Raw genomic sequence first — 57,671 nt, 5'->3', positions numbered from 1 at the left:
TCCACTTAACGTATACTTTGGGACCTTAGCTGGCGGTCTGGGCTGTTTCCCTTTCGACTACGGATCTTATCACTCGCAGTCTGACTCCCAAGGATAAGTCTTTGGCATTCGGAGTTTGACTGAATTCGGTAACCCGGTAGGGGCCCCTAGTCCAATCAGTGCTCTACCTCCAAGACTCTTACCTTGAGGCTAGCCCTAAAGCTATTTCGGAGAGAACCAGCTATCTCCAGGTTCGATTGGCATTTCACCCCTACCCACACCTCATCCCCGCACTTTTCAACGTGCGTGGGTTCGGGCCTCCATTCAGTGTTACCTGAACTTCACCCTGGACATGGGTAGATCACCTGGTTTCGGGTCTACGACCACGTACTCAAGCGCCCTATTCAGACTCGCTTTCGCTGCGGCTCCGTCTTTTCAAACTTAACCTTGCACGGGATCGTAACTCGCCGGTTCATTCTACAAAAGGCACGCCATCACCCGTTAACGGGCTCTGACTACTTGTAGGCACACGGTTTCAGGATCTCTTTCACTCCCCTTCCGGGGTGCTTTTCACCTTTCCCTCACGGTACTGGTTCACTATCGGTCACTAGGGAGTATTTAGCCTTGGGAGATGGTCCTCCCGGATTCCGACGGAATTTCACGTGTTCCGCCGTACTCAGGATCCACTCAGGAGAGAACGAAGTTTTGACTACAGGGCTGTTACCTCCTATGGCGGGCCTTTCCAGACCTCTTCATCTACCTCGTTCTTTTGCAACTCCGTACAGAGTGTCCTACAACCCCAAGAGGCAAGCCTCTTGGTTTGGGCTGTTCCCGTTTCGCTCGCCGCTACTCAGGGAATCGCATTTGCTTTCTCTTCCTCCGGGTACTTAGATGTTTCAGTTCCCCGGGTCTGCCTTCTCATATCCTATGAATTCAGATATGGATACTGCTCCATTACGAGCAGTGGGTTTCCCCATTCGGAAATCTCCGGATCAAAGCTTGCTTACAGCTCCCCGAAGCATATCGGTGTTCGTCCCGTCCTTCATCGGCTCCTAGTGCCAAGGCATCCACCGTGCGCCCTTTCTAACTTAACCGTTAAAAAGAATCACTACGTGATATCTTGCATTACAATTGAATGTGAATGTCTACTTTCGTTATCTAGTTTTCAAAGAACACGCTTTGAAGGAATGATCCTTCAAAACTAAACAAGATCCAAACGCACCTGTCTATAAGACCGCAAGGTCTTATATTCCGTATAATATCCTTAGAAAGGAGGTGATCCAGCCGCACCTTCCGATACGGCTACCTTGTTACGACTTCACCCCAATCATCTGTCCCACCTTCGGCGGCTGGCTCCAAAAGGTTACCTCACCGACTTCGGGTGTTACAAACTCTCGTGGTGTGACGGGCGGTGTGTACAAGGCCCGGGAACGTATTCACCGCGGCATGCTGATCCGCGATTACTAGCGATTCCAGCTTCACGCAGTCGAGTTGCAGACTGCGATCCGAACTGAGAACAGATTTGTGGGATTGGCTTAGCCTCGCGGCTTCGCTGCCCTTTGTTCTGCCCATTGTAGCACGTGTGTAGCCCAGGTCATAAGGGGCATGATGATTTGACGTCATCCCCACCTTCCTCCGGTTTGTCACCGGCAGTCACCTTAGAGTGCCCAACTGAATGCTGGCAACTAAGATCAAGGGTTGCGCTCGTTGCGGGACTTAACCCAACATCTCACGACACGAGCTGACGACAACCATGCACCACCTGTCACTCTGCCCCCGAAGGGGAAGCCCTATCTCTAGGGTTGTCAGAGGATGTCAAGACCTGGTAAGGTTCTTCGCGTTGCTTCGAATTAAACCACATGCTCCACCGCTTGTGCGGGCCCCCGTCAATTCCTTTGAGTTTCAGTCTTGCGACCGTACTCCCCAGGCGGAGTGCTTAATGCGTTTGCTGCAGCACTAAAGGGCGGAAACCCTCTAACACTTAGCACTCATCGTTTACGGCGTGGACTACCAGGGTATCTAATCCTGTTCGCTCCCCACGCTTTCGCGCCTCAGCGTCAGTTACAGACCAGAGAGTCGCCTTCGCCACTGGTGTTCCTCCACATCTCTACGCATTTCACCGCTACACGTGGAATTCCACTCTCCTCTTCTGCACTCAAGTTCCCCAGTTTCCAATGACCCTCCCCGGTTGAGCCGGGGGCTTTCACATCAGACTTAAGAAACCGCCTGCGCGCGCTTTACGCCCAATAATTCCGGACAACGCTTGCCACCTACGTATTACCGCGGCTGCTGGCACGTAGTTAGCCGTGGCTTTCTGGTTAGGTACCGTCAAGGTACCGCCCTATTCGAACGGCACTTGTTCTTCCCTAACAACAGAGTTTTACGATCCGAAAACCTTCATCACTCACGCGGCGTTGCTCCGTCAGACTTTCGTCCATTGCGGAAGATTCCCTACTGCTGCCTCCCGTAGGAGTCTGGGCCGTGTCTCAGTCCCAGTGTGGCCGATCACCCTCTCAGGTCGGCTACGCATCGTCGCCTTGGTGAGCCGTTACCTCACCAACTAGCTAATGCGCCGCGGGTCCATCTGCAAGTGGTAGCTAAAAGCCACCTTTTATGATTGAACCATGCGGTTCAATCAAGCATCCGGTATTAGCCCCGGTTTCCCGGAGTTATCCCAGTCTTACAGGCAGGTTACCCACGTGTTACTCACCCGTCCGCCGCTGACCTAAGGGAGCAAGCTCCCGTCGGTCCGCTCGACTTGCATGTATTAGGCACGCCGCCAGCGTTCGTCCTGAGCCAGGATCAAACTCTCCATGAAGTTTGATAATGACTACGCACACTTACATGTGCGATTTATTTAATGAATTAACAGGTACGTTTTGTCTTGTTTAGTTTTCAAAGATCATTATTAAAGCGACTTTTATATTATATCCAATCTCGGATATTAAGTCAAGAACTTTTTTTGAAGTTCTTTTTTTCTTTCGCCGCCGTTTTGCGGCAACGAATAATAATATACCACCGTATTTATGATTGTGCAATACTTTTTTGAGAAAAAATTTAATTTGTTTTAAATGAGCAGCAGCCGCTTGTTACGCGGCTGCTGCACGAAAGTCAACTAACGATGTCTCATTTGCGGGAATAGTAAAACGTCCCTGATTGAAGGAGAATTCGTCAAAAGCATAATCAGTCTGTCGATGCCGATTCCAAGGCCGCCGGTAGGAGGCATTCCGTACTCCAGCGCTTCGACAAAGTCTTCATCCATCATATGCGCTTCATCGTTTCCTTCTTCACGTTCTTTTAATTGCGCTTCAAAGCGTTCTTTTTGGTCGATAGGATCATTTAATTCAGTAAATGCATTCGCGTGCTCACGGCCCACGATAAACAGCTCAAAACGGTCCGTAAATCGAGGGTCTTCAGGATTTTTCTTAGCCAGAGGAGAAATCTCCACAGGGTGTCCGTATATAAAAGTAGGCTGAATCAACGTTTCTTCAACTTTTTGCTCGAAGAATTCATTAATGATATGTCCAACTGACATGCCTTCAGAAATTTCAATTCCGTGTTCTTTGGCATATGCTCTTGCTTCTTCTACCGATACTTCTTTCCAGAAGTCTACACCGGTGGCTTCTTTAACAGCATCGACCATATGGAGTCTCTTCCATTCAGGCTTGAGGTCGACTTCATAATCTCCATATTGAACGGTCGTAGTGCCGAGCACTTCTTGTGCAATATGAGCAATGAGATTTTCCGTCAATCTCATAATATCCTTATAGTCAGCATAAGCTTCGTAAAGTTCGATCATCGTAAATTCAGGATTGTGCCGTGTGGAGACCCCTTCATTTCGGAATACACGTCCGATTTCATAGACTTTTTCCAACCCGCCGACGATCAGCCTTTTCAAATGGAGCTCGATAGCGATCCTCATGTAAAGCGGCATATCCAGCGCATTATGATGTGTAATGAACGGACGGGCAGATGCGCCACCCGGAATCGCGTGCATCGTAGGCGTTTCAACTTCTAAGTATCCGTGGTCATCTAAGTATCTTCTCATGGATTGAATGATTTTGCTTCGTGTAATAAACGTATTTTTGCTTTCCGGATTTACGATCAAATCCAAATAACGCTGACGGTAGCGCTGCTCGATGTCCTTTAATCCATGATATTTGTCCGGAAGCGGACGAAGGGCTTTTGTCAATAAATCAAAAGATGTTGCTTTTACAGACAATTCGCCTACATTCGTTTTAAACATGACGCCTGTAACGCCGACGATGTCCCCGAGGTCAGAGCTTTTAAACCATTCGTACTGCTCTTCACCGACACTGTCTTTTCTGACATAGATCTGAATCTGGCCCTTTAAATCCTGAATATGCGCGAATCCCGCTTTCCCTTTTCCGCGCTTTGTCATCATCCGGCCGGCAATCGTTACTTCAATTGCTTTTTCCTCTAATTCTTCTTTTGAGAATTCATTATACGACTCAATGAGATCAGTTGATTGATGGGTGCGATCAAAACGCTGTCCGAAAGGATCTTTTCCGCTTTCTCTCAACTGATTCATTTTATCGCGTCTGACTTGCAGCTGGTCGTTTAATTCTTCATGGTTATGCTCTTCATGGCTCATCATATATCACTCCGTTACTTTTAGTCTTTCAGGAAAAAAGCAGAAAAACTGCCAGTGAAAACTGGCAGTGAGCAGAGGTCGGATTTATCCTACTTTTGCATCCTGAAGCTCTTTTGCCTCGGCTTCAATCGTAAACGCGTCTAAAAGCTGAACGAGCTCATCTCTCGTTTCGCAATGGTTGATTTCATTCCGGACCTTTGCGTTTCCTCTTATGCCTTTTAGATACCAGGCTGCGTGCTTTCTCATTTCGCGAACCGCAACATTTTCGCCTTTCAGCCCGATTAATCGGTCAAGGTGAAGTTTGCAGACAGAAATTTTCTCACGCACTTTCGGCTCATCTTTCAATTCGCCTGTTTCCAAATAGTGAACCGTACGGTAAATCATCCACGGGTTACCCAGCGCTGCACGGCCGATCATGACGCCGTCCACCCCTGTTTCATCAAGCATGCGTTTTGCATCTTGCGGAGTTTTGACATCACCGTTTCCGATTACAGGGATTGAAACGGACTGCTTCACTTCTTTGATAATATCCCAGTTCGCCGTTCCTTCGTACATTTGCACGCGGGTCCGTCCGTGAAGAGCGACCGCTTTTCCGCCTGCTCGTTCTACAGCTCTCGCATTCTCAACAGCAAAGATATGGTCTTCGTCCCAACCCATTCTCATTTTCACGGTCACAGGCTTGTCAACAGCCTCCACGACAGCTGAAACCATTTCATAAATTTTATTCGGATCAAGCAGCCATTTGGCTCCTGCATCACATTTTGTGATCTTTGGCACTGGACATCCCATGTTTATATCAATAATATCCGCAGTTGTGTTTTGGTCAACAAACTTCGCCGCTTCGACAAGCGTTTCTTTTTCTCCGCCGAAGATCTGCAGGCTGAGCGGTTTTTCACGTTCATCGATATAAAGCATTCCCATCGTTTTCGCATTATTGTAAAGGATCGCCTTATCGCTGACCATTTCGGCGCAGACCAAACCCGCTCCGAATTCCTTAACCGTCAAGCGGAAGGCTGAGTTGCAGACACCGGCCATCGGCGCGAGCACAACCCTGTTTTTTAATTCTATATCACCGATTTTAAACATTTTTAGTCCTCCTTTCTTATTCTTCTGATGGAGATAGTTCCTCCACTGTTATATTTAAAGTATTGGCTACATCCCTGAGCATGCTCTCCGTCGGCATACGATTCCCGCGTTCTACTTCACCAAGCACAGAAACGGATATACCCAATGCTTTGGCAAACCCTTCTTGAGTATAACCCTTCAGCTTTCGATATGCACGAATTCGTCTACCCCAGATTTCTGCTTCCATACTCTTACACCTTCTTGATTTTTTGCATGATTGACAGCTCCCTCAAGATCCGGATAAATCTCCAGCAGCGGGATGAGTACAAACAAACGTTCATGCATTCTAGGATGAGGAACGATAAGTTGCTCTGTCTCAATATTTTCACGATTATACAACAAAATGTCAAGGTCTGCAGTCCTCGGCCCCCATCTAATGTCGCGTTTGCGGCCGAGTTCTTTTTCAATACGCTGAGTCAAATCGAGCAATTCAAACGGTGAAAGAGATGTTTTAACAGCTGCAGCCATGTTTAAAAATAGATCTTGGTCTGTATAACCGACAGGATCAGTTTCGTAAATTGACGAGATGTCTGTCACCTCTACAGACGGATGTTGATGGAGGAGAGAGACAGCTTTTTTTAAATATTCTTCCCGCCGGCCGATATTCGAGCCGAGCGCTATATATGCCGTGTTGTTCATTTTCGCTTTCTCGTCATCTCGATGGCCACCGATTTATAGTGACCAGGTATAGGAGGATCAGGCTTGACGACTTTAACCGTACATTCCTGAACCGCTTCAAAATTCTCCAGCACTTGTGCGGCAATCGTTTCCGCGAGGGTCTCCACAAGGTTGACCGGCTCTCCCTCCACAACCTCTTTGCACAGCTTATACAGCTCTGCATAATTAATGGTGGCCTCAATATTATCCGTTTTCCCGGCTTCGCTTAAATCTAGAAATGCTGTCAGATCAACGCGGAATCTCTGGCCGAGTTTGTTTTCTTCTTTGAAAACACCGTGATATCCGTAAAACTCCATGCCCTCTACATGCACTTTATCGATGATAAACGCCTCCTTTATCAATCATGGCATCCATCATTTTTGCCATCCTGGAGATTTGCTTGACGTCATGCACCCTGACGATATCGCACCCCTTTTGAATACCGAGGCATACTGTCGCCCCCGTGCCTTCCGCTCTTTCTTCAGGCGGCAGATCCAGGACTCGGCCGATAAATTTTTTTCGTGACGTCCCCAATAAAACCGGGTATCCCGGTTCGCTGAACTTCTCGAGCTGATTCATGACCGCCAAATTGTCATGATACGTTTTGGCAAAGCCGATGCCGGGATCAAGTACGATGTGATGATCCTGAACGCCTGCTGATTTTGCAATGCTCACACATTCCATCAAATCAGACAGCATGTCCGGGATCAAATCCTTATAATTCCGTTCCTCGCGGTTATGCATCAAGATAATCGGCACATTATGAGCGGCCGCAACTCGGGCCATGTCAGGATCTGCTTTTGCTCCCCAGACATCATTGATGATGGCTGCACCGGCCTTAATGGCTTCATCTGCCACTTGCGCTTTATAAGTGTCAACGGAAATCGGGACGTCGATTTCCTGAACAAGTTTTTCAATTACAGGTATGACTCTTGACAGCTCTTCATCAAGAGAAACCTTTTCCGCCCCCGGCCTCGTCGATTCTCCTCCGATATCAAGGATATGGGCGCCGTCTTCGATCATTTGTTTTGCATGAATGACGGCGCGATCGATGCTGTTATATTTTCCGCCGTCTGAAAAAGAATCGGGCGTCACATTTAAAATTCCCATGATCAATGTTTTATCTTCATAAGACAACGTGTATTGCTTTGCGATCAGTTGCTTTGAACGCACCGCTGTTTGAAGCGCCATATCCTTCACCCTTTAACTCAAATATTCTTTTGCTGCTTTCCTATCATTAGTGTATGCCTCTTGCAGACGTTTCGACAAATTTCCATCCTTTCCCGGAAATTCAGTGCTGCCGATTCTCCGGAATGGAACGATTTCCTGAACGGAATTGGTCATCCATGCTTCGTCCGCAAAGAGAAGCTCTTCCAAGGGGTATACCCCCTCTATGACTTCGATTCCCATATCTGCAAGGCGCTCGATGACGTAGCGGCGTGTGACACCGCCTAATATGCCGGTATCAAGAGAAGGTGTATACACACAGCTGCCTTTCCGCCAAAAAACGTTGGAAATAATTCCTTCAGCTACAGCTCCGCCTTCGGTAAGAAAAATCCCTTCTTTGGCCGCGCCATGTCCGAGCTCCCTTTTTCCGTACAAATTATTTAAAAAGTGATGCGATTTCAAGCGGAACGGACCCTCTGGCGTATTGCGGCGGACCTGCAAGATGACGCCCTCCTTTTCAGCCGGAACGGATGCAGGCTGAAAAGGATTCATCATCACCATGACGCCGGGATTTTTGTATGAATCAGGAAAAAGGCCGGGGCCGCCGGGACCGGCGGATATATTTAGCCGGACCCTCGCATCCAGATTCTGCGGCTGATTCAACTGAAGCAGCCTGTCAAGAATGACAAGCACTTCGCTTTTTGTCAGCTCAAGCTCAATTTTCAGCTGTTCCAAAGCGTTGTTCAATCTGTCCATATGCCAGTCTAAAAGGAAGGGCTTCCCTTCATAAAGCCGGAACGTTTCGAATACCCCGACTCCGTATAAAAAACCATGGTCAAAAGGAGAAAGTCTTGCTTCCTCCTCCTTTACATATTGACCGTTCAGGTAAATGATCATGCGTTCACTTTCTTTCGGTAAGTCTCAATAAAATTCTTCAGCATCTCTTTTCCGTAAGCGGTCATAATCGACTCTGGATGGAACTGAACGCCTTCAACCGGCAGTTCTTTATGCCTGATGGCCATAATCTCCCCTTCTTCCGTCCAAGCCGATGTCTCAAAACAATCGGGCAGTGTATCCGGTTTGACGATCAAAGAATGATACCTCGTGGCCGTGAGCGGATGTTCCAGGCCTTTAAAAACCGTCAGCCCGTCGTGCGAAATCTCGGAAGTTTTCCCATGCATTAGCCGCTCTGCCCTGACGACATCGCCGCCGAAAACCTGGGCGATCGACTGGTGTCCGAGGCAAACCCCGAAAATCGGTATTTTCCCGGCAAAATGGCGGATCGCTTCAAGGCTGATCCCGGCCTCATCCGGACTGCAAGGCCCGGGAGAAATCATCAAAAAGTCAGGCGACATGTCCTCTATTTCCTGAAGGGTGATCTCATCGTTCCGCTTGACGACCAACTCCTCGCCAAGCTCGCCTAAATACTGAACCAAGTTGTACGTAAACGAATCGTAATTGTCGATCATTAGAATCATATCTCAGCTCTCCTCTGCTCTTTTTTCTCTTCTTCACTCAACTGCAGCGCCTTTTTCATCGCCAGGGCCTTTTTAATTGACTCTTTATATTCATGCCTAGGATTTGAATCGATGACGATTCCCGCTCCCGACTGCATGAACGCCTGGCCCGCTTTCACATAAATCGTTCGGATGACGATATTAAAGTGCATATCCTGATTATATCCGAACCACCCTATAGAACCAGTATAAAGCCCCCGTCTCGTTGGCTCAAGCTCCTCAATAATTTCCATCGTTCTGACTTTCGGCGCTCCGGTGATCGTACCTCCGGGAAACACGGCATGGATGACATCAACGGCATCGCATTCATCCCTTAGTTCACCGCACACATTTGAGACAATATGCATGACGTGGGAATACTTCTCAATCACCATGAATTCATCGACCCGGACCGAACCGTACTTGGAGACCCTGCCGAGGTCATTACGCTCTAAATCAACGAGCATCACATGTTCGGCGCGCTCTTTTTCATTCATGATCAATTCGTTCGCGAGCGCTTCATCCTCCGCTTCATCCGCCCCGCGGGATCGCGTTCCGGCAATCGGCCTTGTTTCAAGCCTGGTGCCCTTTTTCTTAATGAGCAGTTCAGGCGACCCGCAGATGATTTGAAAATCCGGGGTTTCCAAGTAGGCCATGTACGGCGAAGGGTTGATTTCTCTTAACATCTTATACACCTCATAAGGAGGCGCAGAAAGGCGCTCCGACTGGCGAACAGAAAGATTCACCTGAAATACGTCACCGCTTGCGATGTATTGCTTCACTTTCTCAACAGCCTGAGAAAAGCCGGCTTCTGTAAATGAGGCCGCGAATGCCGGGCCTTTGTTATCATTCGGCTGATGACCTCCAGCGGCCTTCGGATGTTCCGTCTTCCACATTTGCTCAAGCCTGTCCAATTTCTCTTCCGCAGCGGCCGGCGTTTCTTCATCAGTGTGGGTAATCACCCAAAGCTGCTGCTGCTCATGGTCATAGACGGCTATATCATCAAATACGAGAAAGAATAAATCCGGCGTTTGCAGATCATCAATAGACAGGATTTTGAATTTCTCAATATACCGGGCATAGTCATAGCTAAGAAAACCGACAGCCCCGCCCTGAAAGTCGGGAAAATCTGCAACTGTCTCCGTTTTCAGCGTTTCAAACCATTGAGAAAACTGCAGAAACGGATCCCCCTCTTTGAATATGACGTCCCCTTTATATTGAATCGTCGTGATACCGTCTTTCCCTTTCGCTATTGCGACAGGGTCGAGTCCGGCTATGCTGTATTCTCCGCCTCTCGCGCTTTCCAGCAGAACGTGGTATTCTTTTCCTTTCGATAGGCTTTCATATTGCTGCAAAAACTGTTGATTGGAAAATGGGAACGCTCTGGCTACAGGCCTTCGTTGTCTCATCATATCATTCCTCTGCCGTTAGTCTAATGTCCTTATTGTAATGCATATCTTTTTTCTAGGAAAAGAGAATTTCATTTCCAATACAGAAAAAAGCCCTTGAGCATGTTCACTCAAGGACACCGAGCTTTTAAAAGGGCTGCGCTCCATGACAAACAAAAGGCCGCCGACATCGTCGGCAGCCTCCTGTTTCAGCTGGAGCCTATTCAAATTGGTAAAGAGGCGTGCTTAAGTATCTCTCTCCGTTACTAGGAAGCACAGCGAGAACTTTTTTGCCTTTTCCAAGCTTTTTAGCAACTTGAAGAGCAGCACAGATGGCTGCGCCTGAAGAAATTCCTCCGAGAATTCCTTCCTCTCTCGCCGCTTTACGGGCAAATTCAAAGGCTTCTTCGTTTTTCACTGTGATGATTTCATCGTAAATTTCCGTATTCAAGATTTTCGGAACGAATCCCGCTCCGATTCCCTGAATTTTGTGCGGCCCTGGTTTTCCTCCGGAAAGAACAGGAGAATCAGTCGGTTCCACCGCGAAAATCTTGATGGACGGATTTTTTTCTTTCAGAACTTCTCCGGCACCCGTTATCGTTCCGCCGGTTCCGATACCTGCAATGAAAGCATCTAAACCGTCTCCGAATTGTTCAGCGATTTCTTTTCCCGTCGTGCGGCGGTGAACTTCTGCGTTCGCAGGGTTGTTAAATTGCTGAGGCATAAAATAGCCGTGTTCCTCAGCCAGTTCTTCCGCTTTTTTAATCGCGCCTTTCATTCCCTCAGCACCTGGAGTCAGCACAAGCTCAGCTCCATATGCACGCAGAAGGTTGCGGCGCTCAGAACTCATTGTATCAGGCATAACAAGAATCGCTTTGATGCCTTTCGCTGCAGCGACCATGGCAAGTCCGATTCCTGTATTTCCGCTTGTCGGTTCAATCAGTGTATCTCCTTCTTTCAGAAGGCCTTTCTCTTCAGCGTCTTCTATCATAGCAAGCGCAATCCGGTCTTTTACGCTGCTTCCAGGGTTCATATACTCCAGTTTCACATATACTTCAGCACTGTCTTCATCAACTAGTCGATTTAATTTAACGACAGGTGTATTTCCGATTAAGTCATAAACAGAGTTTGCAACGCGAACCATTTGAACACCTCAATTTCCGAGTAATTTTATTGGGATTATATCTAATTTATCAATATCAAAATATTTTGTCAATCTTTATTTTTTATCGTCATAAAACCAAGACACTTTCGCATCTTTCCAGAGCGTCTTGACAGAAGCTTTATCGCCTAATTGATCCATCGCGATCTGCCTTCTGATTTGATTTTTCACTTCGCTGTAAGTGAAAGCTTGCCCCGGGAGCTTTTCTTTGAGCTGGATAATCGCATAGCCCTGGCTTGTTTTAATCGGTTCATCCACCCATTGATTTTCCTTTAGTTGTTCAGCTTTCTCCAAATATTCGGCCGGAACGTTTTCATGCTGATCATTGACGAAACCGAGGTCGCCGCCGTAAGGAGCCGTATACCGGTCAGTCGAGTGTTCGGCTGCGGCCGCTTCAAAACTGGACCCTTCCTTCAGTTCTTTAAGAACTTGTTCTGCTTCATCTTTATCTTTGACAACGATATGCTTGAGGCGATAAGAATCATCGAATTTATATAAGTCCTTATTTTTGTTATAGAATGACTTCAATTCGCTGTCAGAAATGACAATGTCTTTTGTCAGGAGCTCTTCAAGAAGAATATTATGCTTGATCTGCTCTTTCCATTCTTTTTCTGTTGTGTTTTCGTCTTCGTAGAAGGAATTGTATACAGCTTTAATCAGCAGAAATTCTCTTTCAATGTCATCATCAGACACTTTGATCTTGTTTTTTTCGGCCATTTGGGTAACTACGCGGTCGTTGATCATATCTTCAAGGGTTGATTTTCCGTAGCGCTCTTCCATTTCGCTCAGCCATTCTTCACGCGTGATGCCGTTTTTTCCGATATGGGCAATGACTTCTTGAGCTGACGATGAAGAAGCGGTCTGCGCTTTCGTCAGAACATACGCGATCACAATGCAATTGACGAAGATCGCACCTAAAATAATCGGCCAAAGTGTTCTCGATTTCAATATGGTGTCTCCCCTTTCCCCATTGTAAAAGACCCGCTACTGGATAGCGGGCTTATATTTCATCTCGAAGCGCTTCAAGCTCTTCCTTTGTAAACAGATACGTTTCATTGCAAAAATGGCATTGAGCCTCGGCTTGGCCATCTTCATCAATCATCTGTTGAATTTCATCCTTGCCAAGACCGATGATGCCTCTTGCGAAACGTTCTTTTGAACAATTGCATGTAAATCGGACAGGAACGGTTTCCAGTACTTCCGGTTCTTCTCCCAATACCGCAGCCAGCACTTCCTCAGGTGTCAAACCTTTCTGAATCAGCTTTGAAATTGGCTCCACTTGTGAAAGGTTTGTTTCAAGCTTCGTGATGGTTTCGTCGTCCGTTCCCGGCAGCAGCTGCAGGATAAATCCGCCTGCAGCTAAAATCGTATTGTCGGGGTTGACGAGCACCCCTACACCCACCGAAGAAGGAACCTGTTCAGAGGACACGAGATAATAAGTAAAATCCTCGCCGATTTCTCCGGAAACGATCTCAACCTGGCCTGTAAATAAATCGCGGAGACCGAGATCTTTTACTACGCTTAGCGTTCCTGACGTACCGACGGCTCTTCTGACGTCAAGTTTGCCGTGTTCATTTAAGTCGAAATGAACGTGCGGATTGGACACGTATCCCCTGACGTCTCCTTTTGCATTTCCGTCAGCGACAATCGCGCCGATCGGTCCGCCTCCTTCAATCTTAACGGTGAGCTTGTCTTCGCCTTTCAGCATGGCGCCGAGCATGACAGCCGCCGTCATCGTTCTTCCTAAAGCGGCGGAAGCGGTAGGCCATGTGTTATGCCTTCTTTGGGCTTCATGAATCGTTTCTGTTGTATTCGCTGCATATGCCCTCACTTTGCCGTCATATGCAATGGCTTTCACTAAATAATCCATACCTCATCCTCCTATACACTTTCAACACGATTCCGTTCATAAATGAGCTCTAGCCCCTTCAACGTAAGGAACGGGTCAACAATATCGATGCAGTCCGATTCGTCTGCAATCAAGGAAGCAAGGCCGCCCGTCGCTATGACTTTCGGATTTTTCTTAGACTGCCATTTCATCCGTTTGACAATGCCTTCAACCTGTCCGACATAGCCGTAAAGAATTCCGGACTGCATCGCGCTGACCGTACTTTTGCCGACTATATGATCAGGCCGTGCAATTTCAATTCTGGGAAGCTTGGCAGCTCTTGAATAAAGCGCTTCAGTTGAAATCGTGATGCCCGGCGCGATCGCACCACCCATATATTCCTTGCGCTCATTAATGTAACAGTACGTCGTAGCGGTTCCAAAATCAACGACAATCAAGGGGCTGCCATAGAGATGAATAGCGGCTACTGCGTTTACAATGCGGTCTGCTCCGACTTCTTTCGGATTATCGTATTTTATGTTTAATCCTGTTTTCATTCCCGGACCGACAATCTGAGGCTCGATCTGAAAATATTTGATACACATTCTTTCGAGGGAGAACATGATCGGTGGTACAACTGATGAAATAATAATCCCCTCGATCTGGTCAAACATCAGTCCGACATAATCAAATAAAGAACGAAGAAGCATGCCGAATTCGTCTTCCGTTTTATGGCGGCTTGTCTCAATCCGCCAATGATATTCGAGCTCTCCTTCGTGGTAGATGCCAAGGACGGTGTTTGTATTTCCTACATCTATAACAAGCAACATTCTGATCACCACTTTTGACTAGTTTCTCTTACTTGGACATAAAACATTCTACCATCATACAATACACGATGCCGATTCTGTTTGTAAACGAATCAAACCGGTGAGGAGAAAGATTTTCCAAAGCGGATTTTTTCAGCCATAAAAAAAGAAAACTGCCAAAAGCAGAGCTTGGCAGTTTTCCTGAAGAGACGAAAAAGCGTCATTACTCTTTTTCATCCTCGTTTTTCTCTTCGTCATCTCGTTTATTGATGTTGACTTTCACATCATCTGTCTTCTCCTGATCATCAGAGTATGTTCGATCAGGAAGTCTTCCGTGCTCAGACAAATGCTTGATTTGCTCAGCGTCGAGCGTTTCAACTTCCAGCAATGTTTGAGCGATCAGCTCAAGTTTGTCGCGATTTTCAGTAAGGATTGTTTTTGCACGTTCATAACATTCCTTAATGAAGCGCTGGATTTCTTTATCGATTTCATACGCAATCGCGTCGCTGTAGTTTTGGTCATTGTTGAAATCTCGACCCAAGAATACTTGCCCGCCTTGCGATTGTCCGAATTGAAGAGGACCGAGCTTTTCAGACATACCGAATTCGGTTACCATTCGTCTGGCAATGCCTGTAGCGCGCTGGAAGTCATTATGGGCGCCCGTGCTGACCTCGCCGAAGATGATTTCCTCAGCTACACGGCCTCCAAGCAAGCCGACAATCTTATCGAGAAGTTCGGGTTTGGTTTGGAAATAACGGTCTTCCTTAGGAAGCATGACGGCATATCCGCCTGCTTGGCCGCGCGGTACAATCGTTACTTTATGCACCATATCCGCCTCATCCAAGACAAGTCCGATAACGGTGTGTCCCGCCTCGTGATAAGCCACGATATTGCGTTCTTTTTTCGAGATCACCCTGCTTTTCTTTGCAGGTCCGGCGATGACGCGGTCTGTCGCTTCATCGATGTCTCGCATATCGATCTTTTTCTTATCTTGACGCGCCGCCACAAGAGCCGCTTCATTTAAAAGGTTTTCAAGGTCTGCACCCGAGAACCCTGGCGTCCGCATCGCGATCGCTTTTAGGTTTACGGATTCATCAAGAGGCTTGTTTCTTGCGTGTACTTGAAGTACAGCTTCACGGCCTTTGACATCCGGGCGGTCAACAGTAATTTGACGGTCAAAACGTCCCGGGCGCAGCAATGCAGGGTCTAAAATATCGGCGCGGTTTGTCGCAGCGATGATGATGATTCCTTCATTGGCGCTGAATCCGTCCATTTCAACAAGAAGCTGGTTGAGCGTCTGTTCACGTTCATCGTGACCTCCGCCAAGGCCTGCTCCCCGCTGGCGTCCGACAGCATCAATCTCATCGATGAAAATCAGACACGGCGCATTTTTCTTGGCGTTTTCAAACAAGTCGCGAACACGTGATGCACCAACCCCGACGAACATTTCAACGAAGTCAGATCCGCTGATGCTGAAGAAAGGCACCCCTGCTTCACCGGCACATGCTTTCGCCAGCAATGTTTTACCGGTACCCGGAGGTCCGACCAAAAGCACGCCTTTCGGAATTCTTGCACCGAGCTCGGCGAATTTGCGGGGATCCTTGAGGAAATCAACGACTTCCACAAGCTCTTGCTTTTCTTCATCCGCTCCTGCCACATCTTTGAATTTGACGCGTTTCTTTTCTTCTGTATAGAGCTTCGCCTTGCTTTTTCCAAAGTTCATAACACGGCTGCCGCCGCCTTGAGCCTGATTAAGCAGGAAGAAGAAAAGAATGAAGATAATAACAAAAGGGATGATGGTGGTAAAGAACGTCATCCATCCATTTGCTTCTTGCGCAGGTTCTATTTGTATCTTCGTTTTTTTCACTTGATCAATGATTTGATCTGCCCCTTTTCCTTCAGGAACATGGGTCAGGAAATACTGATCTTTCTCATAGGTCGTCAGCTGCCCCCGAACCTCGTACACACCCCTGACAGGCTGGATGGAGACATTTTCAACCTTCCCGTTTTCTAGGTTTGAAACAAAGTCACTATACGTCATATTTTCTGTTTTCGGATTTGCGGTTTGGAAGTAGCTCACAACTCCGATCACAACTAATAAAATAAGTAAATAAAAAATGGTATTACGGAAGACCCGATTCATTCCTTACCTCCTCCCACAGTAAGCACAACTATGTTCAATAGTATCATAGAAAATCGTTCCAATACAACAGATATCCCTTTCGCTAACAAGCCCGTATCAGCTCTCATAAACCGCAGGTTTCAGCACTCCGATGTACGGAAGATTACGATAGCGTTCAGCATAATCGAGACCGTATCCGACAACGAAAGCATCGGGAACTTCAAAGCCGACGTAATCCGCTTTGATATCCGCTTTTCGTCCGCTTGGTTTATCAAGAAGGGTTACGATCTTAATCGATTTTGCTTTGCGGTATCGGAAAAGCTCTACAAGATAACTCAAGGTCAGCCCACTGTCGATGATATCCTCAATAATTAAGATGTCACGGCCCTCTACAGATGTGTCCAAATCCTTTATGATTTTCACCTCTCCGGAAGAAACCGTGGAACTGCCGTAGCTTGATACATCCATGAAATCCATTTCCAGATATGTATCAATATGCTTTAAAAGATCAGCCATAAACGGCATGGCTCCTTTTAACACACCGATTGCCAGCGGAAACTTGCCGCTGTACTCTTCTGTCAGAGTCGCGCCCAGCTCCTTGACTTTCTTTTGGATCTCTTCTTCCGAGATCAAGATATTTTCAATATCCTGTTTCATTCTTTGCTAGCCCCCTACACTTTTCATGCTGTCTATATTGTAATACAATGCGATCGTTGTTTGTAACATCAAGTTCCTCAAAAATGGTTTTTTTCAGACCAGGTATCCAGATAATGTTTCCAACCGCGTCTGTTACAATGGGCCAGCTGTCTCTTTTTGAAAGAGGCACTTTTTCATCAATAAATATATCTTTAACCTTTTTTGAGCCGTTCATCCCTTTAAGTTTGACTCGGTCTCCGTTTTGCCTTGTCCGTACGTAAAGGGGAAACTGAACCTGCTTGGGACTTGTTGCAAAAACATCATTTCCTTGCAGCTTCCGGGTTGAACCGGGTCCGCTCACATGAAGGGAGGAGCCGCCGGGAAGTATCAGTTCTTCTTCGCCTGCCCCGCTTATTTCATAATGATAGGAAACATTTTCACATTGTAAACGCTGAAATGTAAACAAACATGTATGATAAGATTTTGCGACTTTTAACCCATTCGGAAAATCAAGGGAACCGGATGGTCCGTCTTGTGAAATCCAATCCAGAAACACTTGAATATGATGGGCTGAAAACGCTGATGGAACGTTTTCATAAAGATAGTTTAATATTAGATGAACTCCCCTTCTTTGTAAAGGCATAGGGAGCGCAAGAAGTCGTTCGATGCTGATTTCCACGCCTGAACTTGACTTGCTTGTGATTACTGTATTCATTTTGTCTTTCGTTAATGCCTGTAAGTATAATTCGTCTTCTGTCAGGAATTCACTGACGGATTGAAACCTTTTATGGACATCTTCCGACTCTTTCTTCAGAAAAGGGAGAACATGGTGCCTGAACCGGTTCCTGGTGTAATCATCCTCACTGTTGCTCGGATCGGTTCTAAACGGTATTCGATTCTCTTTGCAGTAAGCCAAAAGATCATCCTTTGACAGCCTCAGAAACGGCCTGAGCAGCCAGCCGCTGTCAAAACGGCGCTTTGGCTGAATTCCGGCAAGCCCGATTCCGACAGTGCCTTTTGCCATCTTCATCAGCATCGTCTCCACCTGATCATCTCCATGATGACCCAGAACCAGGTATTCGGCCCGGTGCCTTTTCATTAACTCTTGAAAAAACGCATACCGGCATTCTCTCGCAGCAGCCTGTTTATTCAGATTGTTTTCAGCGGCAAATGCCAGGACATCGATTTGCACCGCCTCGCATTGTATGCCTTCCGCCTCGCAGTAGTCCTGAACGAACCGCATATCACGCTCGGACTCTTCGCCTCTGAACATATGATCGACGTGTGCGGCAATCAGCGTTGCAGAAGCGGGAACCGTATGGTGCAGAGCATGCAAAAGCGCCATCGAATCAGGTCCGCCGGAGACACCTGCAATCAGCGTCACTCCATCAAATGACAGTTCGTATTTTTTCATGAAATCTTCAATACTTTTCACAATGTCCTCCCACTAAGAGCAGGGTGTATTTCAAAAGATATAAATATCCTAACACTTTCAATCGGTCCCTGCAAAGAAGAGCTATCCGCCGAGAATGCACAGCTAAATAAAAAAGAGAACGATATACGCAAAGTAAAGGGCAAGAACGCTTACGACGATCAACAGCGTTTCAAAAACACCGCCGGATTTAGAAGGGTTTCTTTGCTTTCTGCGCCCGCTCCTTAACCTTTGCTGCTGAGGCGTCCCCTGCTTATGCCGCAGGCCTTGCGACGGGGCAGATGCCGATGAGGAACGGGCTGTTCTCGACTGGCGGCTGCTTTGCATTCGTGGCGGCCGGCCGATTTCCAGAAGATCTCCCTTCATTTCATCAGCTGTTCGATAGCTTCCTTTTAAAGCAGAAGCAAGAACCGGTTTATACCGTTTTAAAAACGGATGTCCGTCAATGACTGACATGAGCTGCTCCTGAGGCCTTGCTGTCTTCTTGAATTCTTTTTTCACCGCACAGTTCACCATAATCATGGCGACTGAAAACAGGTCATACGACGGCTCAGCCTTACGAGTGCCGAATTCCCAATAGCCTCTGTCAAAAAACTCCGTATATTCCTTAATTGCCCGGCCCTCTTTTGTCGTCCCGCCCACATCAATGCAGCGGATTTGCGGCGGAGGACCCGTCACGATTAAATTCTCGGGCTTTAAATCTCCAAACACCCATCCTTCGCGATGAATCGCCGACAGGCTTGAGAGAAGCTGGCTGATCAGCACCGGAGTCCATTCCTCGCCTTTTTCGTTTACATATCTTAAAAGAAGCGGACCTTCAATATATTCCATGACATAAAATGAAAGTTTTTTGCCGGTGCCTGTAACCATCATGTCATCCACATCAAAAAAAGAAGGCCCCATTGCTTTTGCCTGGGCCTTTGAGAAAGATTTCAGAACATTCACTTCCGAGGTAATGGACAGGCTGTCATCGCTCACTTTTAATGCAACCCGGCCCTTTCTTGAATCGGCCAGATAAACAACCCCATTTGCCCCTTTTCCAAGCTGTCTGATGATCTTGTAGGAATGATTGTTCCACTTTCCAACAACGGCTGCACCCGGCTTTAGACTAGCCGCCAAACTCGTCGAAGCGTTTTTCATCGTCTTCTAACATTCTCCTTCTTGAGCCGATTTTGTTAAAATGCTGAATCGCCTCTCGTATTGCGGGTCCTGTCGGTGTAATGCCACCGGCTGAAAGCTTGGAAAATATTGAAGAAAGAGATTCAAACTTCGGGGTCCAATCGAGCACAAGTTCGACCTCTTGTTTTTTCCCGGGAAATATAAGCATCGCAAATTCGTTTTCGCCGATTCTTGAATTGAGACTGATGGAAAGATCTATCAACGCTTCTTTAACGGTCGGAAGCTTCGGATTCATGCTTGCGCTTGTATCGACAAGAACCAGTACATGAAGATGCACGGTCTCACCAAGCTCGTCAACGACTTCCATGACTTCACCGCGTTTATCAGGAGGCAGTTCATCCATTTCGGTATGCTTGCCGAGAATTTGTTTGAGCTCACTGTTGACCACGCCTTGAATGGTTTGCGTCATCGCCTTTTTTGTCACCATTTGAACGGTCTGCGACAGCTGCGACGTGTAAACCAACTGGTGAACTCCTCCGCCTGCGAGAGCGATCCCTTCGACTTCTTTCATCGCCTCCTGATCCATTTCATGCTCGTCCATAATCCCAATCACATTCACGGTAATTCCCTGCTCTTTCGCAAAGGCAGCCATGGCCTGCGGGTCTTCGCCGCGGTTTGAACAGCCGTCCGTCAAAAGCAGGATTTGATTCAAATGCCCCTTTTTCATCGTTTTTATTCCTCCTGGACAAAGATATCTTGATTTAGTTCCATCATCGCCAGAAGAAATTTGATTTATACGAATGCTAAGAAATCTCTTGATTCTTTTGGAAAAAAGCCGGCGCCGGAATGGAGGCCCACTTTGGCGTATTATGGTCCAGCTTGATGACAATCACCGTCATGTCGTCCTCAATCAGACCCGACCTTGTCCGGATCACTTCTTCCATGATTAAGTCGGCGATTTCCTGCGGCTCCTCGGTTTTCAGCGATTTCAATTTGCGCTTCATCCACAGATCATGATTTTCCACATGTCTCGGCCCTTCAAAGATTCCGTCGCTCATCATGATCAAAAGGTCTCCCGCTTTTAATTGCTCGCTGACAACATCGACATCGAATTCTGTAATGATGCCGATCGGCAGATTGCTGGCCTGCACTTTTATAATTTGATCGCCTCTTTTAATAAAGCTCGGGGTGGAGCCGATTTTCAAAAACTTGCAGCTCGCATCCTGAAGATCGATGACCGATAAATCCAATGTCGAATAAATTTCATCTGTTGTCCTTAATGAAAGAATGCTGTTAATCGTTTTAATCGCCACTTTTTCGTCGATGCCCGACTTAAGAATCTTTTCCAGCAGCTTGATCGTCTCATTGCTTTCAAAATGGGCCCTTGCGCCATTTCCCATACCATCGCTAATGGCGGCGGCATATTTGCCGGTGCCGAGCTCCATCATATTGTAGCTGTCGCCGGAGACAAGCCCTCCGCCTTTTGCTGCATGCGCGGCTCCTGTCACCACCCTGTATGACTTCGCCGAACCGAAGGCAACATGACAATATCCATTCGGATGGCCGGCGCACTGTTCTGCTTTGACGATAATTTGTTCTTCCAAAATATCGGACAGCATCGGAGCGATGATTTTTTCACACTCTCCATGGCCGTTGCAATACGGGATACTCATTTCAATATCGATGTTTCCCTGCTCAAGGCTGTATATTTCGACTTGCTGAATCTCGATGCCGAAGTGCTGCAGCGCATCCCGAATTTGCTCTTCTTGAATAAAATGCTGCTCCCTTTCCCTTTTTATTTCCCGAGAAAAGTCCGCCATAACCTGAGAAACGCCGAGAAGCTGCTCTGCAACGAGACGTCTGCTGTCATGCACCTTTTGTTTTAATGTCTGGTTCGCCCTAAAATGAGTCAGCTCGTCTTCAATCAGCGCTTCTACTTGCTTTGATTTGGAGCAGTGCTGATGAAACTCCTTTTTCAGCTTGCGGTTTTTAAAATATTGCTTTTCTTCCGTTTCCTGCATAACCCGTTTCATCAAATCATATGTTTTATCAAAGTTCTGAACCCAGCACTTGTTTTTCTTATAGCATGACTGACAGGAATGTTCTGTCACCGTGCTCAAAAACAGATCGATCTCTTTTTCTTTTCCTTCATCGTCCGGAGCTGAATGATAAAAGGTAGCGAAGCTTTCGGATAAAGCGTGAAAAACGTTCGAAAACTGATCGACTTTTTGGGCGGTGACATCGCGGATTTTCCTTGCATACTGCTGCTGTTCCTGGGCGTGCTCAGTCGTTCCAGGTATATACTTGGCCACTTTTTTCGTAATCGACTGAGGGGTTAAAAGGAACAGGCCGATTGCAATCAGAGATTCATAAAGCGTCGGCACTAATTCAGCCGAACCTTCTCCGTACAGAGAAATCAATAGAGATCCAATCAATAAGCCGACCGCTGCGCCGAACTTTTTTCCTTCTTTTAGCAAACCGCCGAGAAGGCCTGAGAAAGCCAGCAGGCTCATCTGATATAAATTGCCGATGTTTGAGAGGCTGAGAATCAGCCCGGTCACAACCCCGACTGTACAGCCGATGCTTGCGCCTCCGATGAACGCGAAAGCGAGCACGACATAACGGGCCAATATCAGTTCAGCCTGCATGCCTTGAAATGAAACGCCTGTCAAGCCCGTGAGAACGGAAGCGATTAAAATCATAAAACAAATGATCTCTTCAATTTTCAGCGACTGTTTCGCCCGCTTTGATGTGACAATCGGCAGGCTTTGCAGAAAAATCAATGTGAGGATAAACGATAATCCGGCTTCAACGAAAGCCATAATATAGTGATAACCTGAAACCGTTCCGTATTCGGCATATACGAATCCGCATCTTGTCACAGCCATCGCCAAAAAGACGACGACAGGCAGCGTTCTGACACGGTCTTTTATAATAAGGGACGTCATTTTTGTACATATCGCAAATGCAAACAGAGCCGCAAGCACGAACAGCGAATGCTGAGGCGATATGCTCAGAGCTCCGGCAAGAAGCGCCAGGCATGCAAGGAAAGCTTTATCTTTTTTGATTAAAAGCATCGCTCCGAAAAATGGAAGAGCAAAGGGAATGACCTCTGACAGAATGAAGGCTCGTCCCAATAAAAAACCGATGACCATATAGATCAGCCCTTTATAAAAAAAGAGGGAATATAAATGCTGCATCATAAGCTTCGTCATGCTGCCAAACCATGAATACAATTTTTGAACAGCAGGTCCAGCTATTGGGCTGTTCACTCTTCTTTCCGCTTTTTCCATGCTCTCATCTCCCACTCGTTTATTCGTTGCTTGCCATTATAGCGAAAGATGAAATAGGATTTTGTCAAAAGAAGGTAACGAATTCAAAGAACTGTTCGACGCTTTTTGTAGCATGCTTCAATCACTCTTGATAAGTCGAGTCCATTCCCGTTATTTTGCATATTTTTATGCAGCAAAAAACCGGCTTCAGAAGAAGCCGGTTTCCGGAATGACCCGTACGGGATTCGAACCCGTGTTACCGCCGTGAAAGGGCGGTGTCTTAACCACTTGACCAACGGGCCTTCATATAAGTAGCGGCGGAGGGGATCGAACCCCCGACCTCACGGGTATGAACCGTACGCTCTAGCCAGCTGAGCTACACCGCCATGTTGTTGATTTCTTTTAACGCACAAGTTCTATAATACAAAGGATTGCCCTATCCGTCAATAGAAATTTTAATAAAAATTTTATTAGAAAATAAAAAGGCATCCGTTGGGATAAGACGAATGCCTTTCGTTTATATAGAAAGCAGCAAGTTAACCTCTTCTTGCTCCGCGCCCTCCACGTTTTGATTCCGTGTTGCGTTTTAGAGACGATAAGCGATCTTCACTGTCTTTTAAAAACTTATTCATTTTCTGTTCAAACGTTTCTTTAGAGCGGAAATCATTTTTAGGTCTCGCAGGTCTTGATGATTGAGGACGGTCTACAGCCTTTTTGATCGATAAGCCGATTTTCCCATCTTTCTCAACATTAATAACTTTAACTTCTACTTGATCACCGACCTTCAGATGATCATTAATGTCCTTCACGTAGTTATCGGCTACTTCGCTGATATGAACAAGACCTGTTGATCCTCCAGGCAGTTCAACAAACGCTCCGAAATTTGTAATACCTGTTACTTTCCCTTGCAACTTGCTGCCAACTTCAATCGACATAAAAAAAGTGCTCCTCCTTAGACTTAAAAAAGATCATTTGTTTAATTATACATAAAGAAAAAATTAAGTGTCAACAAGGCTACTTGCTCTTATCTTCAAACTTGAAGATGATTTCGCCATCCTTTGAGAGGTAGTAATCCTTTCTGGCAAGCTCTGCAACGTAGTCCTCGTCCTTTAATTTCACAATCTCATCTTTCAAATCCGATTTTTTTGCTTCCAGCTGTTCCAATTGTTTCAAAAGCTCAGCTTTCTTCTCTTGCTTCGCGCTGATATCCGAAGTCTGCGACCAGAGCGAGCTGACAATCACAATCGCCGACAGCAGCACAACGGCGCCGAAAACCATCAACCGTCTGTATAGACCGCGTCTTTTTCTTTTCAGCTGCTGCTGTTTTCGCTCCATCTGCTCTTTGTATTCGTTCTGTATTTGCGATATGTTGCGTCTTGTGGGATCATTCATTCCAGACGGCCTCCCTTCATTTTTTTAAAAGTTTTGCCTTAATTGTTATGAATAGTTTCTTCCCCTTTTCGAAAAATCCTGCTCCTTTTTGCAAAAAGCGTCTCAACAATCCCCGAACCGGGGCGGGAAGAAGCCTGCAGCATTGATATAGTATAAAATAAATCGGGTATCCTGCAAATTTTAATATCTTATATAAACATACCGCAAAAAAACGAAAAAGAACATAGATATTTCTCATTGTAAAGAGAATGATGGCTAAAATGGCTTGAAACGTCCATACAACAGGCCGAAACACCATCATCCGCATCATCTTTGAGCCCAGCCTGGAGATGAATATAAAAAAGGAAATCATCCATTCCAAAAGCTTGATATAGACCTGCTTAAAAAGGCTCTGATAAGCGGCAAAACCAAGCATGACCGCCAGAAAGATATAAATTCGGAATTCCCCTTCATTCACGCTCAGCAAAACATAGAAAAAAAGGAGGCCTTGTACTACCCAAAACAAAAAGTCATGGAGAAACAACAGCCACCTTGCTGTTTTCGAGCGAACGACAAAACGGGTATAGGTGTCAAGGGAAGCGCCAAGCCATGCCCCCATTCCGGCCATGGCCAGCATCGTATAGAACTGTGTGGTCAGCGTCATTTAAACAACTTGCTAAAAAATCCTTTAGCTTTCTCCCCCTGCTGCTCATCCAAATAGACGAGATCAAGCACTCTTCCCTTGATGGAGACAACGCCTTTTTCCACATCGAGATTCTTCATCTGCAGGTTTTCGCCTCTGACTGCAAGCATGCCCATTACCGTCTCAAGTAAAAATTCCTCGTTGTCAAAGCTCTCGACCTGCTTGACACCGGATATATCCAGAAGCTTGCGGCCCTTCATCGTCACATTATGTTCAGGACCAGATGCCCCGCCGGAAGGGTTGTGCTGATCATAATATACATTCATCGATTCATCCCCCATATCCTCATACTAAAGATTCGATACTGCATTGTATGAGACGGGGGATTTTTTTAGAACAAGCCTATTCTCCTCCCAGCTTCTCCTCTTTGAGAACGGTATACATATCAGCGGCTTCTTCTTTTTTTGTCGTATCCTTCAATTCATTGACTTTGACGGTTACAAGTTTTTGGCCGAAACGCACCGCAAGCTCGTCCCCCGCTTTGACAACAGAGCTTGCTTTCGCCTGCTGGCCATTGATCGAAATTCTTCCCTGGTCAGCCACTTCTTTTGCAAGCGTCCGTCTTTTAATCAGCCTTGATACTTTGAGAAATTTGTCGAGTCTCATCGCTTGTCAGCTCCTTTCAATGCCTTTCGCTTCATTCCACAGTTCGTCCATTTCTTCAAGCGTCATACTTTCCAGATCCTTGCCCATGCGCTTTGCAGATTGTTCAATATATGTGAACCTTCTGTAAAACTTGGCGTTTGTCATCGCGAGGGCTTCTTCCGGTTCAATTTTATAAAACCGGCCGATATTGACGAGCGCGAATAAAAGGTCGCCGAACTCTTCTTTCATTTTTTTGCTGTGCTGTTCGGCTTCGGAAATTTCTGAAGAAAATTCTTTCATTTCCTCCTGGACTTTATCCCAAATATCCTGGACATTCGACCAGTCGAACCCGGTCTTTGCCGCCTTTTTCTGAAGCTTGTTCGCTTTTGACAAAGCAGGAAGCGGCTTTGGAATATCGTCGAGGAGGGATTTATCGTCCGCTTGTTTCTCCTGCTTCTTGATCTCTTCCCAGTTTACCATGACGTCGGCCTCATCACGAACAGAGACCTCTCCGAAGACGTGCGGATGCCTTCTGATCATTTTTGCGGTGATGCCGCGAATCACATCGTCAATTGTAAAAAGGCCGTCATCCTCGCCGATCTGCGCATGCAGAAGAACTTGGAGCATCACATCGCCAAGCTCCTCTACTAAGTGGTCGGGATCTTCTTCATCAATCGCCTCTAGCACCTCATAGCATTCCTCGATTAAGTACTTTTTGAGCGACTCATGGGTTTGTTTTCGGTCCCAAGGGCAACCGTCCGGTCCGCGCAGCTTTCTGATGACACTGCGGAACATCGAAAATTCCTGGTGGAGAATCTCTTCGTCTTTGACAGGCGGCACATAGACGCTCGTTAAATTATTGATGCCCACGCTTCTGTCCAATTCGTAAAGAGGCACTGTCCGAATGTCTTGCATGCTGCTTCCGGCCGCTGTTACAATGACGACTTCATAGTCATCAGGAAGCTTTTCCATTAACGTCAGTTTGACCTCTGAAGCCGTCATTTGATCATATACCTGGCAAATAATCAAATGATGACGGAGCTCGACTTCGTCGGCTGAAAACCGGACGGCATCGACAAACTGAAACCCGTCAATCGGATCGATCTGCAAAGCATTTAACGTCGCATCAATAAAGCTGTGGCCTCCCTCGACGACGACATCGGCCTGATGAGCCCCACGCCTCTCAAGCAAAAGCTGGACCGTTTTTTCAGCGACGAACGGATGGCCTGGAACGGCATAGAGCACATCCCCCTGCTTCGCCTCCTCAAAAAGCCGCTCTACGATCTCCTCGTAAACATCTTCGAATTGATCATGCTTTTCATAGACCTCATCAAAAAAATGAATCTCCGCTATTTCTTTTTTCAGGTCTTCTATTAATGGATGGTCTTTCGTCCTGACATAAAGAACCTCCGCTTGTGTGAGCCGTTTATATACACCGAGGGTTAATTGATTCATATCGCCTGCCCCAAGGCCGACTACCGTGATTTTACCGGCCATGCCTGCCGCCCCTTTCTCGTTTTAATGTCAGGAGCTTGCTGCCAAAAGGCACAAGCTCAAGTTCTTTTTCTGAAAACACGCGCAATGTGAAGATACCGGACAAAAAGACAACGCCGCCGACGAAAACGGCGCTAAGACTTTCCGCCGCTGAGATCCATCTGCTTTTATGTGGTATGGCCGCTTCAAATGCAAAAAGCCACACCGCCAGAGCGGCCGACATGATCACAGCCGACAACAAAACACCCGCTATCCTGTATTCCGACAGCTTAATCCAGCCTTTTCTTTTCAGCTGAAAAAAATTGAGCCCCGCAACAGCGGCAAATGACATCATAGTAGCAAAAGCAGCGCCGGAAATGCCGAAACCGGGGATCAGAAGCTCGTTCAATACGGCTTTCACCAAAATGCCGCAGCAGACGAATACAGCCGGAAGACATGTATTGCCGAGTCCTTGCAAAACAGCAGTCATCGTCATCGCCAGCGATGCAAAGAGAATCGACGCGCTGAAAATTTGGAGCGCAGCCGTTCCATCGCTGTTTTTAAACAGCATGACATTGACCGGCTCCAAAATACAAATCAGACCGGCGGCTGCTCCAGTGCCGATGACAAAGCTCATTTTTAGCGAATACCGGATCTTTTCCTCCAGCACTGCAGTTTCTCCCTTTTTCTTCGCTTTCGTAAGGGACGGGACAAGAGCCGTCGCAATGCTCGCAGCAAAAACGGTTCCCAGCTGCAAAAGCGGCTGCCCCCTGTCATACACTCCTTTTGTATGTTTCGCCTGAAGTTCGCCCATTCCTTGTCCGGCCAGCAATGAATACAAGTGCAATGCGTCGACGAGCTGGATGAGGATCAGCATGAGGCCGGCGGTACAAATCGTAACCGAATACAGACACAGCTGTTTTAAAATATCACCCGTCCCGGCCTCAATTCGGACGGCAGTGGCTTTCTTTTCACGCTTGGCCCAAAACACGGCGAGAATGAAAAACGCCGCAAGGCCGCCGACAAGAGAGCCAAAGGCCGCCCCTGCACCGGCGTCATATAAGGAAAAGCCGCTTTTGACGAGCCACCACGTCAAAACAAGAATCGCCCCAACCCGAAGTATCTGTTCTCCAATTTGAGAAAGTGCCGTCGGCAGCATCCGTTCGCTTCCTTGAAAATAGCCTCTCAGCAAAGACACAAACGGAAGCAGCAAATAAGAAAACGACACGGCGCGGATCACCCCGGCAAGGTCGAGATCGCCCATAAACCCTGCGATGGCTCCAGCTCCGGCAAACAAGAGTAGAAAAAAGCCGAGGCCGACAGCCGATAAAAAGAGCATAGACACGCGGAGAATCTTTGCCCGGTTTGCGGACCCGTAATCATTCAGCAACTTTGAAATGATGACCGGGAACCCGGAGGTGGCAAGCATGACAGATATTCCGATCATCGGGTACACCTGCTGAAAAATATAAAAACCGACATCTCCAACTATATTTTGAAAAGGCACTCTATATACAGCGCTTAATATCTTTGATAATATCCCCGCCAATGAAAGTACAAAGGCGCCTTGCCAAAGCAATTGTCTTTGGCCCTTTAAAAACCCCATTCCTTTAAGCTCCTTCCAATGCGCTTTCTAAAAAGCGCACGAAACGAGCTTATTATACCATATTCAGGGCTTGCACCCCTCCTGCAAGTGTGAATTAAAAAAGAACAGCCCAAAAGGTGCTGTTCCAATGCTGATGCTGATTCAAGCTGAGAAAAAACACTTTCGGCATTCCGGCTCGTTTGAGCAGGAATGTCAAAATAAAAGGAATGAGACCTATTGTTCCATTTGCCGGGCCAAAAAGCCGGCGGCAGTTTCAACCGCTTTATGTTCCACTTCGCCGATTGACTGGTCTTTTGAAAAAATGACAACCGCTCCGATCGGGTCGCCGTTTGCAACAATCGGGCCGACGGTATAAGAAGCAACCTCTTCGTCAATACCATCAATAAGCTGAATCGTCTTCGCGTCTCCGTCCAAAACAGAAGTGCGCTGATCCATCGCCTTTTCGACCATGTCGCTGATCGATTTGTTTAAATAGTCTTTTTTAGACCCCCCGGATACTGCGATATACACATCCCGGTCGCAAATCAGCACGGAATGGCCCATGCTGTCATAAAGCGCATCTGCATACTCTTTTGCAAAGTCGCCGAGCTCGCTGATCGGAGAATACTTTTTTAAAATAACCTCCCCATCCCGGTCCACAAATATTTCCAAAGGGTCTCCTTCACGAATGCGCAAAGTTCTGCGGATTTCCTTCGGGATCACGACCCGGCCTAAATCATCAATTCGACGTACGATACCAGTTGCTTTCATCTCTGCTGCCTCTCTTTCATTTGATGATATATCTGGTGGATATAAACAGAGCTGTGTACTTATGTAACACTCTCCACTCTTGATTGGTTTTAGTATCCTTCACATCAAATGTAATATACGCGAGAAACAACAAATTTTTACGATGAAGCGATCGTTTGCTTTTTAACGTTTTGAAGGCCCTTCAATATGTCGAGAAGCGTTTCCAGCCATTCCTCCGGTTTTCGGTTTTTCACTTGAATCGAGATTTTCAATTTCTTCCCTTCCATTCCAAGGCCGATCTGTCTGCCGTACTTGCTGCCGAGTTCAAACAGTTTTTGACCGTCAATTTCGGCACTAGCTTTTTCGTCAATTGTCAGTCTGACGGCGTCTTTATCCTGTTTGATCAGCTCGACGCGTTCCTTGATGGCATATACCTTCGCCTCAGCGATGGCGAATAAATATTCTACTTCTTTCGGATATTCGCCGAAGCGGTCGATCATCTCGTCTTGAAGCTCGCTCTTTTCTTCAATGGTTGAAATCGCTCTAAACCGTTTATACATATCTATTTTTTGCTTGCCGTCTGTCACATACGTCTGCGGAATATATGCGTCAAGCTCCAAATCGATTTCCGGCTCAAACTTTTCAGCTTGCGGTGCATCTCCCTTGCGCGCCTCTATTGCTTCCTTGAGCATTTGCGAATATAAATCGAAACCGACAGAATCGATGAACCCGTGCTGCTGCGCACCTAAAAGGTTTCCGGCGCCGCGGATCGTCAAATCGCGCATCGCGATTTTAAATCCTGACCCGAGTTCTGTAAATTCTTTAATCGCCTGAAGCCTTTTTTCAGCCACTTCCGTTAGGACTTTGTCCTTCCGGTACGTAAAATAAGCGTAAGCTACACGGTTTGAGCGGCCGACGCGGCCCCTCAGCTGGTACAGCTGGGAAAGCCCCATCTTGTCTGCGTCAAATACGATCAAAGTATTGACGTTTGGAATATCAACGCCCGTCTCAATAATCGTCGTACTGACTAGTACATCCGATTCTCCCTCTAAGAAGTTCAGCATGACCGATTCGAGTTCGTTTTCTGTCATCTTTCCATGGGCGTACGTCACCTTGGCGTCAGGTACAAGCATCGAGATTTCTTCTGCTTTTCTTTCAATATCCTCCACCCGGTTGTACAGGAAGTAAACCTGACCGCCTCTGGCCAGCTCGCGTTCTATCGCTTCCCTGACCAAGGCCCCGTTGTATTCGACAACGTACGTCTGTACCGGGAAGCGGTTTTCCGGAGGCGTTTCAATGACTGACAAATCTCTGACACCAAGCATGGACATATGAAGGGTTCGAGGTATCGGAGTTGCCGTTAACGTCAAAACGTCGACATTCGCTTTAATGCGTTTAATTTTTTCCTTATGTGTGACACCGAACCTTTGTTCTTCATCGATGATAAGCAGACCAAGATCTTTGTATACGACATCCTTGGACAACAGCCTGTGAGTGCCGATCACGATGTCTACCGTTCCGTTTTTCAAGCCCTTGATCGTTTCATTTGCTTCTTTTCTCGTCCGGAACCGGCTGAGCAAACCGATATTAATCGGGTAGTCCTGAAAGCGCTCCAATATCGTTTCATAGTGCTGCTGTGCGAGGATCGTAGTCGGCACAAGGATGGCGACCTGTTTTCCGTCTGCAATCGCCTTAAAAGCGGCGCGGATCGCCACTTCGGTTTTGCCGTAGCCCACATCGCCGCAAAGGAGCCGGTCCATCGGTCTTTCTTTTTCCATGTCTCTTTTAATCTCATGGATCGATCTCAGCTGATCCTCTGTCTCCTGATAAGGAAATGCGGCTTCAAATTCACGCTGCATTTCATGGTCGGGTGAAAACGCGTAGCCTTTGCTTGCTTCTCTTTCGGCATAGAGCTTGATCAAGTCATCGGCGATATCCTGAACAGAGCTTTCAACCTTTTTCTTAACCCGTTTCCATTCGCTTCCCCCGAGTTTATAAAGCTTCGGCTCTTTACCTTCGGAACCGACGTATTTTTGCACCTGATCAATTTGGTCAACCGGTACGTAAAGCTTGTCGCTTCCCTGGTAGTGAATATTCAGGTAGTCCTTATGAATGCCGTTGATCTCCAACGTTTCAATCCCTAAATACTTTCCGATACCGTGGTTTACATGAACGACATAATCGCCGATCTGAAGCTCCGAGTAGCTTTTAATCCGTTCGGCATTGGTCAGTTTTTGTTTGCGCGCCTGCTTTTTGACACGCTTTTTAAACAGCTCTTCCTCCGTGATAACGGCCAGCTTGATCATCGGAAGCTCAAAACCGGATTGAAGACCGCCTTCCATAATGTAAATCTGGCCTTGGGCGAGCGCTGCATCCTGGTCGGCCTGTGCGGCTTCGATGTCATAGTCGGACAGTACAGATGCTAGTTTTTCGACGCGCTCTTTGCTGTCTCCGAGAAAAACCGTCGTATATTTCGATTTTTTAAACCGTTCGATCTCATTTTTGAGCACATTCATTTGTCCGTGAAAGCTCTGCATTTGCTTGCTTGAAACATTGACGATGTTTTGCGGACTGGTGTGCTGCACATGCCTTAAAAACAGCGAGTAATACAAAATCGGGCGGGACTGTTTTGAAATGAGGCTGTGAAAAGGAAATGACATCGATGTATCATGAAGGATTTTCCCTTCTTCAAGCAGGCTCGTAATCCATTCTGCCTCTTCCTTTTGCAGCTGGTCTTCCATTTCATGAATACGGCTGATTTCATCTAGTATAAGCAAGGTATTTTTCGGGAAATAATCTAGTAAACTAGCAGGCTTCTCATAGAAATAAGAAAGGTATTTGACCATTTCCTGGCCGATATGCCCTTCCTTGAGCCGCTCTTTGTCTTCCGCGATATTTTGGTCGAGAATTTCCTTTTGTTTATCGAGCTTCAGCTTTTTAAGGCTGTTGGCAAGGCCTTGATCGATTTGTTCAAGCGCCCTTTGCCTGTCTTCATCCCGCACGATCAGTTCCTTCGCAGGGCCGATCGTTACTTCATCGCGCGTTTCCAGTGAGCGCTGATCATCCGTATTGAATATACGAATCGAGTCAACTTCTGTATCAAACAATTCAATCCGGACAGGATTTTCTTCAGTCAAAGAGTAGACATCGATAATGCCCCCGCGTATGCTGAATTCGCCTGGCGCCGCCACCATATCTGTACGCTCATACCCCATTTGAACGAGCTTCTGGAGCAGCTGTTCCGGGTCAATGTCGCGCCCCGTCTCAATGTGAATCTGACTGTTTTGCCATACTTCGACAGGAGGCAGCATTCTTCTGACGGCTGCTGCCGGAGCAACAACGATAGGCGTTTCACCGCTTGCAAGCCTATTTAAGACATCAAGCCTTTGCGAGCGCAGCTCAGGGCTTGCCACCGCTATTTCAGAAGAAATCAATTCGTTGACAGGATATAAAAGGACAGGCTGATCTTTTATCAGCCCTGTTAAATCATCTGTAATTTTTTGAGCCTGATAAAGGTTATGCGTAATTAAAAATACCGGCCGTCTCGTTTCTTTTGTAAGAGCGGCTGTAAATAACGACCGGGCAGATCCGGAGAGCCCCGCAAGCAGCTGTTCCTTCAGCCCTTCGTTCAAGCCGTTGACGATGGATTTAAAATCATCGCTTTTTGTTATATAGGATTGAATATTGTTCAAATGAGCCCCTCCTCTCTTCCTCAAATAGAAAAATGCTTTGGTCTAGTCTCTACACCAAAGCTATCTATTGAATAAATGAATGATATTGGTGATAATCCGGGTTTCGCTCAAGCGCTTCTTGACAATCTTCACATATCGTCTTCACGTGTAAATCCCCATTATCCATATAAGAAATCATATCGTTTCTTTCATCATTTGTTAAGTGGTTAAAGCCTAACTGTTCACTGTTTACATAAGAATGGTCAAGACTTCCGACTTTAACGCCGCAATGCCGGCAATAATAATGTAAAGCCATAAAGGAACCTCCATACCGAGTCTTTTTAAGACTAGTATGTTCCGTTCCCTTTTGCCTTATACCTTTGCGTTAAATTCATTCATGACTTCTAAAAAAGGTTTTTCCAAAGAAGCTTCACAGGCCTTGGCCGATTGTCTGACGGCCTCTTTTATCGCCGGCTCTTCTTCATCTGTAAAAGCGCCAAGCACATAATCGACGACTTTCATGCCGTTTACCGGACGGCCTATTCCGATTCTGATCCGGTTAAACTCACTTGTTCCCAGATGCTGAATCGTCGATTTGATGCCGTTATGGCCTCCTGCGCTTCCTTTCGTCCTCAGACGGATTCTTCCGGTCGGAAGATCCAAATCATCGTAAATCACTTTCAAATTGTCAACAGGGATCTCGTAATAGTCCAAAAGCGGCCTCAAACATTCTCCCGATAAATTCATATATGTAAGCGGCTTAACAAGTAGAACCTTTTTGCCGGAAACAAACCCGATTCCGTATTGTCCGTTGAACTTTGTTTTATCAAGCGGAATGTTCCACTCTTTCGAGAGCTCGTCAATCGTCATAAAACCTACATTGTGTCTCGTATTTTCATATGTTTTACCCGGATTGCCCAATCCTGCAAACACAAACATTATTCTATATCCTCCCTTAAGCAAAACCCTGCCTCAGCATACTGAGGGGGAGCATCCTAATTTCCCCTCATTCTAGCACAAAAGACGTAACCGCGGGCGGATTACGTCTTACGTATTTATTCTTCTTTTTCCTCTTCAGTGCCTTTTTCTGGTTCCTCAACGTCTTGAGCAGCTGATTCGGCTTCTGTTTCTTCCTGCTTTTGAGGAGGAAGAATGGATGCAACAACTTCATCAGGCTCATGGTTGTATGAATAATCGCCTTTGGTCGGAATATCGCCGACGGTTAGAACATCATTGACTTCGAGACTGGAAATATCAACCTCGATCGTCTGCGGAATGTTCTTCGGCTTTGCTGTGACAGACAGCTCGTAAAGCGGCTGCTGAAGAACACCGCCCTGTTTGATGCCCTCTGCTTCACCCGTAAGGTTTACAGGAACCGTCGCCTCCATTTCCGCTTCCATATCAACCACTTTAAAATCGGCATGTACGATTGAATCTTTTAACGGATCCGTCTGCAGCTCAGTCACCATAACAGAGTGTTGGTCACCGTTTATATCCAAGTTGATAATCGTATTTTTGCCCTCAGCGCGCAAGATTTTTAAAAGCTCGATACTGTCTAACGCAACGGATTTGTTCTCCAGATTTCTTCCGTAAATGACACCCGGCACATACCCGGATTGCCGAATTCTTCTTAAAGAAGACCGTCTGGAATCCGTTCTTTCTTCCGCTTTTAAAATTGCCATTTTCAGCACCATCCTATCGTTAGATTGGTCTTTCTAAAACCATTCCCATAACGACAAAACTTTAAACCAGAATCAGCAAATTAATCGAACAGGAAGCTGACAGATTGTTTCTCATGCACACGAATAATTGCTTCTGCCAGAAGCGGTGCGACAGAAAGCTGCTTGAATTTCGCGATTTTCTTTTCTTCAGGAAGCTCAATGCTGTTGGTCACAACGAGCTCTTTAATTTTGGAATTGTCGATTCTTTCGATCGCCGGACCGGAAAGAACCGGATGTGTACAGCATGCATACACTTCCTCTGCGCCGCTTTCAACGAGCGCATTGGCCGCCAGCGTAATCGTTCCTGCAGTATCAATAATATCATCAATTAAAATGGCTGTTTTTCCTTCGATATGCCCGATGATATTCATAACCTCGGCTACATTCGGCTTAGGTCGGCGTTTGTCGATAATCGCAATCGGCGCTTTCAAGCGGTCCGCCAATTTGCGGGCACGGGTCACACCGCCGTGGTCAGGGGACACAATCACGATATCCTTGAAATTTTTCTCTTCAAAATAATTTCCTAAAATCGGAACACCCATTAAATGATCGATCGGTATATCAAAGAAACCTTGGATTTGCGGCGCGTGAAGATCAAGTGCAATCACACGGGTAGCTCCGGCGGTTTCCAGCAGATTTGCCACGAGTTTGGCTGTGATCGGCTCGCGGGAACGCGCTTTACGGTCCTGACGGGCATAGCCGTAGTAAGGCATCACGATATTAATCGTTTTCGCCGACGCGCGTTTCAGCGCATCCACCATGATCAAAAGCTCCATGATATGCTCGTTCACCGGCGCGCTAGTCGATTGGATGACATAGCAGTCGCAGCCGCGGATGCTTTCTTCAATGTTAATTTGGACTTCACCGTCGCTAAAGCGTTTAACAGAACTCTTTCCCAGCTCAACTCCGACGATATCCGCGATTTCCTTCGCAAGACCCGGATTTGAGTTTAAAGAAAAAATCTTCAAATTGTCGTCTTCATATTTAGACATGGTAAACCTCCGATTTAGGATTATTTTTTGTGTATGTTCTCAGCGTAGTCTTCCTTATTGACTTGTCTTGCTCTGGCAATAGACAAAGCCCGGCCTGGCACATCGTCGGTAATCGTTGAACCCGCAGCTACGTATGCGCCTTCGCCGATTGTCACCGGAGCGACCAAATTGGAGTTGCAGCCGATAAATGCCCCATTTTCAATTTTCGTTTTAAACTTATGTTTCCCATCATAATTTACGGTAATCGACCCGCAGCCGAGATTGACATCCGTTCCGATTTCCGCGTCCCCTATGTAGCTTAAATGAGATGCTTTGCTGCGATCACCAAATTCCGATTTTTTCACTTCGACGAAATTCCCGATCCTTACCTCATTGCCGATCTTTGAGTCGGGCCTGATATGAGCAAACGGTCCGATTGTAACATCGTCGCCGACTTCACTGTCCACGATAACGGACTGCTTAATGACCGTTCTGCTGCCGACCGTACTGTTTTCCAGTTCGCTGTTCTGTCCGATGACCGCGTCTTCACCGATAACAACCCGCCCTTTAATGACGGTGCCGGGATAAATCACGGTATCCCTGCCGATCACGGCTTCCGGTGAAATGTATGTGTTGTCGGGATCGATTAAGCTGACGCCGTTCTGCATGTGGCGTTTATTGATCCGCTGCTTCATATAGATTTCCGCTTGTGATAGGGCGACTCTGTCATTGACTCCGAGCGTTTCCTGGAAGTTGCCAGTCTGATAAGCGGCTACAGTTTCACCTTGATTTTTCAAGATCTCAATGACATCCGGAAGATAATATTCCCCCTGTACGTTGTCATTGGAAACCTGCTCGATCGTTTGAAAAAGAGCTTCGTTGTCAAAACAGTAGGTGCCTGTGTTGATTTCTTTGACAAGCCTTTCCTCTTCTGTTGCATCTTTGTGTTCGACAATCTTTGCAACATCGCCGTTTTCATTGCGAATAATGCGTCCGTAGCCTGTCGGATCTTCCGCTACAGCGGTTAAAATCGTCACCTTTGCTGCTTTTTTCTGATGCTCCGTGAGCATGGCTTCCATCGTTTCGGCAGTTAAAAGCGGGGTATCTCCGCAGATGACGATTGTTGTTCCTTTTTCGCTTCCAAGAATCGACTTGGCCTGCTTGACGGCATGGGCCGTGCCGAGCTGTTCAGCCTGCAGGGCATATTCGCTTTTTTCCCCGAGCTGTTTTTTGACATCTTCCGCACCATGTCCAACTATTGTGACAAGTTTTTCTAATGATAGCTTGCGAGCTTCATCGACAACATGCTCGACCATAGGTTTTCCGCAAACAGGATGAAGAACTTTATATAGCTTTGATTTCATTCTTGTTCCTTGACCAGCTGCTAACACAACTGCAAACCGCTTATCCATGTATTGGCCTCCATTATCCCTATTATCCATAGAAAAATATATCCTAAATATGAGTTGATTTCAAGCAAGCCAAAATGAGAAATCGGGAAATCAAGACAGCATATTTTGGATGTTTAGAGCATATTTAGGATTAACTGATCAGGGAGACGGATTGATTCCTTCTGCATGCGCTTTGTTATCCGAGTTCGCATGCTTTACCTTCCTGCTACTGTTATACGCAGACACAAACCATATATTGTCATTTTATTATGATAAGATCATTTTTTTTCAAAACAAAAAGGGCTTATCCATAAGCCCTTCTTTTTTAAGAAGCTCCAGCTTCTTCATATTTTATTTCCTCAACGTCACCCAAACGATGATATTCATTTAACACCGCGTCCTGAATTTTTCCGCGGGTGCTTGAGTTGATTGGATGAGCGATATCACGAAATTCTCCATCAGGTGTACGCTTACTTGGCATCGCAACGAAAAGACCATTGTTTCCATCAATTACACGAATATCATGCACTACAAATTCGTGATCCAGCGTGATGGATGCAATCGCTCTCATGCGACCATCGGTATTCACGCGGCGTAATCTTACGTCGGTAACTTCCACAGTAGTTCACCACCTTTTCCCAATATAAAAACATTAGTGTAACTATTCAACGGCTTTTTTTGTTTTCCTGCATAATTAAAAATATTTTTGTAATATTGGGATAAAAAAACACTGAATTGACAAATTTTCCAAACAAAAAAGATGATTTTGAGACCAAAACCATCTTTTAAGAGTTCTTTCTATTTCACTAATGCGATGACTTCTATTTCAACAAGCGCGTCTTTCGGCAGCCTCGCCACCTCAACGCATGATCTCGCCGGTTTGTGGGTATCGAAGTACTGTCCGTAAACTTCATTCACCTCTGTGAATTGATTCATATCCGCCAGAAACACGGTTGCTTTGACGACAGTCTCCAGAGAGGCGCCCGCTTCTTTCAGCACGGCTTTTAAATTGCGGAAAACCTGGTGCGTCTGTTCTGTGATGTCTCCAGTCACCATTTCACCCGACGGGGTCAGCGGAATTTGCCCTGAACTGTAAAACATATTGTTGACAACAATTCCTTGTGAATACGGTCCGATCGCCGCCGGTGCTTCTTTTGTCTGAACAACCTTTGTCATCTCAAACTCCCCATTTCCTATTCATTTTCTGCAAAAAAACGCTGAAAATTTCCGTTTTGTATTTCCACCTTTTTTTCCTTCATATCGATTTCAGAAAGAGTCAAAAGGGACATATACTCATCGACCAGCCGCTCCTTGACTCCCTGAGCTTCCACAAGAACACCGATGCCCGCTACATGGGCATTGAATTCATCGAGAAGATTGATCATGCCGTTGATCGTTCCTCCCGCTTTCATAAAGTCGTCTATGATCAAAACGTGCGAGCCCGTCTGCAAGCTTCGTTTTGCAAGAGACATCGTCTGAATGCGGTTGGATGATCCGGACACATAGTTGATGCTGACCGTTGACCCTTCAGTTACCTTATTGTCTTTTCTGACGACCACTGTCGGCACATCAAGGTAGCTGGCTACCGCATATGCCAAAGGAATGCCTTTTGTCGCCACCGTCATCACGACATCGATCTCCCTGTCTGAAAAAGCGGAAGCAAAAATTTTGCCGGCCTTCGTTAATACAGAGGGCTTTCCAAGGATATCGGTTAAATACAAATATCCGCCGGGCAATATCCGTTCCGAATCGATCAATGACTCACCGAGCGACTTTACAAATTCCTCCGCTTCATCGCGTTTTACCTTTGGAATGTATTTAACGCCGCCGGCTGCTCCCGGCACGGTCTGAAGCGTTCCGATTCCCTGCTGCTCGAAGGTCTGCTTAATGATGGTTAAATCTTCACTAATGGATGATTTAGCAGATTGATACCGTTCTGAAAAGAAGGTTAATGGCACTAAGACATGCGGATGGGTCAACAAATAATTTGTCAGATCCACCAATCTGCCGCTTCGACGAAACTTCATGCACTTACCTCCAAAATCCGAATATTTTTAAAAACAATATAACTTAACATACGGATTTAATCAAGTTCATTTTGTTCTCCGATCATCCGCACCGCATAAACCTGATCGCAAAACCCTCTTAATCCGTTATAGATTCTTTGCACTTTTGATTCGTATTGAACAAGTCCGAACACAGTGGGGCCGCTCCCGCTCATCAGCACAGCATCGGCGCCGAACCGCTTCATTTGATTTTTGATCATCGCGACTTCGGGGTGCATATTCAATGTAACAGATTCGAGTACATTGCCGAGCTTGTCACACATTTTTTGAAAATTCTTCTCTTCAATCGCAGCAATCATACCTTGAACATCCGGATGTTCAATCTCGTCGACTTTCAGCTGCTTGTACACTTCTGCAGTTGATACGCCGATCGTCGGCTTTGCCAGCACTACCCAGCAGTGCGGCGGAGTCTCGATATGACGGATTTTCTCTCCCCTTCCCGTTGCAAGAGCCGTTCCTCCATGTACGCAAAAGGAGACATCAGATCCGATCTCAGCGCCAAGCTCAGCCAGTTCATTCATCGAAAGCTTCAAATCCCACAGCCGGTTCAATCCTCTGAAGACGGCAGCCGCATCGCTGCTTCCTCCTGCAAGGCCCGCAGCAACGGGAATCACTTTCGTAATAAAAATGGAAACCCCTTTTTTAATGCCGTAGCGTTCTTTCATGAGCATTGCAGCCTGATAAGCAAGGTTTCGCTGATCGTCGGGAACAAAGCGGTTATGCGAAGAAACCGTTACTTTATCTTCTGCCAGCTCTGTTAATTCGACCCGATCCGCCAAATCAATCGTCGTCATGACCATCTCTACTTCATGATACCCATCTGGACGTTTGCGGCGAACGTCGAGCGACAAATTAATTTTAGCCGGCGCCTTCTCTAAAATACGCAATCCATTCACCTACTTCTCCATCTAAACATAAGTATCCACATTGTAACATATTTTGAAGTACAGGACGTACAAATGCATGCGCCTGAGGCAGGACGCCTCGCTCTTAGCATGCGGTCATTCCTCGCAAGTACAAATGCATGCGCCTGCGCAGGATGCCTCGCCTTTGGCATGCGGTCATTCCTTCAGATTGCGAATGCGCCCCTCGCCATGATTCCCAGGTCGCTTACAGCGGCTGAACACTGAAAACGGATCAATGAAAAAAACGGAGGACAGAAGCGTCCCCCGTATGTCACTGTTTTAATGATTTTGCTGATTTTGAGCCATATGCTGTTCGGCTAATTCGATGGCCCTTTTCACCATGTTGCCGGCGTCTCTGGCCCGAATTCCGCCCCAGCCCTCGGTCTTTACCGTATCGTAAAATCCAAGATCTTTAGCCAATTCATTTTTGAATTCCTCTGACATGATGCTTCGACGTCTGCCCATGCGAAACAGCCCCTTTCAAGTATCATACCATCCGTCTGACTCATCATAAAACAAGTGACATGTATTAGCTTTGCTCGATTTGTGCAGAACTTCCCCGAAAAATTTTGGATAAAAAAAGGCAAAACAAAAAGCAGCAAACATAAAGTCCACTGCTTATTAAAGGGCTACTGAGCTGGTTTTATCATCGGAAAACCTCAATTCAACCGTCTCAGTAAGAATATCCGCATAACTGTATGAAACTCTTTCAAACGAATTCTCGTCTTGGTCTAGTTGTATCACAAAAACAGAAGGGTACGTCTCAGCTAAAATGCCCGAACGCTCAATCGTTTTTCGGCGGCCACCGTTTGCTTTTAACGTCAGCCTTTTTCCCAAATGTCCATCAAGCGATCTTTTAATATCGGACAACGTTTTCGCCATTGCATCCACCTCACTATATTCAGTATACACCAGAAGCCCATTTTTGTCAAATAAAATTTAAATTATATCAACGTTCATAAGCCTCTGTCAATAAAATATTTGTGACAAATTATACGCCGACTTTCCCTTATTTTCCTCATTTTTCGTTTCATTATGTATGTTTTAAAAAAAAAGGTAAAAACATTTCGTGTGCATAGCAAAAACCCGCCATCCGGCGGGCTCGTTTAATCGTTTGCTTTTGTTTTATATGGCATTCCAATACGCAATACGCCCCGCGTCTCAATACCTCCGAGCCCCTTTTCTCTCGTCAAGGTATTTCTGAGCACTTCCCAGACGTTAATGCGGTCCATAAACGGAGTGAAGCTGATTTTTGCGACTATATAGACCGGATCAAGCGCATGGATGTTGACTCTGGACGGAGAGCTTGCGAAATTTGCACCGGCTCTGATCAGTGATTCAAAATGGGACTGGCATGCGCCGGCAAAAATGACGAGCTGATCAAGATGGGGAATTTTTCTTCTCGCTTTTTGAACGGTTTCGATAAAATCTTTTGAATGCCTGTAGGCATCCAGATTGTTAATATCGCCCTTCTGCTTAGAATAGGCATCGTGTCCGGTAATGACGAGAAGATCCGGGCGGTATTCATCGATCAGTTCCTCGATGACTGATGACATTTTCTTTTCATAGCAATGAATGCCGTATACAGGAACCCCGATCTTTTCGTAGAGCGCCAGACACTTTTTCAAATAAGCCGAATCCCCGTCTAAATGAAGGACTCTTCCGGGCATATGAAAGTACTGCTGTTGATTGTTATATTGGTTTGTGGCGCGGTACTCATGTTTATCGTGAAGGAGTTTGTAATCCTGGCGGAGAAGATCGAGGGATTCCTTCATTCTCGTTTCTTCTTCCCGCTTTCTCATCTGCCGCTCAGCCTCGCGGACAATCTCAAGATCCCCCAAATGCGCGTCAGCGATTAATCTGACCTCATCTCCGTGCAAAACGGCTACAGGTTCTCCATTTGCCGATTGATCAATTCTTATAATTCGAAATAAAATATCTCTTCGATAAGATTTTCTGACGACCATATCGCCTATTTTAAATTGCATGCTTTTCACTCCACACATAGACTAAGCCCCATCCTGATGAACATCAAGCAACGAAAAAGTAAAGGTGCTTCTTTAGCCTATGTGCCTGCCCTTCAAGTGGTGAACGGATGACAAGCCTGATCAGGCTTAAAGCCCGGCATCAATAAAAAAAGCCCCCCATTAAAGAAGGACTTCTCTCAAGCGGTCAGATAAGACGGCGAACTCTTCAATGCTAAGCGACTCTCCGCGTCGTTTTCCGTCGATATGTGAATCCTGAAGCGCTCTTTCAATTTTTGATTTATTCTCTTTGCCATTCGGCAGATTGTTGACGAGGTTGTTGAAAAGCGTTTTTCGACGCTGTGCAAAGCTTGCTTTTACGACTTGAAAGAAAAAGGCAGCATCTTGAACGGCCACAGCCGGCTCTTTCCTCAGCGTCAGCCTGATGACCGCGGAATCTACGTTAGGCTGAGGGACAAATACGGTCTTTGGTACATTCATGACCGTTTTGGCCTCCGTATAAAACTGCACCGCGATGGAAAGGGACCCGTATTCCTTTGAAGAAGGTTTTGCAGCCATTCGGTCCGCCACCTCTTTTTGAAGCATGACGACGATTCCTTTCAGCGGCAGATTTTCTTCTAAAAGCTTCATGATGATCGGAGTCGTGACGTAATACGGGAGGTTGGCGACAACCATCACCTCATTGCAGTCTTGAAACTGTTCGTCCATTACCGCTCGGACATCGGCCTTCAGGACATCCTGGTGAATGACAGTCACATTATCATACGGAGAAAGCGTATCTTCTAAAATCGGCAGAAGCCGTTGGTCGATCTCAAAGGCCGTTACTTTCTTCGCACGCTTTGCCAGCTGCTCGGTCAATGCCCCGATCCCCGGACCGATTTCAATCACGCCTGTACGCTCCGTCACACCGGCATGGTCGACAATTCTGTCCAATATGTTCGTGTCAATCAAGAAGTTCTGCCCCAGGCTTTTTTTGAATGAAAATCCGTATTTATTGAGAATTTCCTTAGTCCTAATTGGGGTGGCGATATCTTTATTCATGTTCTTCCTCCCGCAGCACAGCATCCAGTGCGCTTAAATAATCACTCTTTTTGATCTGAAACATTTGCAGCCGCTTTTGAAGCTGTTTCCCATTTGTATAGCCGATATTCAATATTTCGCCGAGCCGCTCCCGCCTTTGTTTTGCCAGCGGGCCTCCGATCAGGCCGGCTTCGATTAAATCCCGGGCCTCAATCTCAGGTTCCGTCGCTTCCATTTCCTCCTGAACGGTCATTAAGCATTCGCGGATCGCTTCAAGCGAAGCGTGTTCGACACCGATTCCGCGTTTATTTTTAGGCTTTGCCAAATGCTTGGGCAAAAATGCATGCTTGCAGCCGGGGACCTTTTCTGCAATCGTTTTTCTGATTTTTTCCCCCGGGAAATCGGGATCGGTTAAAATAATAACCCCGCGCGTTTCCTGGGCGAGCCGAATCCGTTTGATGACGTCTTCCCCTATGGCAGATCCGTTCGTTTCGATCGTATCTGCATCAACAGCCGATTTGATTTTAGCGGTGTCATCACGGCCTTCGACAACAATGATTTCTTTAATCTTCATTTCTTCCTCCGTATGTTGAAAAACCTTTTATTACATTTTTAAAATGATTGAAACCTTTTTGTAATAAAACCGTCTAATTTATTAGAAAACAAGATGGATCTATTATAACCAAAAAAACAGAGGGCGCAAAATCCCTCTGCTTATATAAAAAGCATAATAAATGATATTTAGTTCAACACCTTGATTTTAACTCTTTTGTTTCCCCAGCGGTAAGCTGTAGACTTATTCGGAAAGAATACATCGATTTTTCGGCCTTTGATGGCTGAGCCTGTATCGGCCGCAACCGCATAGCCATATCCTTCTACATGTACTTTGGAACCCAGCGGAATAACGCTCGGATCGACAGCGATCACTTTAGCGCCGGGATTATTTTTCAAATTAACGCCGGTCGCAGTGTGGCCTGAGCATCCGTTGCAGCTTGCTGTATAAGCTGTAGAGGATACATAAAATTCCTTTCCTGAGGATTGATTTCCGCGCGATACATTCGCGCTGACTTTAGCCACTGCGGCTTGCTTTGTACCGACAGCGATGATTTTGGCTTTGCTTTCGGCTGCCGTTTCCTCTTTAATCAGTTCTCTGGAAACTTCCTTGCCGTTTTTCATAACAACGGCATAGTGCTTTTTAAGCTTGCCATGTTTACCGTCCTGTACAACTTTTTCTTTCCCCTTTTCAAGTGAATCGTCCTCTTTTTTCCGGACTTCAAAAGGGATGTTCTCTTCCACTACATCGGTGACTTTTTTGATACGAGTAATGTGAATCGCCTGATCTTTCGTCAGCTTTTTATCAAGCGCAGGCTTAACTTCATCATCGCCTTTTATGCTGATCTTATGATGTTTTAAAAAGTCAGCGACCGTAGTCGAAGTCGTCCATAGGTCTTTATCTTTACCGGCATCCTTTACGGTTACTTTAAAAGCCCTTTGCAAAGTCAGCTTCATATCTTTCGTTATTTCTTTATCAACTGAGGGGTCAATTTGATCGTGTTCCGCCAACTCTAAATTTAAGTCTTTCAGAAGTTTGCCGACTGTACCCGCTGTTGTCCAGATTTCCTTTTCCTGTCCGTCGACCGTGAAATGAACAGGTTTTGCGGCAACATATTCAACATTCATGTTCGCCGTTAATTTTGTATCTTCAGCGGGAGAGATGTGATCTTCTTTCCTCGTCTCGATGTCTAAGCTTTTCAGCAGTTCACCTACGGTTTTAGCATTCGTGCGAACATCCTGCTTTTTCCCGTTTATCGAAATGGTGACTTGCTGTTTAGCGAGCTCATGTGCTCCGTAAGCAGTTCCGCTCCCTGCGACAAGCAGTCCAGCAGCAATCAGAATCCATCTGCTTTTGCTAAGCTTTACGGAAAACAGCTTTTTCATTTTTTGTATGATGAAAAACGCCTCCTTCTCCTCGGGGAGATTATATAGAGTATCTACAAGCCTGTCAACCCTCCTCTCTATTTTCTCCGCAAGCCCGCCATCTCTTTTATTATGGGAAAACCACCTCATAAAAGAAAGAAAGACTTGTCGACAAAGATATCCTATGAGCGTAAACAGACATGTAGAACTTTTTAGAACCATCCCCCGAAGAGACAAGCTTGAACAAGGCTCGATATCAAATCGTGTCAGCTGATGCCGAAAAGTTTTTTTGCATTTTCTGTGGTGACGGCCGCTATTTCTTCATAAGTCATTCCTTTTAATTCGGCAATCTGTTCGGCGACAAGTTTGACATAGCTAGGTTCATTCCGCTTTCCTCTGTATGGATGCGGCGTTAAATACGGGCAGTCCGTCTCAATTAAAAGCCGGTCATTTGGTATTTGTTTGACCACTTGCTTCGGTTTTTTGGCGTTTTTAAATGTGACGGGTCCGCCGAAAGATAGGTAGAAATTCATATCGATGCACTCTTGTGCAATTTCAGCGCTTCCTGTATAACAGTGCATGATCCCGCCGACTTCCTCGGCCCCTTCTTCCCGCAAAATAGAAACGACATCCTCCGTTGCATCACGGTTGTGAATCACGATTGGCAAGCCGACTTCTTTTGCCAAAGCGATCTGTTTTCTGAACACCTCTTTTTGAACGTCCTTCGGCGACTTATCCCAATGATAATCAAGTCCCATTTCTCCGATCGCCACAACTTTCTCATGGGCGGACAGGTCTTTGATCCAAGCCAAATCTTCATCGGTCATATCAATTGCGTCAACCGGATGCCACCCGATGGCTGCATAAATAAAATCGTATTCTTCAATCAATTCCATCGCACGCTTGATCGTCGGACGATCGAATCCTACCACGACAATGTGCTCCACTTTTTCTTCCTTTGCCCGAGCAATGACTTCTTCCAAATCCTCGTTAAATTGCTCGGCGTTTAAATGAGCATGTGTATCAAATAACATGAAAATGCCACCTTTTTAAGAAATTGTCGAAAAAACAAAAGGTGTTCGACGAAATGTTACACGTGGAACACCCTTTGCCTGCATTTATTTGATTCGCGTTCCGTTTGCTAATGAACTGTCTACCGCCGCAAGCGAGAGAACGCCATTGTCCTCTCCAGCCAATATCATGCCTTGAGAAAGTTCTCCTCTTAGTTTGACCGGTTTTAAATTTGTTACACAAATGACTTTCCGGCCGACAAGCTCTTCAGGTTTGTAGTGCTTGGCAATTCCTGAAACGACTTGGCGTTTTTCAAAGCCTAAATCAAGCTGGAGTTTTAACAGACGATCCGCTTTTTTGACGGGTTCAGCATGAATGACTTCAGCCACTCTGAGCTCTGTGCTCATAAAATCGTCTATCGTGATTTCCGGAAGCCGTTCAGGTGCTTTTTCCTCTTGCTTTGGTTCTTCTTTTGGAGCCGTTCCCTGCATTTTTGATTTGATATAAGCGACTTCGTCTTCCGCCTCAAGACGCGGGAACAATGGTTCTCCTTTTTGAACTGTCACAGATTTCAGCTGGCCGAAGCTTTGAATGCTGTCCCAGGTTTTCAGTGACGCATCCGTAACGCCAAGCTGTGCGAAAATCTTTTCAGGCGTCTGCGTTAAGAACGGCTGCAGCAATACAGCAGTGATGCGCAATGACTCCGCCAAATGGTACATGACCGATTGAAGCTCTTTTTCTTTATCCTTATCTTTTGCCAGTACCCAAGGGGCTGTCTCGTCGATGTATTTATTCGTTCTGCTGACAAACTGCCACAATGATGAAAGCGCAACGGAAAACTCCATATTTTCGATCGCCTGCTCGTACGCTTCAATTGTCTTTTGCGAGAATAATGACAACGGTTCGTCAAAAGCGGTAACCGGGCCTTCATACGACTGAATCCGGCCGTCAAAGTATTTGTTGACCATGGCGACCGTTCTGTTCAGCAGGTTGCCTAAATCATTCGCTAAATCATAGTTAATCCGCTCGACAAATCCTTCCGGTGTAAATACGCCGTCAGAACCGAACGGCACTTCGCGGAGAAGATAATAACGCAATGCATCTAGTCCGTATCTGTCGATTAATGTGACCGGGTCAACCACATTGCCTTTTGATTTAGACATTTTTCCATCTTTCATCAGCAGCCACCCGTGGGCAAAAACCTTTTTCGGCAGCGGAAGGTCCAATGCCATCAGCATAATCGGCCAGTAAATGGTATGGAAGCGGACGATCTCCTTACCGACAAGATGAACGTCTGCCGGCCAATATTTTTGATAATTTTCATCGTTTTCCGTATTAAAGCCAAGTGCCGTAATGTAATTAAACAGCGCATCTATCCAAACATAGATGACATGCTTCGGATTGCCGGGCACTTTTATCCCCCAGTCGAACGTCGTCCGGGAAACAGCCAAATCTTCAAGACCCGGTTTGATAAAGTTGTTGATCATTTCATTTTTCCGGGATTCAGGCTGGATGAATTCAGGATTTTCTTCATAGAAAGCGAGAAGCCGATCCGCGTATTTTCCCATGCGGAAGAAGTAAGATTCCTCTTTGATTAGCTCAACGGGGTGGCCGCTGTCAGGACTTTTCCCTCCGATAACTTCGCCTTTTTCGTTTCGCTCGACATCAACGAGCTGGGTTTCGGTGTAAAACGTTTCGTCAGGGATGCTGTACCAGCCCTCATATTCATCAAGATATATGTCACCATTGTCAAGCAGCTTCTGAAATACCTTTTCGATCACTTTTTTATGACGTTCCTCTGTCGTCCGAATGAAGTCGTCATTGGATATGTCGAGCTTTTTCCAAAGCTGCTGAATGTCTTCTGCCGCACGATCGACCAATTCCTGCGGAGTGATGTTTTCCTTCTCCGCCGTTTGCTGAATTTTTTGTCCGTGCTCATCTGTACCAGTTAAGTATCTGACATCAAAGCCTCTCAGTCTTTTATACCGAGCCATCGCATCACCTGCAACGGTCGTGTAGGCATGTCCAATATGTAGCTTCCCACTTGGGTAATAAATGGGTGTAGTGATGTAAAACGTATTTTTTTCTTGCGGCATGATGGAACCTCCCAATTAAAATGTCAAAAAACTCCCGCCCAAAGGACGAGAGCGGCATGTGTATTCATTCAGTATATACTCAATATATAATCCCTCTTTATATGATACCATCTTAGCCTTCAAGTTCAAGAAAATATACATTGTCGATCCATCATGAATACGGTCGATTACAAATTTTTTAACAGAAAGAAATATTATACTTCGACAAAAAAATGCTTTCATTGTCGAATAATGTCGTATATAATCGATATGAGGAAAAACCTTAGTTCGAAAGTCTTGATTTAAGGGCTTTTTTTTGATTGATCATACTGTTTTATCATCTTCAATTCCCTTGTTACATCAGTTCTTCCAAGGTCTTTTGACTATATGATCTAATTTTTACAAACAATAGAAAAGAAAATGATTGACGTTTATTGGAAACCTTGTTATGCTAGGACTGTAAGGATTTTGTCGAATAATGACGAAGATAATAAACACCTATAAAAATAACAATCTTTCGGGAGGAGAATGAATATGAAATCTACAGGTATTGTACGTAAAGTTGATGAACTAGGACGCGTGGTGATTCCAATCGAACTTCGCCGTACGCTTGGAATCGCAGAAAAAGACGCTCTTGAAATCTATGTAGATGACGAAAAAATCATCTTGAAAAAATATAAACCAAACATGACTTGCCAAGTTACAGGTGAGGTTTCTGATGACAACCTTAAACTTGCAGGCGGTAAATTGGTTCTTAGCCCTGAAGGCGCTGAGCAAATCATTAACGAAATTCAAGCACAACTTCAATCTCAAAAATAATTATTTTGATTATACAAAAACCGCTCTTGCCGAAGCAAGGGCGGTTTTTTAGTTTTGAATATGGTAAGCGTCATAAATTTTCCGTTTCGGAACGCCGCGGTCAACCGCGGTTTTTTTAATGGCTTCTTTTGAAGGATATCCTTCGCTGATATAATGCTCGACATGTTCTTTTTCTGAAAGATGCTCCCACCAGACCGCCTCTTCAATCGTTTCTTCACGGCTTCCTTCGATCACAAGGCAAAACTCTCCGCGCACCTGTTCCTGTTCAGACCATGTGAGTGCTTCTTCGATCGAACCTCTGATAAATTCTTCGAATTTTTTCGTGAGTTCCCTTGTCAATGCGATTTGCCGATTGCCGAATACCTCTCTGATGGCCGCCAAGGTTTCTTTCAGCCGATGCGGCGACTCGTAAAAAATCATCGTTTCCTGTCTGTTCTTCAAAGCCTCGAGCTGTTTTTTCCTTTCCCGTTTGCTGCGGTCCAAAAAGCCGAAAAAGAAAAACGGCTGCGGCGCAATGCCTGAGGCAATCAGTGCGGTCAAAGCCGCATTTGCACCGGGCAGGGGTACGACATAGCCGCCCATTTCGATAAAATCGCGGACGATTTCAGCCCCGGGGTCAGATATTGTCGGCATTCCGGCGTCACTGACCAATGCGACGTTTTTTCCTTCTTTCAGCCATTCCAAAATTTTATGTCCGCTGCTTTCTTTATTGTGTTCATGGTAGCTGACAAGCTGTGTCTCAATTTCATACACATGGCACAATTTCTTCGTCTGCCTCGTATCCTCCGCCGCGATAATGTCCGCCTCTTTTAACACAGAAACCGCCCGAAATGTCATATCCTCTAAATTGCCGATGGGAGTCGGTACGAGATATAACATACCCATGTCTGATTTTTGGTCAAAACTCTTTTGCCGGTTGATAATCAACACCCTCCCGTCTTTTTTCTTCTATATAACGTTCTTTGTTTTTTCTCGATAATTTTTTGAAATAGTACTCGGCCTGCATCGCTTCTCGTTTCGTTGAAAAGCACTCTGCATAATGGAGTTTAACCGGCAGCCTTGCCCTCGTATACTTGGCGCCCTTCCCGTCATTATGCGTTTTCAGGCGCTTTTCGATATTGTTTGTATAGCCTGCGTACAAGCTGCCGTCCCGGCACGAAAGCACGTAAAAGTAATGGCTATTCGTCTCCATATAAAATCTTCCTTATTTCATGTGTATATTGATCTTGTTCATCATACACAAACAAAGGAGGCAAAATTTTCAGGTCAGGTCGGCCGTCTTTTATTCCTTCTACTAAAATGGTGTTGGCTTCTTTGCTTTTTTTCGGGTAAACAAATTGGACCCGCTTCGGCTCGATTTGAAAGGCCTTCATCAATTCAAAGATTTCGAGCAGCCTCCCCGGCCGGTGAACGAGAGCGAGTTTGCCGCCCTGCTTTAATAGCTTGCTGCTGACGCGAATAACATCTTCAAGCGTGCAGTAGATTTCATGTCTGGCAATGGCCAAATGTTCATTTAGGTTTTGCTCCGTTTTTTGCGGCGTCTTGAAATAAGGAGGATTGCATGTGACGACATCGGCCTTATTGTATCCGAGCACCTGCGGCATATTTTTCAAGTCGTCCCTGATGAGATGAATCTGTTTTTGCAGGTTGTTGTATTCCACGCTGCGGAGGGCCATGTCATACAGCCTTTCCTGAATTTCCACCCCGGTGATGGCGGCTTTTGTGCGGGTGCTGAGAAGCAGCGGAACAATCCCGTTCCCTGTGCACAAATCAATGATGTTTCCTTTTTGTATCGGAACGTAAGCAAATTTCGACAGCAGAACAGCATCTAAGGAAAATGCAAAAACTGTCGGGCTTTGCACGATTTTCATATCTTCCGCCAGTAAATAATCCAGTCGTTCATCATCTTTTAATTGAATCATGTCTTTTCCCTTTCCTAAACACATTGTACCGTTAAAAAGGCTTCCGTTCCGCCGGAAGCCTTTCTTATTTTTTATTTAAAAACGAGAGGCAGAACAGACAGTCTCCTTCTTTGCGAACACTTCCGTAATGGATGTTGCAAATATGGAAGCCCTCCTGATACAGGCGAGCCAAATTATCATGGCCCTCTCCAATATCAGCATGCCCTGTCTTTTCTGCTTTTATCTCTTTTTCATCGGATTTTACGCTTTTTAGCCTTTGATCCGTCTCTTCCAGCCTCTTGCGCAAATGCTCGTTTTCAAGCTGTAAATGATTGTTTTCTTCAATCATTTCCCCGATATGCTGCTTGAGATCTCCAAGCTGGCGGTAAAGGGACCCGATTTGTTCTTCTAAACTTATCACTGTATCAAACAATTCTTTTTTATCCAAGGTTTCACACCTCGTTAATCTGTGGTTTGTGCAGATACGACACCTTCTTGCAACAGCTCATCCCACGTATATTCAACAACTTTGTCGCAGTCTGTCAGTTCAACCTGGAGAATGCGTTCGAGAATATTCAACCCGACGACTTTTGCCGGGCCGCTGGACGTGGCGATCACTTCCCCGATATCCGGAAGCTGTTCTTTGGCTGTTTCGTATTCATCGTTTTCATACTTTAGACAGCACATCAGCCGTCCGCATAGTCCGGAAATCTTCGTCGGATTCAGCGACAGATTTTGATCCTTTGCCATTTTAATAGAAACGGGCTCAAAATCACCTAAAAACGTGGAACAGCAAAGCATTCTTCCACACGGTCCGATACCGCCGAGCATCTTCGCTTCATCTCTGACGCCGATTTGTCTCAGCTCGATTCTCGTTTTAAAGATCGATGCCAAATCTTTGACGAGTTCTCTAAAATCGACTCTTCCATCAGCCGTAAAATAAAAAATGACTTTGTTGCGGTCAAAAGTGAATTCCACATCGACCAGTTTCATCTCAAGGCCGTGCTCGTTAACCTTTTTCTGGCAGACATCAAAGGCGGACAGCGCAGCTTCTTGATTCTCCTCAACGATCAGGCGGTCGCGTTCATCCGCAACTCTGATCACTTTTCTTAAAGGCAGCACGACATCGTTCTCGTCTACTTTCTTGTTGGCAATGACAACCTGCCCGTATTCAACACCGCGAACCGTTTCGACGATCACACAGCTGTCTTTATCTATCTGAAATCCGTTCGGATCGAAATAATATATTTTGCCCGCTTTTTTAAAGCGGACACCAATAACGTTGTACAAGCTTATCCCTCCTGCAGCATTAAAACCAAGTGCTCCATTAATCCTTGAGCATTCACATTGGAATAAAGCCGTTTTTTTGCTTCTAAAACAGCAAGTATCTGGTTTGTCACTCTTTGTTGTGTTGTTTGCAGCGCATGCTGTTTTAATGATTGGAATAAGTCCTGAAATAGTATTTTATCTTCATGTCCCAACTGAATGGACAACACGTCGCGATATATAAATAAAAGCATATCAAGACCCATTTCTTGGTGGTCTTTCTCCTTGAAAAAGGGCATCCACTGATCTTGAATATAGAAAAAAGCATGTCCTTTTCGCTGGTGTAAGACTTCATACAATTTTATCACTTTCGCTCGCGACTCTGCAAACTGATCATTTCGACTCAATTCGAGCGCTTCCGATAAATTGTTGGTCATATTCGACAAAAGGGCTGCAATATTCGGTGAGACCTCTTGTTTGACCAGTTCCTTTTCAATCGATTCGGGCTGCAGCGACTGAAAGGATAAAACCTGGCATCTCGATATGATCGTATCGAGCAATTTTTGCGGCTGTTCCGTTAAAAGAACAGCGATTGTATCGCTGCTCGGTTCCTCTAAAAACTTTAGAAGGCTGTTCGCCGCATTGACCGTCATTTGATCCGCATGGGAAATAATATACAGCTTTTTATGCGATTCCAAACCGGTCTTAGAAAACTCTTCCTGAAGCGCCTGGATTTGTCCCTTTTTAATGGAAAGGCCGTCCGGATGGACGACGTGTACGTCCGGATGGTTTCCAGATTCAATCCGCTGGCAGTTCCTGCATGACTCACATGGCTCTGCTCCATCTTCAAGGCAAAAAAAGCTTTTTGCCAGAAGGGTTGCCGCGTCTAATTTGCCCGTCCCTTTGCGCCCTTCAAATAAATAGGCGTGGGCAAGCCGATTTCTTTCTATACTATTTTGCAAAAGCTTCATAACCCGTGGCTGAAGCTTCTGCATTTCTGTCCAGGTTGTAGCCATACCATCACTCTCTATGTGTAAAGGTTTATCAGTAAACCCTTTATTTCGCCAATGCGTTCCAAAAGTTCGATAGAGGATTTTTCTTGATCCATAAGATCCTCAGTTAATTGCACAAGCTTTTCGTCCAGTTCTTTCACAATGCTTAATGTCCGGCTGTTTCCGTACAGATCGAAGCTTCTTGAATTCTCCACCGTCAGACCGTTTTCAACGGTCTCTTTTACAAATCGTTTGATCAAGCCTTTGAACCTGGCCAAATCTTTGAAGTTTCTCGATTTTGAGAGGCGTTTTCCGAACGCTTCAATATCTGTTAAAAGCATTGTCAGCTGTTCAACTCGAAGCTTGCCGCTTTGTATATTCATCTTCTCTTTAAATGAAGCAGAAACATTTTCTCCTCTTGCAGGCGGAGTCTGCTGTTTCTCTATCATTGTACGCAGTTCTTGACTTATTTTCATATCCTCAACCCTTAAAATTGATGGAATTGCTCGATCGGCAGTACAAAAACGGTTGCTCCGCCCACTTCAACCTCAACAGGATAAGGAACATATGAATCAGCATTTCCGCCCATTGGAGAAACAGGGGCAATCAGCTGATCCCGCTTGCTTCCGTTTTCTTTTATCAAGCTTAAAGCTTTGTCTACTCGAATATCATCTACACCCAACATGAAGGTTGTGTTTCCCGATTTCAGAAAGCCGCCGGTCGACGCCAGTTTGGTCACGCGAAAATTGTGATCGGTCAAAGCCTTTAAAAGCCGGTTGCTGTCTTGGTCTTGAACAACAGCGATAATTAACTTCATATGAAAAGCCCCCTTTTGGATGGAAACACTTTAAGGATACTCTTGTTACCATTATAACAATGAATGGTAAACTGGTCACAACTGATTTTCTTTTAATGCTTCCTCAATGATGTTATTTACCCTTTTTAACACAAGTTCAACACTTTGGCTGGCATCCACAATCCGAAATCGTCCGGGGAACCGGTTCATAACTTCTTCGTAGCCTTTTTGAACAAGCTGATGAAAGTGGAGTTTTTCCAAATCAAGCCGGTTTTTCTCTCTTGCATCATTTAAATCGATTCGTTTGATTCCCTCTTCCGGGTCAATGTCGAAATAAATCGTCACATTCGGCATCAGGCTGCCGATCGCGAATTGATTAACAGAAAATACTTCATCAATGCCGAGTCCCCTGGCATACCCCTGATAAGCAAGCGAGCTGTCGATGAACCGGTCGCATAAGACGATTTTCCCTTCTTCAAGCGCCGGTTTTACTTTTTCGACTAGGTGCTGCCTTCTTGCGGCCGCATACAACAAGGCCTCTGTTTTGGGATCCATTGCTGTATGGCTTGGATTTAAAATAACCTCGCGAATTCGTTCTGATATTTCAATGCCGCCCGGCTCCCTTGTCGCAAGAACAGAATGGCCGTTTTTCGTCAATTGGTCTGCCGCAGCCTGAAGGATTGTCGTTTTCCCCGCACCTTCAGGCCCTTCAAAAGTAATAAATAAACCGTTCATGATTTCTCCTCTTCTATATATACAGTTAATTGCTTTTGTTTGAGCTGATTGCTGCCCTGAATGTGTACATTCAGATCGACGAGCCGCGTCAGCCGGCTGATCGTCTCTTTTGTTATTCTCTCACCCGCCATGATCAACGGAATGCCCGGAGGATAAGGTGTGACCGATTCGGCGCTTATTCTGCCCGCTGCTTCGGTAAAAGGCACCGATTCTTTTTTGAAGGCAGACAACTTGCTTTTCCGGTAAGGCAAAGCCGTGACTTTTTCAGAAGGGATTCCGATTCCGGCAGGAAGATCATTTCGAACTGCTGTATCTTTCATGTCTTTACTGATTGTGCTGATCAGTTCCGGCGCGGGCATATTTTTTCCTTCAAGCGGCAGGATCAACAGGACTTGCCTTTCATCTGCCAATTCAGGATGGATGCCGTTTGCTTCAAATATGGATTTCAGTTCAAAACCGGAGTGGCCGTACGCTGATCTGATACACAGCTTAAGCGGATCTTGCCGGATACGGGCATCAGCCGGCTCGACAATATCAGCTCCGTTTATTTGAGAAAAGACTTCTCTCATATTGATGAGCTCTTTCTCAATATCGGCTGTTCGATTTGTTTTCAAGATATCTTCGGCGTATGCCCTAGCTATATCCAAAGATGCCATGATTGGGTAGGAAGGACTGCTGCTTTGAAGCACGGACAGATAGTATGCCAGTCTGTCCCTGTTGATCCTGCCGCTGTTAAGATGCAGATAGGACCCCATCGTCATCGCCGGGAGCGTTTTATGCGCGGACTGGACGACGGCATCAGCGCCCGCTTTCAACGACGACTGGGGAAATGGATGGCCCAGCACAAAATGGGCGCCGTGAGCCTCGTCGACTAAAACGGGAATATCGTGTTGGTGGGCCTTTTCTATGATCGGCTTCAGATCAACTGCATGGCCGTAGTAATTTGGATATGTCAACACGATCCCTTTTGCGTGCGGATATTGTGAAATTGCATCTTCAACTGTTTCGTACAGTATATGTGTGGGAACAGCCATCGCCTCATCAATTTCCGGTGTCAAAAAAACCGGATGGGCGCCTGAAAGTTCAATCGCATGAAATACAGACTTATGGCAGTTACGCTGAACGAGTATCGTATCAGCCGGCTGACAAACAGCCAGGATCATAGCCAGATTCCCAACGGTCGAACCATTGACGAGAAAAAAGCTTTCTTCCGCTCCGTAAAGCCTCGAAACTAAATCCTGTGCTTCCTTGATGACGCCAGATGGCTCATGTAAATCATCCAGTCCTGTCAGTTCAGTTAGATCCACTTTGAGAATCGTTTCAAAAAAAGTTTTTGCTTCATCAAAAAAGACATCTCCATTGTGATGTCCCGGAACGTGAAAAGAATAATGATGTCCTTCAGCATGGTTCACCAATGCTGTATATAAAGGTGTCTTCATATAAACCGATCCTTTAGTCATCTTCTCTATTTTCTTCGGCATCCAGGCGCTGCCGGATGCCGATATGACATTCTGCATTTATTATACCCTTCAAGGCGGATTACATAAAGGGCGGACCATTTGGTAAATGTTAATCTTGCTTATGATCTACGGTTTTGGTTTTCTTTCATGTCCAGCAGCTTAGCCTTGAGACCATCTTCCATTGCCCTTATTTCTTCTTCTGCCTGCAGCCGCTTTGAACGGCCTTCCTCTTGAATTTTAAGCGTCTCCTCAAGTGTACCGATCAGATTGTCCTGCACTTGTTTCAATGTTTCAATATCAATAAAGCCTCGTTCATTTTCCTTTGCCGTTTCGATCGTATTGGCCTTCAGCATCTCGGCATTTTTCAAGAGCAGTTCGTTTGTTGTGGCCGACACCTGTTTTTGAGCCTCTACTGCTCGGCGCTGCCTCAACAGGGTGAGCGCAATAGCAACCTGGTTTTTCCAAAGAGGGATTGCTGTCATAATCGAAGATTGAATCTTTTCCGCCAGCACTTGATTTGTGTGCTGGATCAAACGGATTTGCGGGGCGCTCTGCAGCGTAATTTGCCTGCTTAACGTTAGATCATAAACCCGCTTTTCCAGCCGGTCGGCAAACTGAATCATATCGTTTACTTCCTGAACGGCCATATGGTGATGTTCAGTTTTCGATTTCTCTTTTAATTCGGGAATGGTTTTATGATTTAATTCTTCCAGCTTCAGCTGACCGGCTGCAATATAGACATTCAGTGCCTCATAATATTCTTTATTTTTTTCATAAAGCCGTTCGAGCATCTTATTATCATTGATCAGTGCGCTTTTGGAATGCTCAAGTTTTACGCTGATTCTATCTATTTGAGCGCCGGTTTTTTGATACCTTGATAACACTTCTTGAACAGAATGGGATACTCTTCCAAACAAACGGGAAAAGAAGTTCCTTTTTTCAGTTTTCAATTCATCGGGGCTGACCTGTTCAAGCTTTTTCATGAGGTCGCTTAAAACCTGCCCAATTTCACCGACATCTTTCTTTTGGACGTGCTCGAGCATCTCATGTGAGAAGTTCAAGAGTTTGGATTGAGCTTGCGTTCCATACAGAGTAATGCTGTTATGGTTTTTCGGGTCAATCTGTTCGGCCAGTTGAAATGCCTGCCGGCGTTTTTCTTCAGATAACGTATCAACCAGATTCACTTGCTGCCCGCGGAGTTTTTCCTCCACGCCGGAAACAGGCGCTTCTCCTTGTCCAAAAGGATCGGAAAGCAAATCATCAAATTCAAGCTGTGCGCCAGTTTTGTGTAACGATGGTTTATATTCGCTCATTTCAGCTTTCCTCCATCAGCTTTTTTTCATTGAATGCTTCGCGACGTCCAGTTCAAACTCCAAGTGGTCAATGTCTGTTTTCAGCAAGTCATAAAGGTCGTCTTCCAATTGCTTGGCGAGCTTATCGATCATCATACGCGTTTCGCTTAAAGAAACTTCAAGATTCGCATTGCGCTTTGGCTGTGACGCCAAAAACGCATGCTTTTCCGTCAGTTCAACAATTGAATCAAGGCTTTGATAATAAAAGCGTTCAACCTGATAAAAACGCTTTGGTTCGTTCTTTGTGATGCTGTAAATTTTTCTGACGATCCGAAGAATTTCTAGATTCTGTTTAATAGTTTGAATGTTTTTAACTGCAAATAAGGCTTTTCTTAACCGGGCA

General features: G+C 45.7%; 57 protein-coding genes, 2 tRNA genes, 2 rRNA genes and 1 pseudogene (2 of these 62 running past the window's edge). 1 reads left to right on the top strand and 61 read right to left on the bottom strand.

Annotated elements, in window-relative coordinates:
* The 49 genes and pseudogenes from H7F26_RS06690 to metG form a co-directional block, all read right to left on the bottom strand.
* Positions 1-1,073: ribosomal RNA gene (locus tag H7F26_RS06690) — 23S ribosomal RNA — on the bottom strand; it reaches 1,858 nt to the left of the window's first position.
* Positions 1,074-1,247: 174 nt separating this feature from the next.
* A 16S ribosomal RNA gene (locus H7F26_RS06685) occupies positions 1,248-2,797 on the bottom strand.
* Together the 16S and 23S rRNA genes form the textbook arrangement of a ribosomal RNA operon.
* 297 nt (positions 2,798-3,094) lie before the next feature.
* Positions 3,095-4,594, bottom strand: coding sequence for a lysine--tRNA ligase (lysS, locus tag H7F26_RS06680; protein WP_011197475.1), 1,500 nt, complete (start codon positions 4,592-4,594; stop codon positions 3,095-3,097).
* Between the two features lie 84 nt (positions 4,595-4,678).
* A complete protein-coding gene (dusB, locus tag H7F26_RS06675) occupies positions 4,679-5,680 on the bottom strand; it encodes a tRNA dihydrouridine synthase DusB (protein ID WP_003178264.1) in 1,002 nt (333 codons plus the stop codon).
* A gap of 16 nt (positions 5,681-5,696) precedes the next feature.
* A complete protein-coding gene (locus H7F26_RS06670; RefSeq protein WP_003178262.1) occupies positions 5,697-5,906 on the bottom strand; it encodes a helix-turn-helix domain-containing protein in 210 nt (69 codons plus the stop codon).
* Positions 5,858-6,358 (bottom strand): 2-amino-4-hydroxy-6-hydroxymethyldihydropteridine diphosphokinase, encoded by a 501-nt coding sequence (folK, locus tag H7F26_RS06665; RefSeq protein WP_003178260.1) that lies wholly within the window; start codon positions 6,356-6,358, stop codon positions 5,858-5,860. Before folK ends, H7F26_RS06670 begins: the two co-directional genes overlap by 49 nt.
* Positions 6,355-6,717 carry a dihydroneopterin aldolase gene (gene folB / locus H7F26_RS06660; protein ID WP_025805876.1) on the bottom strand — a complete coding sequence of 121 codons (363 nt, stop codon included), beginning with the start codon at positions 6,715-6,717 and terminating at the stop codon, positions 6,355-6,357. The genes folK and folB overlap by 4 nt, the downstream gene beginning before the upstream one ends.
* Entirely contained in the window at positions 6,710-7,567 is an 858-nt protein-coding gene (gene folP / locus H7F26_RS06655; protein ID WP_003178255.1) for a dihydropteroate synthase, read from the bottom strand. Before folP ends, folB begins: the two co-directional genes overlap by 8 nt.
* Positions 7,568-7,579: 12 nt before the next feature.
* A complete protein-coding gene (gene pabC / locus H7F26_RS06650) occupies positions 7,580-8,440 on the bottom strand; it encodes an aminodeoxychorismate lyase (RefSeq protein ID WP_003178253.1) in 861 nt (286 codons plus the stop codon).
* Positions 8,437-9,021 (bottom strand): aminodeoxychorismate/anthranilate synthase component II, encoded by a 585-nt coding sequence (gene pabA / locus H7F26_RS06645; RefSeq protein ID WP_003178252.1) that lies wholly within the window; start codon positions 9,019-9,021, stop codon positions 8,437-8,439. The genes pabC and pabA overlap by 4 nt, the downstream gene beginning before the upstream one ends.
* On the bottom strand, positions 9,018-10,451 hold the full coding sequence (locus tag H7F26_RS06640; RefSeq protein ID WP_003178250.1) for an anthranilate synthase component I family protein: 1,434 nt from the start codon (positions 10,449-10,451) through the stop codon (positions 9,018-9,020). Before H7F26_RS06640 ends, pabA begins: the two co-directional genes overlap by 4 nt.
* Before the next feature lie 196 nt (positions 10,452-10,647).
* Entirely contained in the window at positions 10,648-11,571 is a 924-nt protein-coding gene (gene cysK, locus H7F26_RS06635; RefSeq protein ID WP_003178247.1) for a cysteine synthase A, read from the bottom strand.
* 75 nt (positions 11,572-11,646) lie between these two features.
* On the bottom strand, positions 11,647-12,537 hold the full coding sequence (locus tag H7F26_RS06630; protein WP_003178246.1) for a peptidyl-prolyl cis-trans isomerase: 891 nt from the start codon (positions 12,535-12,537) through the stop codon (positions 11,647-11,649).
* 52 nt (positions 12,538-12,589) lie between these two features.
* Complete coding sequence (gene hslO / locus H7F26_RS06625) at positions 12,590-13,459, bottom strand: Hsp33 family molecular chaperone HslO (RefSeq protein ID WP_003178244.1); 870 nt, start codon at positions 13,457-13,459, stop codon at positions 12,590-12,592.
* 11 nt (positions 13,460-13,470) lie between these two features.
* Entirely contained in the window at positions 13,471-14,247 is a 777-nt protein-coding gene (locus H7F26_RS06620; RefSeq protein ID WP_003178242.1) for a type III pantothenate kinase, read from the bottom strand.
* 202 nt (positions 14,248-14,449) lie between these two features.
* Positions 14,450-16,369: an ATP-dependent zinc metalloprotease FtsH gene (ftsH, locus tag H7F26_RS06615; protein WP_003178238.1), complete on the bottom strand. Its 1,920-nt coding sequence runs from the start codon at positions 16,367-16,369 to the stop codon at positions 14,450-14,452.
* 96 nt (positions 16,370-16,465) lie between these two features.
* The gene (gene hpt / locus H7F26_RS06610; RefSeq protein WP_003178236.1) at positions 16,466-17,005 is read right to left on the bottom strand and encodes a hypoxanthine phosphoribosyltransferase; all 540 of its coding nucleotides are present in this window, start codon (positions 17,003-17,005) and stop codon (positions 16,466-16,468) included.
* Entirely contained in the window at positions 16,989-18,419 is a 1,431-nt protein-coding gene (gene tilS, locus H7F26_RS06605) for a tRNA lysidine(34) synthetase TilS (protein WP_016886275.1), read from the bottom strand. The genes hpt and tilS overlap by 17 nt, the downstream gene beginning before the upstream one ends.
* A 102-nt stretch (positions 18,420-18,521) precedes the next feature.
* Positions 18,522-19,556, bottom strand: a complete 1,035-nt coding sequence (locus H7F26_RS06600; protein WP_003178233.1) for a protein kinase domain-containing protein — start codon at positions 19,554-19,556, stop codon at positions 18,522-18,524.
* Complete coding sequence (locus H7F26_RS06595; protein WP_003178231.1) at positions 19,525-20,262, bottom strand: vWA domain-containing protein; 738 nt, start codon at positions 20,260-20,262, stop codon at positions 19,525-19,527. The genes H7F26_RS06600 and H7F26_RS06595 overlap by 32 nt, the downstream gene beginning before the upstream one ends.
* A 76-nt stretch (positions 20,263-20,338) precedes the next feature.
* Entirely contained in the window at positions 20,339-22,828 is a 2,490-nt protein-coding gene (spoIIE, locus tag H7F26_RS06590) for a stage II sporulation protein E (RefSeq protein ID WP_003178229.1), read from the bottom strand.
* 209 nt (positions 22,829-23,037) lie between these two features.
* Positions 23,038-23,109: transfer RNA gene (locus H7F26_RS06585), tRNA-Glu, on the bottom strand.
* A 10-nt stretch (positions 23,110-23,119) separates the two neighbouring features.
* A tRNA-Met gene (locus tag H7F26_RS06580) sits at positions 23,120-23,193 on the bottom strand.
* Positions 23,194-23,343: 150 nt separating this feature from the next.
* Positions 23,344-23,742 (bottom strand): S1 domain-containing RNA-binding protein, encoded by a 399-nt coding sequence (locus H7F26_RS06575; RefSeq protein ID WP_003178226.1) that lies wholly within the window; start codon positions 23,740-23,742, stop codon positions 23,344-23,346.
* 79 nt (positions 23,743-23,821) lie between these two features.
* Positions 23,822-24,199, bottom strand: a complete 378-nt coding sequence (locus H7F26_RS06570) for an FtsB family cell division protein (protein WP_003178224.1) — start codon at positions 24,197-24,199, stop codon at positions 23,822-23,824.
* Positions 24,200-24,215: 16 nt separating this feature from the next.
* Entirely contained in the window at positions 24,216-24,842 is a 627-nt protein-coding gene (yabQ, locus tag H7F26_RS06565; RefSeq protein WP_003178221.1) for a spore cortex biosynthesis protein YabQ, read from the bottom strand.
* Positions 24,839-25,147 carry a sporulation protein YabP gene (gene yabP, locus H7F26_RS06560; protein ID WP_011197470.1) on the bottom strand — a complete coding sequence of 103 codons (309 nt, stop codon included), beginning with the start codon at positions 25,145-25,147 and terminating at the stop codon, positions 24,839-24,841. Before yabP ends, yabQ begins: the two co-directional genes overlap by 4 nt.
* 76 nt (positions 25,148-25,223) lie before the next feature.
* Positions 25,224-25,487, bottom strand: coding sequence for an RNA-binding S4 domain-containing protein (locus H7F26_RS06555; protein WP_003178218.1), 264 nt, complete (start codon positions 25,485-25,487; stop codon positions 25,224-25,226).
* 6 nt (positions 25,488-25,493) lie between these two features.
* Positions 25,494-26,963, bottom strand: a complete 1,470-nt coding sequence (gene mazG / locus H7F26_RS06550) for a bifunctional methyltransferase/pyrophosphohydrolase YabN (protein WP_003178217.1) — start codon at positions 26,961-26,963, stop codon at positions 25,494-25,496.
* Positions 26,953-28,545, bottom strand: coding sequence for a putative polysaccharide biosynthesis protein (locus H7F26_RS06545; RefSeq protein WP_003178215.1), 1,593 nt, complete (start codon positions 28,543-28,545; stop codon positions 26,953-26,955). The genes mazG and H7F26_RS06545 overlap by 11 nt, the downstream gene beginning before the upstream one ends.
* 213 nt (positions 28,546-28,758) lie before the next feature.
* Positions 28,759-29,295, bottom strand: coding sequence for a stage V sporulation protein T (gene spoVT, locus H7F26_RS06540; protein WP_003178213.1), 537 nt, complete (start codon positions 29,293-29,295; stop codon positions 28,759-28,761).
* Between the two features lie 137 nt (positions 29,296-29,432).
* Positions 29,433-32,966: a transcription-repair coupling factor gene (mfd, locus tag H7F26_RS06535; protein ID WP_003178212.1), complete on the bottom strand. Its 3,534-nt coding sequence runs from the start codon at positions 32,964-32,966 to the stop codon at positions 29,433-29,435.
* Positions 32,967-33,030: 64 nt separating this feature from the next.
* On the bottom strand, positions 33,031-33,261 hold the full coding sequence (locus H7F26_RS06530) for an anti-sigma-F factor Fin (protein ID WP_003178210.1): 231 nt from the start codon (positions 33,259-33,261) through the stop codon (positions 33,031-33,033).
* 56 nt (positions 33,262-33,317) lie between these two features.
* Positions 33,318-33,884, bottom strand: a complete 567-nt coding sequence (pth, locus tag H7F26_RS06525) for an aminoacyl-tRNA hydrolase (protein ID WP_017474858.1) — start codon at positions 33,882-33,884, stop codon at positions 33,318-33,320.
* Between the two features lie 116 nt (positions 33,885-34,000).
* Positions 34,001-34,627 (bottom strand): 50S ribosomal protein L25/general stress protein Ctc, encoded by a 627-nt coding sequence (locus H7F26_RS06520; protein WP_003178205.1) that lies wholly within the window; start codon positions 34,625-34,627, stop codon positions 34,001-34,003.
* Positions 34,628-34,707: 80 nt separating this feature from the next.
* On the bottom strand, positions 34,708-35,658 hold the full coding sequence (locus tag H7F26_RS06515; protein ID WP_003178203.1) for a ribose-phosphate diphosphokinase: 951 nt from the start codon (positions 35,656-35,658) through the stop codon (positions 34,708-34,710).
* Positions 35,659-35,678: 20 nt separating this feature from the next.
* Positions 35,679-37,049 (bottom strand): bifunctional UDP-N-acetylglucosamine diphosphorylase/glucosamine-1-phosphate N-acetyltransferase GlmU, encoded by a 1,371-nt coding sequence (glmU, locus tag H7F26_RS06510; RefSeq protein WP_003178200.1) that lies wholly within the window; start codon positions 37,047-37,049, stop codon positions 35,679-35,681.
* A gap of 304 nt (positions 37,050-37,353) precedes the next feature.
* Positions 37,354-37,647 (bottom strand): septation regulator SpoVG, encoded by a 294-nt coding sequence (spoVG, locus tag H7F26_RS06505; RefSeq protein WP_185855242.1) that lies wholly within the window; start codon positions 37,645-37,647, stop codon positions 37,354-37,356.
* A 179-nt stretch (positions 37,648-37,826) separates the two neighbouring features.
* Entirely contained in the window at positions 37,827-38,204 is a 378-nt protein-coding gene (ridA, locus tag H7F26_RS06500) for a 2-iminobutanoate/2-iminopropanoate deaminase (protein ID WP_003178196.1), read from the bottom strand.
* Positions 38,202-39,055: pseudogene (gene purR, locus H7F26_RS06495) on the bottom strand (pur operon repressor); the annotation flags it as partial. The pseudogene purR and the gene ridA, both read right to left, overlap by 3 nt.
* 56 nt (positions 39,056-39,111) lie before the next feature.
* Positions 39,112-39,981 (bottom strand): 4-(cytidine 5'-diphospho)-2-C-methyl-D-erythritol kinase, encoded by an 870-nt coding sequence (gene ispE, locus H7F26_RS06490; protein WP_003178192.1) that lies wholly within the window; start codon positions 39,979-39,981, stop codon positions 39,112-39,114.
* A gap of 297 nt (positions 39,982-40,278) precedes the next feature.
* Positions 40,279-40,464 (bottom strand): small, acid-soluble spore protein, alpha/beta type, encoded by a 186-nt coding sequence (locus H7F26_RS06485; RefSeq protein ID WP_003178189.1) that lies wholly within the window; start codon positions 40,462-40,464, stop codon positions 40,279-40,281.
* A 156-nt stretch (positions 40,465-40,620) separates the two neighbouring features.
* Entirely contained in the window at positions 40,621-40,881 is a 261-nt protein-coding gene (gene veg, locus H7F26_RS06480; protein WP_003178187.1) for a biofilm formation stimulator Veg, read from the bottom strand.
* A 224-nt stretch (positions 40,882-41,105) separates the two neighbouring features.
* Positions 41,106-41,987 (bottom strand): sporulation peptidase YabG, encoded by an 882-nt coding sequence (yabG, locus tag H7F26_RS06475; protein WP_003178184.1) that lies wholly within the window; start codon positions 41,985-41,987, stop codon positions 41,106-41,108.
* A 159-nt stretch (positions 41,988-42,146) separates the two neighbouring features.
* Positions 42,147-43,025 (bottom strand): 16S rRNA (adenine(1518)-N(6)/adenine(1519)-N(6))-dimethyltransferase RsmA, encoded by an 879-nt coding sequence (gene rsmA, locus H7F26_RS06470; RefSeq protein ID WP_017474311.1) that lies wholly within the window; start codon positions 43,023-43,025, stop codon positions 42,147-42,149.
* Complete coding sequence (rnmV, locus tag H7F26_RS06465) at positions 43,018-43,578, bottom strand: ribonuclease M5 (protein ID WP_003178180.1); 561 nt, start codon at positions 43,576-43,578, stop codon at positions 43,018-43,020. Before rnmV ends, rsmA begins: the two co-directional genes overlap by 8 nt.
* A gap of 167 nt (positions 43,579-43,745) precedes the next feature.
* Entirely contained in the window at positions 43,746-45,071 is a 1,326-nt protein-coding gene (locus tag H7F26_RS06460; RefSeq protein ID WP_003178178.1) for a G5 and 3D domain-containing protein, read from the bottom strand.
* A gap of 116 nt (positions 45,072-45,187) precedes the next feature.
* A complete protein-coding gene (locus H7F26_RS06455) occupies positions 45,188-45,955 on the bottom strand; it encodes a TatD family hydrolase (protein WP_017474310.1) in 768 nt (255 codons plus the stop codon).
* A gap of 84 nt (positions 45,956-46,039) precedes the next feature.
* Positions 46,040-48,028 carry a methionine--tRNA ligase gene (metG, locus tag H7F26_RS06450; protein WP_017474309.1) on the bottom strand — a complete coding sequence of 663 codons (1,989 nt, stop codon included), beginning with the start codon at positions 48,026-48,028 and terminating at the stop codon, positions 46,040-46,042.
* Between the two features lie 507 nt (positions 48,029-48,535).
* Here metG and H7F26_RS06445 point away from each other — a divergent pair.
* A complete protein-coding gene (locus tag H7F26_RS06445) occupies positions 48,536-48,826 on the top strand; it encodes a transition state genes transcriptional regulator AbrB (RefSeq protein WP_085959887.1) in 291 nt (96 codons plus the stop codon).
* A 48-nt stretch (positions 48,827-48,874) separates the two neighbouring features.
* Here H7F26_RS06445 and rsmI read toward each other — a convergent pair whose 3' ends face one another.
* From rsmI to H7F26_RS06385, 12 genes are all read right to left on the bottom strand, one after another.
* Complete coding sequence (gene rsmI, locus H7F26_RS06440; protein ID WP_025805862.1) at positions 48,875-49,750, bottom strand: 16S rRNA (cytidine(1402)-2'-O)-methyltransferase; 876 nt, start codon at positions 49,748-49,750, stop codon at positions 48,875-48,877.
* Positions 49,725-50,018 (bottom strand): GIY-YIG nuclease family protein, encoded by a 294-nt coding sequence (locus H7F26_RS06435; protein WP_003178169.1) that lies wholly within the window; start codon positions 50,016-50,018, stop codon positions 49,725-49,727. Before H7F26_RS06435 ends, rsmI begins: the two co-directional genes overlap by 26 nt.
* On the bottom strand, positions 50,005-50,748 hold the full coding sequence (locus H7F26_RS06430; RefSeq protein WP_003178166.1) for a tRNA1(Val) (adenine(37)-N6)-methyltransferase: 744 nt from the start codon (positions 50,746-50,748) through the stop codon (positions 50,005-50,007). Before H7F26_RS06430 ends, H7F26_RS06435 begins: the two co-directional genes overlap by 14 nt.
* Before the next feature lie 64 nt (positions 50,749-50,812).
* Positions 50,813-51,175, bottom strand: coding sequence for a DNA replication initiation control protein YabA (gene yabA, locus H7F26_RS06425; RefSeq protein WP_003178164.1), 363 nt, complete (start codon positions 51,173-51,175; stop codon positions 50,813-50,815).
* Positions 51,176-51,189: 14 nt separating this feature from the next.
* The gene (locus H7F26_RS06420) at positions 51,190-52,017 is read right to left on the bottom strand and encodes a competence/sporulation regulator complex protein RicT (protein ID WP_003178162.1); all 828 of its coding nucleotides are present in this window, start codon (positions 52,015-52,017) and stop codon (positions 51,190-51,192) included.
* A 2-nt stretch (positions 52,018-52,019) separates the two neighbouring features.
* On the bottom strand, positions 52,020-53,009 hold the full coding sequence (gene holB, locus H7F26_RS06415) for a DNA polymerase III subunit delta' (protein WP_003178160.1): 990 nt from the start codon (positions 53,007-53,009) through the stop codon (positions 52,020-52,022).
* A gap of 11 nt (positions 53,010-53,020) precedes the next feature.
* Positions 53,021-53,461 carry a YaaR family protein gene (locus tag H7F26_RS06410; RefSeq protein WP_003178158.1) on the bottom strand — a complete coding sequence of 147 codons (441 nt, stop codon included), beginning with the start codon at positions 53,459-53,461 and terminating at the stop codon, positions 53,021-53,023.
* Between the two features lie 11 nt (positions 53,462-53,472).
* Positions 53,473-53,802 (bottom strand): cyclic-di-AMP receptor, encoded by a 330-nt coding sequence (locus H7F26_RS06405; protein WP_003178156.1) that lies wholly within the window; start codon positions 53,800-53,802, stop codon positions 53,473-53,475.
* A 75-nt stretch (positions 53,803-53,877) separates the two neighbouring features.
* On the bottom strand, positions 53,878-54,516 hold the full coding sequence (gene tmk, locus H7F26_RS06400; RefSeq protein ID WP_003178154.1) for a dTMP kinase: 639 nt from the start codon (positions 54,514-54,516) through the stop codon (positions 53,878-53,880).
* Positions 54,513-55,955 (bottom strand): aminotransferase class I/II-fold pyridoxal phosphate-dependent enzyme, encoded by a 1,443-nt coding sequence (locus tag H7F26_RS06395; RefSeq protein ID WP_025805857.1) that lies wholly within the window; start codon positions 55,953-55,955, stop codon positions 54,513-54,515. The genes tmk and H7F26_RS06395 overlap by 4 nt, the downstream gene beginning before the upstream one ends.
* A 140-nt stretch (positions 55,956-56,095) precedes the next feature.
* Complete coding sequence (locus H7F26_RS06390; RefSeq protein WP_009330058.1) at positions 56,096-57,289, bottom strand: toxic anion resistance protein; 1,194 nt, start codon at positions 57,287-57,289, stop codon at positions 56,096-56,098.
* Between the two features lie 15 nt (positions 57,290-57,304).
* Positions 57,305-57,671, bottom strand: partial view of a 5-bromo-4-chloroindolyl phosphate hydrolysis family protein gene (locus H7F26_RS06385; RefSeq protein WP_003178149.1) — the 3' portion only. Its footprint extends 251 nt past the window's final position; 367 of the gene's 618 nt are visible here — the last part of the coding sequence; its start codon lies off the right edge, out of view; its stop codon occupies positions 57,305-57,307.

The organism is Bacillus sp. PAMC28748 (genome assembly GCF_014250415.1).
In the GTDB taxonomy this organism is placed as follows: Bacteria; Bacillota; Bacilli; order Bacillales; family Bacillaceae; genus Bacillus; species Bacillus licheniformis.
The sequence above is the reverse complement of the archived record's forward strand: the minus strand, read 5'-3'. Positions and strand labels throughout refer to the sequence as shown.

What these genes read in the sequence shown, in the direction of transcription:
- ridA (WP_003178196.1), bottom strand. Translation starts at nt 38,204, where the DNA reads ATGACAAAGGTTGTTCAGACAAAAGAAGCACCGGCGGCGATCGGACCG.
- H7F26_RS06620 (WP_003178242.1), bottom strand. Translation starts at nt 14,247, where the DNA reads ATGTTGCTTGTTATAGATGTAGGAAATACAAACACCGTCCTTGGCATC.
- H7F26_RS06405 (WP_003178156.1), bottom strand. Translation starts at nt 53,802, where the DNA reads ATGAAGTTAATTATCGCTGTTGTTCAAGACCAAGACAGCAACCGGCTT.
- H7F26_RS06595 (WP_003178231.1), bottom strand. Translation starts at nt 20,262, where the DNA reads ATGAAAAAGGGGCATTTGAATCAAATCCTGCTTTTGACGGACGGCTGT.
- pth (WP_017474858.1), bottom strand. Translation starts at nt 33,884, where the DNA reads ATGTTTGTGTTTGCAGGATTGGGCAATCCGGGTAAAACATATGAAAAT.
- mazG (WP_003178217.1), bottom strand. Translation starts at nt 26,963, where the DNA reads ATGGCCGGTAAAATCACGGTAGTCGGCCTTGGGGCAGGCGATATGAAT.
- yabQ (WP_003178221.1), bottom strand. Translation starts at nt 24,842, where the DNA reads ATGACGCTGACCACACAGTTCTATACGATGCTGGCCATGGCCGGAATG.
- H7F26_RS06600 (WP_003178233.1), bottom strand. Translation starts at nt 19,556, where the DNA reads ATGAAAAACGCTTCGACGAGTTTGGCGGCTAGTCTAAAGCCGGGTGCA.
- yabG (WP_003178184.1), bottom strand. Translation starts at nt 41,987, where the DNA reads ATGCAATTTAAAATAGGCGATATGGTCGTCAGAAAATCTTATCGAAGA.
- spoIIE (WP_003178229.1), bottom strand. Translation starts at nt 22,828, where the DNA reads ATGGAAAAAGCGGAAAGAAGAGTGAACAGCCCAATAGCTGGACCTGCT.
- H7F26_RS06460 (WP_003178178.1), bottom strand. Translation starts at nt 45,071, where the DNA reads ATGAGGTGGTTTTCCCATAATAAAAGAGATGGCGGGCTTGCGGAGAAA.
- H7F26_RS06530 (WP_003178210.1), bottom strand. Translation starts at nt 33,261, where the DNA reads ATGGCTTTACATTATTATTGCCGGCATTGCGGCGTTAAAGTCGGAAGT.
- ftsH (WP_003178238.1), bottom strand. Translation starts at nt 16,369, where the DNA reads ATGAATCGGGTCTTCCGTAATACCATTTTTTATTTACTTATTTTATTA.
- spoVT (WP_003178213.1), bottom strand. Translation starts at nt 29,295, where the DNA reads ATGAAAGCAACTGGTATCGTACGTCGAATTGATGATTTAGGCCGGGTC.
- H7F26_RS06545 (WP_003178215.1), bottom strand. Translation starts at nt 28,545, where the DNA reads ATGGGGTTTTTAAAGGGCCAAAGACAATTGCTTTGGCAAGGCGCCTTT.
- H7F26_RS06555 (WP_003178218.1), bottom strand. Translation starts at nt 25,487, where the DNA reads ATGAGACTCGACAAATTTCTCAAAGTATCAAGGCTGATTAAAAGACGG.
- H7F26_RS06570 (WP_003178224.1), bottom strand. Translation starts at nt 24,199, where the DNA reads ATGAATGATCCCACAAGACGCAACATATCGCAAATACAGAACGAATAC.
- hslO (WP_003178244.1), bottom strand. Translation starts at nt 13,459, where the DNA reads ATGGATTATTTAGTGAAAGCCATTGCATATGACGGCAAAGTGAGGGCA.
- hpt (WP_003178236.1), bottom strand. Translation starts at nt 17,005, where the DNA reads ATGAAACAGGATATTGAAAATATCTTGATCTCGGAAGAAGAGATCCAA.
- holB (WP_003178160.1), bottom strand. Translation starts at nt 53,009, where the DNA reads ATGGCTACAACCTGGACAGAAATGCAGAAGCTTCAGCCACGGGTTATG.
- H7F26_RS06640 (WP_003178250.1), bottom strand. Translation starts at nt 10,451, where the DNA reads ATGATGAGACAACGAAGGCCTGTAGCCAGAGCGTTCCCATTTTCCAAT.
- H7F26_RS06455 (WP_017474310.1), bottom strand. Translation starts at nt 45,955, where the DNA reads ATGTTATTTGATACACATGCTCATTTAAACGCCGAGCAATTTAACGAG.
- H7F26_RS06520 (WP_003178205.1), bottom strand. Translation starts at nt 34,627, where the DNA reads ATGGCAATTTTAAAAGCGGAAGAAAGAACGGATTCCAGACGGTCTTCT.
- H7F26_RS06670 (WP_003178262.1), bottom strand. Translation starts at nt 5,906, where the DNA reads ATGGAAGCAGAAATCTGGGGTAGACGAATTCGTGCATATCGAAAGCTG.
- H7F26_RS06395 (WP_025805857.1), bottom strand. Translation starts at nt 55,955, where the DNA reads ATGAAGACACCTTTATATACAGCATTGGTGAACCATGCTGAAGGACAT.
- H7F26_RS06435 (WP_003178169.1), bottom strand. Translation starts at nt 50,018, where the DNA reads ATGGAGACGAATAGCCATTACTTTTACGTGCTTTCGTGCCGGGACGGC.
- veg (WP_003178187.1), bottom strand. Translation starts at nt 40,881, where the DNA reads ATGGCGAAAACGTTGTCCGATATTAAAAGATCGCTTGATGGACATTTG.
- cysK (WP_003178247.1), bottom strand. Translation starts at nt 11,571, where the DNA reads ATGGTTCGCGTTGCAAACTCTGTTTATGACTTAATCGGAAATACACCT.
- pabC (WP_003178253.1), bottom strand. Translation starts at nt 8,440, where the DNA reads ATGATCATTTACCTGAACGGTCAATATGTAAAGGAGGAGGAAGCAAGA.
- dusB (WP_003178264.1), bottom strand. Translation starts at nt 5,680, where the DNA reads ATGTTTAAAATCGGTGATATAGAATTAAAAAACAGGGTTGTGCTCGCG.
- H7F26_RS06445 (WP_085959887.1), top strand. Translation starts at nt 48,536, where the DNA reads ATGAATATGAAATCTACAGGTATTGTACGTAAAGTTGATGAACTAGGA.
- H7F26_RS06485 (WP_003178189.1), bottom strand. Translation starts at nt 40,464, where the DNA reads ATGGGCAGACGTCGAAGCATCATGTCAGAGGAATTCAAAAATGAATTG.
- H7F26_RS06575 (WP_003178226.1), bottom strand. Translation starts at nt 23,742, where the DNA reads ATGTCGATTGAAGTTGGCAGCAAGTTGCAAGGGAAAGTAACAGGTATT.
- H7F26_RS06390 (WP_009330058.1), bottom strand. Translation starts at nt 57,289, where the DNA reads ATGAGCGAATATAAACCATCGTTACACAAAACTGGCGCACAGCTTGAA.
- folP (WP_003178255.1), bottom strand. Translation starts at nt 7,567, where the DNA reads ATGGCGCTTCAAACAGCGGTGCGTTCAAAGCAACTGATCGCAAAGCAA.
- yabP (WP_011197470.1), bottom strand. Translation starts at nt 25,147, where the DNA reads ATGAATGTATATTATGATCAGCACAACCCTTCCGGCGGGGCATCTGGT.
- H7F26_RS06515 (WP_003178203.1), bottom strand. Translation starts at nt 35,658, where the DNA reads ATGTCTAAATATGAAGACGACAATTTGAAGATTTTTTCTTTAAACTCA.
- pabA (WP_003178252.1), bottom strand. Translation starts at nt 9,021, where the DNA reads ATGATTCTAATGATCGACAATTACGATTCGTTTACGTACAACTTGGTT.
- H7F26_RS06430 (WP_003178166.1), bottom strand. Translation starts at nt 50,748, where the DNA reads ATGATTCAATTAAAAGATGATGAACGACTGGATTATTTACTGGCGGAA.
- lysS (WP_011197475.1), bottom strand. Translation starts at nt 4,594, where the DNA reads ATGAGCCATGAAGAGCATAACCATGAAGAATTAAACGACCAGCTGCAA.
- rnmV (WP_003178180.1), bottom strand. Translation starts at nt 43,578, where the DNA reads ATGAAGATTAAAGAAATCATTGTTGTCGAAGGCCGTGATGACACCGCT.
- tmk (WP_003178154.1), bottom strand. Translation starts at nt 54,516, where the DNA reads ATGAACGGTTTATTTATTACTTTTGAAGGGCCTGAAGGTGCGGGGAAA.
- glmU (WP_003178200.1), bottom strand. Translation starts at nt 37,049, where the DNA reads ATGGATAAGCGGTTTGCAGTTGTGTTAGCAGCTGGTCAAGGAACAAGA.
- H7F26_RS06410 (WP_003178158.1), bottom strand. Translation starts at nt 53,461, where the DNA reads ATGAAAATAAGTCAAGAACTGCGTACAATGATAGAGAAACAGCAGACT.
- rsmA (WP_017474311.1), bottom strand. Translation starts at nt 43,025, where the DNA reads ATGAATAAAGATATCGCCACCCCAATTAGGACTAAGGAAATTCTCAAT.
- metG (WP_017474309.1), bottom strand. Translation starts at nt 48,028, where the DNA reads ATGCCGCAAGAAAAAAATACGTTTTACATCACTACACCCATTTATTAC.
- folK (WP_003178260.1), bottom strand. Translation starts at nt 6,358, where the DNA reads ATGAACAACACGGCATATATAGCGCTCGGCTCGAATATCGGCCGGCGG.